The sequence below is a fragment of the Saccharopolyspora spinosa NRRL 18395 genome (assembly GCF_000194155.1).
Taxonomy (GTDB): Bacteria; Actinomycetota; Actinomycetes; order Mycobacteriales; family Pseudonocardiaceae; genus Saccharopolyspora; species Saccharopolyspora spinosa.
Map to the genome: position 1 here is coordinate 449158 of NZ_GL877882.1, position 57671 is coordinate 506828.

52 protein-coding genes and 6 pseudogenes (1 of these 58 running past the window's edge) are annotated in these 57671 nt (G+C 65.2%); 25 read left to right on the forward strand and 33 right to left on the reverse strand.

Annotated elements, in window-relative coordinates; genetic code table 11:
• Positions 1 to 1273: 1273 nt before the first annotated feature.
• Positions 1274 to 1432, forward strand: a pseudogene (locus tag SSPN_RS53130) (IS701 family transposase); the annotation flags it as partial.
• A 617-nt stretch (positions 1433 to 2049) separates the two neighbouring features.
• Here SSPN_RS53130 and SSPN_RS56055 read toward each other — a convergent pair.
• The 7 genes and pseudogenes from SSPN_RS56055 to SSPN_RS63185 form a co-directional block, all read right to left on the reverse strand.
• A pseudogene (locus SSPN_RS56055) lies at positions 2050 to 2337 on the reverse strand (transposase family protein); the annotation flags it as partial.
• A 414-nt stretch (positions 2338 to 2751) separates the two neighbouring features.
• A pseudogene (locus tag SSPN_RS53145) lies at positions 2752 to 3201 on the reverse strand (selenium-binding protein SBP56-related protein); the annotation flags it as partial.
• Between the two features lie 10 nt (positions 3202 to 3211).
• Positions 3212 to 3394, reverse strand: coding sequence for a hypothetical protein (locus SSPN_RS0137640; protein ID WP_010315198.1), 183 nt, complete (start codon positions 3392 to 3394; stop codon positions 3212 to 3214).
• Between the two features lie 285 nt (positions 3395 to 3679).
• Positions 3680 to 3892: an AbrB/MazE/SpoVT family DNA-binding domain-containing protein gene (locus SSPN_RS47895; protein WP_010315200.1), complete on the reverse strand. Its 213-nt coding sequence runs from the start codon at positions 3890 to 3892 to the stop codon at positions 3680 to 3682.
• A 385-nt stretch (positions 3893 to 4277) separates the two neighbouring features.
• Entirely contained in the window at positions 4278 to 5051 is a 774-nt protein-coding gene (locus SSPN_RS54085; RefSeq protein WP_010315201.1) for a hypothetical protein, read from the reverse strand.
• A 49-nt stretch (positions 5052 to 5100) separates the two neighbouring features.
• Positions 5101 to 6219, reverse strand: a complete 1119-nt coding sequence (locus SSPN_RS61135) for a hypothetical protein (RefSeq protein WP_010315203.1) — start codon at positions 6217 to 6219, stop codon at positions 5101 to 5103.
• Positions 6195 to 7490, reverse strand: a complete 1296-nt coding sequence (locus tag SSPN_RS63185) for a tyrosine-type recombinase/integrase (protein ID WP_420188687.1) — start codon at positions 7488 to 7490, stop codon at positions 6195 to 6197. The genes SSPN_RS61135 and SSPN_RS63185 overlap by 25 nt, the downstream gene beginning before the upstream one ends.
• Before the next feature lie 876 nt (positions 7491 to 8366).
• Here SSPN_RS63185 and SSPN_RS0137670 point away from each other — a divergent pair.
• Positions 8367 to 9332, forward strand: a complete 966-nt coding sequence (locus tag SSPN_RS0137670; protein ID WP_010315207.1) for a DUF6924 domain-containing protein — start codon at positions 8367 to 8369, stop codon at positions 9330 to 9332.
• 742 nt (positions 9333 to 10074) lie between these two features.
• Positions 10075 to 10473, forward strand: coding sequence for a CAP domain-containing protein (locus tag SSPN_RS0137675; protein WP_158309627.1), 399 nt, complete (start codon positions 10075 to 10077; stop codon positions 10471 to 10473).
• Between the two features lie 333 nt (positions 10474 to 10806).
• On the opposite strand, the gene SSPN_RS0137680 is transcribed toward SSPN_RS0137675, so the two are convergent.
• Together SSPN_RS0137680 and SSPN_RS58925 are read right to left on the reverse strand one after the other, a co-directional pair.
• Positions 10807 to 11235, reverse strand: coding sequence for a hypothetical protein (locus SSPN_RS0137680; protein ID WP_010315210.1), 429 nt, complete (start codon positions 11233 to 11235; stop codon positions 10807 to 10809).
• Positions 11236 to 11244: 9 nt separating this feature from the next.
• A complete protein-coding gene (locus SSPN_RS58925) occupies positions 11245 to 11757 on the reverse strand; it encodes a hypothetical protein (RefSeq protein WP_010315212.1) in 513 nt (170 codons plus the stop codon).
• Positions 11758 to 13147: 1390 nt separating this feature from the next.
• Between SSPN_RS58925 and SSPN_RS0137695 the strand changes: the two genes are divergently transcribed.
• The 4 genes from SSPN_RS0137695 to SSPN_RS0137715 all read left to right on the forward strand — a co-directional run bounded on the left by SSPN_RS0137695 (position 13148) and on the right by SSPN_RS0137715 (position 16975).
• Entirely contained in the window at positions 13148 to 13636 is a 489-nt protein-coding gene (locus SSPN_RS0137695; RefSeq protein ID WP_029535454.1) for a winged helix-turn-helix domain-containing protein, read from the forward strand.
• Between the two features lie 11 nt (positions 13637 to 13647).
• Complete coding sequence (locus SSPN_RS47910; protein WP_143539548.1) at positions 13648 to 14178, forward strand: IS630 family transposase; 531 nt, start codon at positions 13648 to 13650, stop codon at positions 14176 to 14178.
• 1149 nt (positions 14179 to 15327) lie between these two features.
• Entirely contained in the window at positions 15328 to 15471 is a 144-nt protein-coding gene (locus SSPN_RS56065) for a hypothetical protein (protein WP_187764591.1), read from the forward strand.
• A gap of 427 nt (positions 15472 to 15898) precedes the next feature.
• A complete protein-coding gene (locus tag SSPN_RS0137715; RefSeq protein WP_010315220.1) occupies positions 15899 to 16975 on the forward strand; it encodes an alpha/beta hydrolase in 1077 nt (358 codons plus the stop codon).
• Positions 16976 to 16998: 23 nt separating this feature from the next.
• On the opposite strand, the pseudogene SSPN_RS53165 reads toward SSPN_RS0137715, so the two are convergent.
• The 16 genes and pseudogenes from SSPN_RS53165 to SSPN_RS0137805 all read right to left on the reverse strand — a co-directional run.
• Positions 16999 to 17445: pseudogene (locus SSPN_RS53165) on the reverse strand (respiratory nitrate reductase subunit gamma); the annotation flags it as partial.
• A gap of 511 nt (positions 17446 to 17956) precedes the next feature.
• The gene (locus SSPN_RS0137735; RefSeq protein WP_010315226.1) at positions 17957 to 18991 is read right to left on the reverse strand and encodes a tyrosine-type recombinase/integrase; all 1035 of its coding nucleotides are present in this window, start codon (positions 18989 to 18991) and stop codon (positions 17957 to 17959) included.
• Positions 18988 to 19179, reverse strand: coding sequence for a hypothetical protein (locus tag SSPN_RS47915; RefSeq protein ID WP_148272113.1), 192 nt, complete (start codon positions 19177 to 19179; stop codon positions 18988 to 18990). The genes SSPN_RS0137735 and SSPN_RS47915 overlap by 4 nt, the downstream gene beginning before the upstream one ends.
• Before the next feature lie 180 nt (positions 19180 to 19359).
• Positions 19360 to 20013: an NADPH-dependent F420 reductase gene (npdG, locus tag SSPN_RS0137745; RefSeq protein ID WP_010315230.1), complete on the reverse strand. Its 654-nt coding sequence runs from the start codon at positions 20011 to 20013 to the stop codon at positions 19360 to 19362.
• Complete coding sequence (gene cofC / locus SSPN_RS0137750) at positions 20010 to 20708, reverse strand: 2-phospho-L-lactate guanylyltransferase (RefSeq protein ID WP_083822336.1); 699 nt, start codon at positions 20706 to 20708, stop codon at positions 20010 to 20012. The genes npdG and cofC overlap by 4 nt, the downstream gene beginning before the upstream one ends.
• Positions 20705 to 23335 carry a bifunctional FO biosynthesis protein CofGH gene (locus SSPN_RS0137755; protein WP_101377309.1) on the reverse strand — a complete coding sequence of 877 codons (2631 nt, stop codon included), beginning with the start codon at positions 23333 to 23335 and terminating at the stop codon, positions 20705 to 20707. Before SSPN_RS0137755 ends, cofC begins: the two co-directional genes overlap by 4 nt.
• 106 nt (positions 23336 to 23441) lie before the next feature.
• Positions 23442 to 23723 (reverse strand): hotdog family protein, encoded by a 282-nt coding sequence (locus tag SSPN_RS0137760; RefSeq protein ID WP_010315236.1) that lies wholly within the window; start codon positions 23721 to 23723, stop codon positions 23442 to 23444.
• Complete coding sequence (gene fabG, locus SSPN_RS0137765) at positions 23720 to 24475, reverse strand: 3-oxoacyl-ACP reductase FabG (protein WP_010315239.1); 756 nt, start codon at positions 24473 to 24475, stop codon at positions 23720 to 23722. The genes SSPN_RS0137760 and fabG overlap by 4 nt, the downstream gene beginning before the upstream one ends.
• Before the next feature lie 108 nt (positions 24476 to 24583).
• Entirely contained in the window at positions 24584 to 25372 is a 789-nt protein-coding gene (locus SSPN_RS0137770) for an enoyl-CoA hydratase-related protein (protein ID WP_010315241.1), read from the reverse strand.
• Positions 25369 to 26409, reverse strand: a complete 1041-nt coding sequence (locus SSPN_RS47920) for an amidohydrolase family protein (RefSeq protein WP_010315243.1) — start codon at positions 26407 to 26409, stop codon at positions 25369 to 25371. The genes SSPN_RS0137770 and SSPN_RS47920 overlap by 4 nt, the downstream gene beginning before the upstream one ends.
• Before the next feature lie 9 nt (positions 26410 to 26418).
• Positions 26419 to 27468, reverse strand: coding sequence for an LLM class flavin-dependent oxidoreductase (locus SSPN_RS47925; RefSeq protein WP_010315246.1), 1050 nt, complete (start codon positions 27466 to 27468; stop codon positions 26419 to 26421).
• A gap of 51 nt (positions 27469 to 27519) precedes the next feature.
• Positions 27520 to 28770, reverse strand: a complete 1251-nt coding sequence (locus SSPN_RS0137785) for an MFS transporter (RefSeq protein WP_010315248.1) — start codon at positions 28768 to 28770, stop codon at positions 27520 to 27522.
• A gap of 670 nt (positions 28771 to 29440) precedes the next feature.
• Positions 29441 to 30568 (reverse strand): acyl-CoA dehydrogenase family protein, encoded by a 1128-nt coding sequence (locus SSPN_RS0137790; protein WP_010315250.1) that lies wholly within the window; start codon positions 30566 to 30568, stop codon positions 29441 to 29443.
• A complete protein-coding gene (locus SSPN_RS49725) occupies positions 30565 to 31551 on the reverse strand; it encodes an acyl-CoA dehydrogenase family protein (RefSeq protein ID WP_010315252.1) in 987 nt (328 codons plus the stop codon). The genes SSPN_RS0137790 and SSPN_RS49725 overlap by 4 nt, the downstream gene beginning before the upstream one ends.
• Positions 31552 to 31631: 80 nt before the next feature.
• On the reverse strand, positions 31632 to 33740 hold the full coding sequence (locus tag SSPN_RS0137800; protein ID WP_010315254.1) for an acetate--CoA ligase family protein: 2109 nt from the start codon (positions 33738 to 33740) through the stop codon (positions 31632 to 31634).
• A pseudogene (locus SSPN_RS0137805) lies at positions 33737 to 34963 on the reverse strand (MFS transporter); the annotation flags it as partial. The pseudogene SSPN_RS0137805 and the gene SSPN_RS0137800, both read right to left, overlap by 4 nt.
• 285 nt (positions 34964 to 35248) lie before the next feature.
• Here SSPN_RS0137805 and SSPN_RS0137810 point away from each other — a divergent pair.
• From SSPN_RS0137810 to SSPN_RS47945, 14 genes and pseudogenes are all read left to right on the forward strand, one after another.
• Positions 35249 to 36244, forward strand: a complete 996-nt coding sequence (locus tag SSPN_RS0137810) for a LysR substrate-binding domain-containing protein (RefSeq protein WP_158309711.1) — start codon at positions 35249 to 35251, stop codon at positions 36242 to 36244.
• A 404-nt stretch (positions 36245 to 36648) separates the two neighbouring features.
• Positions 36649 to 37704 (forward strand): LLM class flavin-dependent oxidoreductase, encoded by a 1056-nt coding sequence (locus SSPN_RS0137815; protein ID WP_237710947.1) that lies wholly within the window; start codon positions 36649 to 36651, stop codon positions 37702 to 37704.
• 201 nt (positions 37705 to 37905) lie between these two features.
• Positions 37906 to 38142, forward strand: coding sequence for an SDR family oxidoreductase (locus SSPN_RS0137820; RefSeq protein ID WP_010315263.1), 237 nt, complete (start codon positions 37906 to 37908; stop codon positions 38140 to 38142).
• Positions 38139 to 38588, forward strand: coding sequence for a MaoC family dehydratase (locus SSPN_RS0137825; RefSeq protein ID WP_010315264.1), 450 nt, complete (start codon positions 38139 to 38141; stop codon positions 38586 to 38588). The genes SSPN_RS0137820 and SSPN_RS0137825 overlap by 4 nt, the downstream gene beginning before the upstream one ends.
• A 31-nt stretch (positions 38589 to 38619) precedes the next feature.
• Complete coding sequence (locus SSPN_RS0137830; RefSeq protein ID WP_010315266.1) at positions 38620 to 40401, forward strand: AMP-dependent synthetase/ligase; 1782 nt, start codon at positions 38620 to 38622, stop codon at positions 40399 to 40401.
• A gap of 85 nt (positions 40402 to 40486) precedes the next feature.
• Positions 40487 to 41644, forward strand: a complete 1158-nt coding sequence (locus tag SSPN_RS0137835) for an acetyl-CoA acetyltransferase (protein WP_010315268.1) — start codon at positions 40487 to 40489, stop codon at positions 41642 to 41644.
• Positions 41645 to 41650: 6 nt separating this feature from the next.
• Positions 41651 to 42061 (forward strand): Zn-ribbon domain-containing OB-fold protein, encoded by a 411-nt coding sequence (locus SSPN_RS47935; protein ID WP_010315270.1) that lies wholly within the window; start codon positions 41651 to 41653, stop codon positions 42059 to 42061.
• A gap of 6 nt (positions 42062 to 42067) precedes the next feature.
• Entirely contained in the window at positions 42068 to 43894 is a 1827-nt protein-coding gene (locus SSPN_RS0137845; RefSeq protein ID WP_010315272.1) for an acyl-CoA dehydrogenase, read from the forward strand.
• 413 nt (positions 43895 to 44307) lie between these two features.
• Complete coding sequence (locus tag SSPN_RS0137850) at positions 44308 to 44580, forward strand: hypothetical protein (RefSeq protein ID WP_029536124.1); 273 nt, start codon at positions 44308 to 44310, stop codon at positions 44578 to 44580.
• Positions 44574 to 45363: pseudogene (locus SSPN_RS58930) on the forward strand (SAM-dependent methyltransferase). The gene SSPN_RS0137850 and the pseudogene SSPN_RS58930 overlap by 7 nt, the downstream one beginning before the upstream one ends.
• A gap of 18 nt (positions 45364 to 45381) precedes the next feature.
• Entirely contained in the window at positions 45382 to 45651 is a 270-nt protein-coding gene (locus tag SSPN_RS56070; RefSeq protein WP_010315277.1) for a hypothetical protein, read from the forward strand.
• Positions 45652 to 46283: 632 nt separating this feature from the next.
• Positions 46284 to 46637 carry an ATP-dependent DNA ligase gene (locus SSPN_RS0137865; protein ID WP_272941801.1) on the forward strand — a complete coding sequence of 118 codons (354 nt, stop codon included), beginning with the start codon at positions 46284 to 46286 and terminating at the stop codon, positions 46635 to 46637.
• 5 nt (positions 46638 to 46642) lie between these two features.
• Positions 46643 to 46966 carry a hypothetical protein gene (locus tag SSPN_RS61140; RefSeq protein ID WP_237710948.1) on the forward strand — a complete coding sequence of 108 codons (324 nt, stop codon included), beginning with the start codon at positions 46643 to 46645 and terminating at the stop codon, positions 46964 to 46966.
• Positions 46942 to 47931, forward strand: coding sequence for a hypothetical protein (locus tag SSPN_RS47945; protein WP_237710949.1), 990 nt, complete (start codon positions 46942 to 46944; stop codon positions 47929 to 47931). Before SSPN_RS61140 ends, SSPN_RS47945 begins: the two co-directional genes overlap by 25 nt.
• Positions 47932 to 47948: 17 nt before the next feature.
• On the opposite strand, the gene SSPN_RS0137875 is transcribed toward SSPN_RS47945, so the two are convergent.
• Positions 47949 to 48434: an FAD-dependent oxidoreductase gene (locus tag SSPN_RS0137875; RefSeq protein WP_158309712.1), complete on the reverse strand. Its 486-nt coding sequence runs from the start codon at positions 48432 to 48434 to the stop codon at positions 47949 to 47951.
• Between the two features lie 402 nt (positions 48435 to 48836).
• On the opposite strand from SSPN_RS0137875, the gene SSPN_RS0137880 reads away from it, so the two are divergent.
• Positions 48837 to 50024 carry an IS481 family transposase gene (locus SSPN_RS0137880; RefSeq protein ID WP_010315284.1) on the forward strand — a complete coding sequence of 396 codons (1188 nt, stop codon included), beginning with the start codon at positions 48837 to 48839 and terminating at the stop codon, positions 50022 to 50024.
• Here SSPN_RS0137880 and SSPN_RS56075 read toward each other — a convergent pair.
• The 4 genes from SSPN_RS56075 to SSPN_RS58935 all read right to left on the reverse strand — a co-directional run bounded on the left by SSPN_RS56075 (position 50008) and on the right by SSPN_RS58935 (position 53508).
• Positions 50008 to 50400 (reverse strand): hypothetical protein, encoded by a 393-nt coding sequence (locus tag SSPN_RS56075; protein WP_143539618.1) that lies wholly within the window; start codon positions 50398 to 50400, stop codon positions 50008 to 50010. The two genes, SSPN_RS0137880 and SSPN_RS56075, sit on opposite strands and share 17 nt — an antisense overlap.
• Positions 50401 to 50424: 24 nt before the next feature.
• Positions 50425 to 51261 carry a NucA/NucB deoxyribonuclease domain-containing protein gene (locus SSPN_RS53175; protein WP_083822344.1) on the reverse strand — a complete coding sequence of 279 codons (837 nt, stop codon included), beginning with the start codon at positions 51259 to 51261 and terminating at the stop codon, positions 50425 to 50427.
• Positions 51262 to 51352: 91 nt separating this feature from the next.
• A complete protein-coding gene (locus SSPN_RS53180) occupies positions 51353 to 52117 on the reverse strand; it encodes a transposase family protein (protein WP_083822354.1) in 765 nt (254 codons plus the stop codon).
• 749 nt (positions 52118 to 52866) lie between these two features.
• Positions 52867 to 53508, reverse strand: a complete 642-nt coding sequence (locus SSPN_RS58935; RefSeq protein ID WP_202799006.1) for a hypothetical protein — start codon at positions 53506 to 53508, stop codon at positions 52867 to 52869.
• A 26-nt stretch (positions 53509 to 53534) separates the two neighbouring features.
• On the opposite strand from SSPN_RS58935, the gene SSPN_RS0137900 reads away from it, so the two are divergent.
• Both SSPN_RS0137900 and SSPN_RS0137905 read left to right on the forward strand, forming a co-directional pair.
• Entirely contained in the window at positions 53535 to 53909 is a 375-nt protein-coding gene (locus SSPN_RS0137900) for a P-loop NTPase fold protein (RefSeq protein WP_029536126.1), read from the forward strand.
• 38 nt (positions 53910 to 53947) lie between these two features.
• A complete protein-coding gene (locus SSPN_RS0137905) occupies positions 53948 to 54592 on the forward strand; it encodes a KAP family P-loop NTPase fold protein (RefSeq protein ID WP_158309713.1) in 645 nt (214 codons plus the stop codon).
• Here SSPN_RS0137905 and SSPN_RS0137910 read toward each other — a convergent pair.
• Positions 54519 to 55403 (reverse strand): substrate-binding domain-containing protein, encoded by an 885-nt coding sequence (locus SSPN_RS0137910; protein ID WP_029536128.1) that lies wholly within the window; start codon positions 55401 to 55403, stop codon positions 54519 to 54521. The genes SSPN_RS0137905 and SSPN_RS0137910 overlap by 74 nt on opposite strands.
• Positions 55404 to 55551: 148 nt before the next feature.
• On the reverse strand, positions 55552 to 56325 hold the full coding sequence (locus tag SSPN_RS0137915; protein WP_010315292.1) for an IclR family transcriptional regulator domain-containing protein: 774 nt from the start codon (positions 56323 to 56325) through the stop codon (positions 55552 to 55554).
• Positions 56326 to 56515: 190 nt separating this feature from the next.
• Between SSPN_RS0137915 and SSPN_RS0137920 the strand changes: the two genes are divergently transcribed.
• Positions 56516 to 56941: a nuclear transport factor 2 family protein gene (locus SSPN_RS0137920; protein ID WP_044576842.1), complete on the forward strand. Its 426-nt coding sequence runs from the start codon at positions 56516 to 56518 to the stop codon at positions 56939 to 56941.
• An 82-nt stretch (positions 56942 to 57023) separates the two neighbouring features.
• Here the strand turns inward: SSPN_RS0137920 and tnpC are convergent, their stop codons facing one another.
• Positions 57024 to 57671: the 3' end of an IS66 family transposase gene (gene tnpC, locus SSPN_RS0137925; RefSeq protein ID WP_010310815.1), read on the reverse strand. 798 nt of this gene lie beyond the right edge of the window; only the last 648 of its 1446 coding nucleotides appear in the window; the start codon falls outside the window, past its right edge; it ends in the stop codon at positions 57024 to 57026.

Consider the following 57671-nt stretch of genomic DNA (forward strand, 5'->3'; position numbering starts at 1 on the left):
AGGGCCCGCCGTGCCGCGAGGTAGACCGTGCACGGCGATGTCGGTCGCCGCCACGGTTTCGTCCACCGCCGCAAGGTTCGAGAGCACGCCGGGCACTCACCGATCTCGTTCGGTTCGTGTCCGGCCATCAAAGTCCGCACGGCGTCGATGAGGTGTGGCACCTCTGAACGAGCAACCGCGGTCACCGCCCGGTCATCACCAGCGCTCACGACCCGCAAAACGTCCTCCAAACGCTGCCGCACCGATTCGTAGAGCTCCCTCAGAAACACGTGCCACCGACCACGGTGGTTCGATTCGTGGGGTCGTAGTTCGCGTGTGACTCCCAGATCGCTTCCCGGGCCGCAGCGAGCAAGTCACGAAACTGCTCGGCGTTCACCTCGAACCGCTCACCGGGCGGTGGTTGTACAGCCACACGGCCATGAGCGAGCGGCAGAATTCACAAGACCTGACTACGGCCCATTGCGTCCGTGCATCGGACTTCCTTGCATGCTTTCGCATCCATCTTGAACTCCTTTGTGGACATAGGATCGTTTAACGGGGAGCCAGCCCTACCGTCTATTTTTGGCTCTTGTGATCGATTAGTGGGCGCAGCGCCATCACCAGGAACACCAACAACACCACCGCCAACACCAGGCCGATGACGTTCTCCGCGGTCACAGCCGCTCGACCGCCCGAATCACGAGCGCCAGCACGACGAAGACCACGATGGTCAACGCCACGAATGCCAGATCGGCCATGACGTCCCCCTTCATCGCTCGCCCGACATCAAGCCGTTCAGGAACAACCAGCCCAACACCGAGGTGACCAGTGCACCCGGGGCATTGCGGATCGCGGCGGCATACCCGCCGACGACGAGGCTGAGCACTGGCGCTCCGGTCGAACGCCGCGAGGTACGCGAGCTTCTCCGGAGGCGCCGCAGCGGCATCCCTGGGCGACGGGTAGAAGGTGGGATCAGGCTTCCACAGCGACATGAGGACTCCATCAGGAAGGAAACGATGGGCTGCGATGAAGGGTGAGTGTCAAGCTTTCCGCATGAGGACAGCCTTTCTGTGGGGCACCAGGAACATCGCCGGTCACATCGCTGATCGCGGAGTTCATTGCAGAACACCAGGACCTCCACAAGACGGCCTGCGGCGAGGCGTCGAGTCGATCCGCCCCGCCCGCACAGCTGTCACGCGAGTAAAGGTCTCCGGCGCCACCTGGGCAATTCGTCTTGAGCGCGCTTGGCAACCCCAGCCAAGACACCTCGTCCGTGGCCTCCGCAACGGTGGACGAACACGACTACCGCGAACTCAAAACCGGCCTCGGCCTCACCCATTTCGAAGGCCGTTCCTTCACGGGCTGGCACCGCCACGTCACCCTCGTCTCCGCAGCACACCTCTTCCTCACCGAACTCCGTTTGACAAGCCCAAAAGCATCTGGGGCGGCCTGACCCTCTACAAGATCCTCCAAACACTCCAGGTACTCCTGGCCACCTGGACAGGCCGATGCCCCACCTGCCACCAAAAACCACCATGACGGGTGGCCGAGTTTGAGGAGCTCGCCCCGGATTCGTTGGTAACCCCGGGTGTTGTTCTCTGTGGCCATGCGGACGATGACCGTCGGTGACGGTCGGATGGTTGATGAGGTCGGTATGGACGGGCTGGAGTTGTTCACCACGGTGGGTTGCAAGGTGTACTGGCGCGAATGATCCACTCCGGCACCTCGCTCCGGGACGTTGGTGTTTGCTGGGTGAGCGGGGGTCTGAAGACTTCGTGAAGAAGGTATGAACCCGGGTTGGGCATGCTTCGTTATGAGGGTATGGGAAGCCGGACAAAAAAGCAGGTTCACCGGCCCGGGATTCCTCGGGGGGAGTTGGGTGGGTGGGTTGTGCGGGCTCAAAACGAGGGAAGGGCCACGACGGCTGAGGAAGGACGGAACTGGCTGCGTGCACAGGGGATCGGGGTTGGAGATCAGGCTTGGTGGGCTGCGTGGCGTGGTGTTGTGGAGGCTGGCGCTGCTTTGGGGGTAAGCGGTGGACGTGCCGGTCATCTCCACGGGCACAACAACCATCATCTCGGCGTCGACCTCCAGCATCGCGGCCAGCACCTCGCGCTCGCCGAGCTTGGGATCTGCCAACGCCCACAGCATCGGCATCCCGGCCGGGGTGCACACCAGGTACAGGCGCAGACCCCAGAAGAACCGCGAGTGTGACGCGCAGTAGCCGTAGCCGGCGAAGCCGGCCAGGTCCGAACGCTTGACGGTGGGGCGGGACATGCCGCAGGGCACCGGGGTGGAGTCGGTGATCCACACGGTGTCATGCCAGAAGTCGGTGTCGCGGGCCAGTACCCGGATGACAGCGGGTAGTGGGTCGACCAGCAGTATGTCCCGTCGTGGGTCGGCGACCAGCAGGACCGAATCGCCTGTGCGGATGCCGCAGCGGGCGCGGGCTGTGGCCGGGATCATGATCTGTGGTGTGCTGGGCAGCCGGTGGATCCCGCTCTGGTCTGGTTGCAGGATGATCGCTCCTGTGGTGACCCGGATGGTCAGCCGCTGGGCGGGCTGCCACTCCAGCGTGTGCAGGACCGGCGTGGCCGACACCCGGCCGGAAGGATCCACCCGGGCCATCCCGTAGGTCACCGGCAGCTCGCGGTGCCGGGCGATGACCGGGAGAGGCAGACCGTGGCCCTCGCCGCGCCCCGCGTCGGCTGGGCAGCCGCGGTCGGTGATCGTGGGCGGCACCAGCCCCGTGATGATCCGCTCACGCATGGCCGAGACGTACAAGCCTTCAGGTCCGCAGTGGACGGTGTGGGGTCGCGAGTAGCCGGCGCGCTTGGCCAGTTCCTCGGAGTCCAGGACCTTCACCACCTGGGGGGAGCGCGGATCGTCCTTGGTGTCCAGCACGTAGATCCGCGACGAACGCAGACCGGGCACGATCAGGTACCGACGCTCGGTGTGCGGATGCGGGGCGTACGGACACAGCGCGCTGCTACAGGCGTTCCAGCCGAAATGGTGCAGCTCGTCGCCGATGAACGGCATGTCGGTCCAGCCGACCACCGTGCCGTAACTGTCAGAGTCGGGATCGACGTCGAGCACCGCGATCGCGTCCGGGCGGCTGGCGCTCCGGTCGAACGCCGCGAGGTAGGCGACCTTCTCCGGAGGCGCCGCAGCCGCATCCCTGGGCGACGGGTAGAAGGTGGGGTCAGGCTTCCACAACGACATGAGGACTCCATCAGGAAGGAAACTTCAACGCCTCCAACTCCGCAACCCGATTAGCAGCCGCGTTTACCGCCCGGTGCCGCTCCGCGTCCCGTTCCTTCTGTTCCCGCCACTGCTGGGCCTTCGGCCGAATCTCCGCCAGCTCGGCCTCCTGTTCCTCAGTCAGCGGCCCCTGCTCCGCCAACGCCTCCAACACCCCAACACGATCGACAGCAGCCTTTCTCGCCCCAACGACAACGTCGAATCGGGATCGATCCTTCTGACATCACCCTGAACCGCGTCCAGGAAATAATGCGCCTGCCCACCTCCAAAAAAGCCACCAGAGGCCAGGAACACATCCGCGTCCTCGCCTTTCACATACTCTGCCCGCACCGCATCCTGCGAGGCCCCCGACGGCACCTTCAGCACAAGGAAATGAACATCATCCGCCGCCATCTTTTTCATGATTCTGGGCCGGCTCCGGATGTGATCTTGTTCTCGGTCATGCCGGCTCGCCGCCCCACACCGTGGCGTGCCGCTGCGCGAGGGCCTCGTCCACAGCGGGTAGTGGGTCGACCAGCAGTATGTCCCGTCGTGGGTCGGCGACCAGCAGGACCGAATCGCCTGTGCGGATGCCGCAGCGGGCGCGGGCTGTGGCCGGGATCATGATCTGTGGTGTGCACGCCAGTACATCCAGCGGCCGGTCCCCCAACACACCAGAACCATCCACACCAGGACTGTCCACATGAGATGCATCCGCACGGGGTACGTACACACTCGATACTCCGGTCATGACAGGAGCGTCTACATCAGACGCCCCAGCCACGCCATGCACCCCGGGCACGGCCTGGTCGCCACCGGCAACCGGACCGTACGGCGGCGGCGGCGGTGTGCCCGGCCGTTCCTGCCCGGAACCCCCTACCTCACCGGAATACGCCAGCGGTGGTGTCACCGATCGGTCCTGCTCGGAACCCACAACCTCACGGGAATACACCGGTGGCAGGGTGCCCTGCCGTTCCTGCCCGGAACCTGGCACGACCTGAACATCACGAGTCGGCTTCCCGCCTGGCACGCTGCCGCCGGCACCCTCCTTACTACCCTTAACGTCCGTGCCGCCCGTGCCGTCCGTGCCGCCCGTGCCGCCCGTGCCGTCCTTGACGTCCGTGCCGTCCTTGACGGCGGACTCCACGGGGTCTTTGCCGGAGAGCACCGGCACCGCAGCCGAATCCACCGGCCCGACCGGGAAGGATCAGGCATTGGTCGGGGTCGAGGTCTCGGGGTGTGAGGGCGAGTGCTCCTCCCCGGCGGCAGGCTGTTTCGGTGTGTAGCCGGAGGATGAGGGTGTCCAGTACGGGGTCGTTGCCGGTGGTGGCGGCGACGTGGTTGATTTCTTCCAGCCGGGAGTCCGGCAGGCCGCGGCGTGTACTGGGCAGGCGGCGTGGTTTGGGCGCTTTCTTCGCGGGGTTGTCGGCCTCGCTGATCACACCGTCGTCGACGGCGTGGTTGTAGAGGCAGCGCAAGGCGGCGATGAGGTGTTCGGCGGCGCCGCGTCCGTCGCGGGCGTTGCGGCGGACGACCACCTGGCTGCGGATCTTCTCGGCGAGCTGCTTGATCTCCAGCGGTGTCGGTTCGTTCAGTCGCCGGTCGCCCCATTCGGTCGCTACGCGTTTCCAGTAGGTGCTGTACACGCGCCGGGTTCCGGTGCTGACGGCGTCGGAGACCTGGGGGATGTACTCGGTGAAGGTCGGAGCGGGTGGTCGCGTGGAGGGGGTGGTGACGAGGTCGTCCGGGCAGACGCCGAGGCGGGCGAGTAGTACCCGGGCCGCTTCGATTTCCTCTGGGCCGGCTCCGGGTGTGATCGTGTTCTCGGTCATGCGGGTTCGCCGCCCCACACCGTGGTGTGCTGCTGCGCGAGGGCCTCGTCTACAGCGGGGCATACTGACCGTCCGGATCGAATCCCGGCGGCATCGCTTCCAGATGCCGTTCTATCCGGCCCGCCAACTCGGCCATCTCCGCGATCCCCGCCAGGCCACCGAGCCGCTCCAGCCGCACCGACTCCGGCACATCAAGCAACTCCGCCACTCGCAGCAACCGGCCATCCCGCCACGCCACCTGCTCCGGCCCACCCAGAATGATGTCGGCGGCCGTCGGCTGCGAACGTCGGTGTGCGCACCTCACTCCCGCCATCGCCCGGACTCCCGGAAGCAGCCGCAACAGCAGCGGCTGCGTCCACTTTCCGCCGCTTAACCCCCCGCGAACTCTCGCCAACCTCCCCCCGCGAACCCTGGTCAACCTCCCCCCGCGAACTCCCCCCACTCGCGTCGGCTCCGAACTCCCCGCACTCGCGTCGGCTCCCCCCGCCACCGGCCCGGACACACCGCGCCGACGCTTCTGACCCGTCACCTCGGCGGGCAGCCCAGACGCTCCACCCTGGCGCCGCAGCCCGGAACCGCTGGGCGGCAACACCACCTCCCCTTCCACTTCCGCCCCCGGCACCGGAATCACCCACATTCCGGTCGCAGTCAGGACATCAGCGGCCTCGGCTTCCTCCCCCTTCTGCGGATCCAGCAGATCCACCCCATCGCCGTCTCCTGCATGGGTTGGGAGGGCGCGCCGGATCTGCGGCGCACTGCCCAGCCGCCGGTGCGTGGTGCTGAGGGTCTGCCGTCGTCTGTGGAGGGTGTTGGGCAGCGCGGGCTGATGGGCGGTGGATCCTCGGAGTGGGCGTCGGGGGAGGTGTATCCGGGTGAGTCGCAGGCTAGGCCGTCGACGGTCCACCGCCCGATCAAGCCACCCATCCAGATCGGCGTCAGCCGACCACACGTCCAAGTCGACTTGATCAGCCCCAGTCTCCCCCGATTCCCCCTCCGGCCCCGCAACCCGCCCGACCACCAGGACGCCACCCACCCCGGTCTCCGTCACGTCCCGGTCCTTCTTCTTCCGCCCCTGCCCCGCCGCCTTCGACCGGAGCGCCGCCAGCTCCGCCGTCTGCTCCTCAGTCAGCGGCCCACGCGCCGCTAACTCCTCACTGGCTGAATGCACAGGGTCGCGGAGTTATGGATAAGGCTTGGTGGGCGGCGTGGCGTGCTGCGTCCGGGACAAAAAAGCAGGTTCACCGGCCCGGGATTCCTCGGGGGGAGTTGGGGAGACTCAGACCCGGCTGTGACAGTCTCCGGTAACGCGGCATCCAAGGACATACCAGAACCATGCGGGATAACCGTCGATGACCTCTCCCCCGCCGAATCCTGTGTCTGGGACGCCAGTACATCCAGCGACCGGTCCCCCAACACACCAGAACCATCCATACCAGGACTGTCCACATGGGATACTTTCACACGGGGAACGTCCATACTAGATACTCCGGTCATGTCAAGAGCGTCCACATCAGACGCTCCAGTCACGCCATGCACCCCATCGCCACCGGCAACCGGACTGTACGGCGACGGCGGCGGTGGACCCAGCCGGTCCGAACCAAAAGCCGTTACCGCATCAGGATATGCAGGTGGCGGCGTATCCGGCCGGTGCTCGCCGGAACCTGGCACCGCCGGAATGCCACCGGTCGCTTCCCCGCCCGTCACACTGCCACCAGCATCGCCCTTACCGCTTCCGTTGGCACCCGCCTTACCGCCCTTAACGTGCGTGCCGCCCGTGACGTCCTTGCTGTCCTTGCTGTCCTTGCTGTCCTTGCTGTGTGTGGTGTGGCGAAGCCAGTGGATGCTGATCTGCTGGGTGGCGACCCAGGGGAGATGTTTGCCGAGTCGGGTAAAGAGGTGGTCGTAGCGTCGGGTGGTGATGGGGTCTCCGTTGGTGTAGCGGAGGAGTTGTCCGCCTGATGCGGCTGCGCCGCGTTGTTCGGTGTGGTCGCGGAGGTGGGTCATGAGGGTGGGGGAGACGGGCTGCCAGCGGACGGTGCCGCCTTTCTCGTGGAGCAGGATCAGGCATTGGTCGGGGTCGAGATCTCGGGGTGTGAGGGCGAGTGCTCCTCCCCGGCGGCAGGCTGTTTCGGTGTGTAGCCGGAGGATGAGGGTGTCCAGTACGGGGTCGTTGCCGGTGGTGGCGGCGACGTGGTTGATTTCCTCCAGCCGGGCTCGGAGGCTCGGAGCCGACCGCTGGGCCCGCAAAGTCGTTTCCGGTAAAACGCGATTACGCCAGGGTCGCCGCAGTAGCCGCCGTCGACCATCATCCGACGACGACGAGCCAGTTCCCGGTGACGCCAGAGACCGCTCGTCGGCAGCAGCAGCCACAACTCGTACATAGACGCGGTGGACACCTACCGCGAGTTCACCAACCGCCACGGGAGGGCCGCTGATCATCACGACCAACGAATCCGGCGACGAAGAGACGGGGCGCACTGCCGCATCTTCACCCCTGCACCAGCACCCGGAGGTCAACGCGATCTGCGCAACCGTCAATGCCTTCGCCGTGGACGTGGAGCCGGCGCTGACCGACCAGGGGCTGCCCGTCCCGGCGGGCGGATATCATGGTGACGACGGCCTACGACGGACTGCGGCCCGCACCCGCACAACCGCGCTGACGGCCATCGACCTACACCAACCTCCACCTCGACCAGTGCCGTCGCACTCCTGCTGGCCAATCTCAAGCAGGAGACCACTCCAATGTCGCGGTTCATTGGAAGCCCGCACAGGCGCGTGAACTCTGGAGGTTCACCCGCATCGAACGTTGGTGGGCACCGTACGTCCGTGAGCGTCACGATCGGGTCCTCAACCTTGACGATGGTCGTCGGCCCGGCTTGCCTTCCCCGCTCCATTGCCAGCGATACGCCAATCAACAGAGCGCCGGTTGTAACCGTTCCGCTCAGCACGACCACTACAGCCTTCCCGAACCTCAACCCCGCACCCCTTTCAGCGTCGCCACTTCCATCATCGCTACATCAGCCTGTTCCGTCACAGTGCCCCGTGTCTGGGGATTCCCCACCGACGTCACGTCGTTCTGACCAACGTGTTGCGCGAACTGGCCTGCATTCGCACCGAGCTGTCTGTAAGGGCGGTGTTTTTCGGGCCTCGCGTGGTGCGGCAGCAGCAATGGTGCAGCTACCTGCGTGAATACAGCGGACTGCAGTTGCGCACGGCAAGCGATGCCGACGAGGGTTTGTCGTCGCCTGGTGCGATGAGGTGTTGCTGATGCGTCCTCCACTTCCTTTACCCCCCGACGACGACGGTGAGTCCCGTGTGCCCGGAATCCTGCTGGTGCGCACCGGCCGCGACGACGACGTCTGGGAAGACGTGCTCTGGCGCATGGGCGAGCTCCCCGGCATGTACCGGTCCGATCAAGGGGACGCATCCGAGGCGGTGGCACGGGAGTCGATCTCCCGGCGCCTGATAGTGGCGGAGGATCCCGCGTGGCGGGGCGCAACTTCCGAGGATGTCTCCGCGGCCCTGGAGCGGCCCGGGATCTGGGTGCCCGACCTGGTGGTGCTGACCGACGACCGCACCGGGCGCAATGCGGATTGGCGCCCGCTGCTGGCCTTTCGCAGCAGCGGCGACGATGCTTTCTGGATCACTCCGCGTCAGGTTGCCATGACCTACCTGGTGCTGCACCGTCCGAACCTGTCTTTCACCATCGACCGGTTCGCGGACAAGGCGCCCATCGAGTTGCAATGGGAGCGCGAAGAAGGCGAGGAGCCCGACGAGGACGACTTCTACGAGCCCGTGGGGGTCGAACTGGAGTCGCTGAACGCCCCGCCCCGCTACACTCGGCCGGCCCGCGAGTTGCCTCCGCTCATCCAAGAGAACGATCTGCTCGTGCGCACCGATTTCACCGACGACGCGGCCTGGGCCTCCCTGGTCGAGCGCGTGTGCCTCCCGTGCCCGGGCTACGACGACGTGATCGACGACTTCGGCGACTACGTCGACTTCGTGGACGATCCGGCCTTTGCGGGCGCCACGCCGGCGCTGGTGATGGCGGAGGTCCGCGACAGCGACACGCAAGAGGAAGAGGAAGAGATGGTCTCCGGCGTGGTGATGATCGCCGACGCCACCACGATGCGCGAGCCCGGGCACCGCGTCCTCGTGATCCCTCTGGAAGACCAGATCGGGTTCGCCTTCCGGGTGGATCCCGAGGTCGTGGGGACCATGGTGGCCAACCTGGCGATAGGAAACCAGGACATCGGCGACTGGCGGAACGACGAAGCGTAGGCCGCCGGAGGAGAGCCGTGCCACCGGGACGTCGGTTGGTGAGCGGTGAGACCGCCTCTTCGGGACAGGGCGCGGCGGGCTGGGCTCGGGCAGGTCCAGCCGACTCTCCACCACGGACTCCGGCGTGGTGCACTCCCTGGTCCGCCAACGGTGGCGAAGGGGCCAGGTCGGGCGATGCCGCTGCGGGGTTACCCGCGGACCGGGTCCCACCTTGGCCCCAAGGGCACCGGCCCTGCGGGTCATCGACGCGCGCCACCACGTGTCGATGAACGAAGTGGACTGCATGGATGTCCGAACTCCTGTGCACGTCGGGTGGTGATTCGTTCTTGTCCGTCGTATCTCGGCTTCCCGGGGTGACATCCGCATCGCGGGTGGAGCCTTCTACGGCATCGCCGGCGACGCAGGCGCCGGGGCCCTCGTTATGTGAAACAGTGTCGGTTATCCTCCACCTGAAACCACGGGGTGCGTGGCCGGTCGGATGCCATAATGACTTCATCAGTAGTGACGTCACCAGAGGCGGCGGTGTCGTGCAGGACGACGCGGGCCGCGGTCTGCTAGAGGAGTAGGTGCGCAGTTGCCCCCAAGCCGCAAACGCAAGCGGCGCGATGGAACGGTCGTCAAGTTCCGCGCCCGATCACAATCGCCCCGCCAGGCAACGCCGGCTATATCCGAGAAACCGGAACCGGATCTCGACTCGTGGGCTCCCGCCCGACCGGAGCGCCCCTCAGCACTCGCTGCCGTGGTGGGGAGCACCGCTCACCAGAAGAAGAACGAGGATGCGGTGGTACGGCTGGTCAACGCGGCCCGGGCACAAGCGAATGTGGCGCCGTTGCAGACCGACGAGAGGCTACGCACCGCCGCCCGAGACCACAGCAAAGACATGGCACGGCGTGACTTCTGTGCACACAACAACCCCGACGGGCTCACCCCGTCCGACCGGATGCGCGCGGCCGGCTACCCACAACCCGGCGCCGAGAACGTCGCCAAAGGCCAGAACAGCCCCCACAGCGTGATGCACGCCTGGATGAACAGCCCCGGACACCGCGCCAACCTGCTCAATCCCGAGTTCACCACCATAGGAGTCGGCGCCTACTTCGGCCGCTCCGACGGCCCATCCTGGACCCAGAACTTCGGCTACTGACCGCCAAGGAGGCGCCGGCCGGGCTGTCCGACACCCAAACGAACGTTCGTGGGTCACTCCGGACCGCGAAGTGTTTCCCAGGTGGGGTGTGTATCGCTTGTCGTGTCCGCGCCAATGTTCTGCTGTCGGGGGTTCGCGATACGGTCCGGACCATGCGGATCGGCTACGACGCCAACTCGGCTACAAACCTTTCCACGAATGTGGAATATACGTTCGATATGCTCCCCTGCCAGTCGGCAGGGTTCGGCTATCACGGTCTTCTCCGGAACCGTCCTCCACTGAACGTGCGGCCCCATCACGATCGCTGGGGCTGGCGCCGCGCATCGTGATTCATTACAGTCCCGTGCCCCCATCGCCTATCCCGGGCCCGTTGTTGGGGCTGTCCATGGCTTCGCGTTCTACTCGGAGGATGTCGGGTAGTGCCTCCAGACAGCCCCGGCCCGCTTCTCCGGGGTTTGGCAGGGCCTCGAGGAAGCCGACTGCGAACATGTTCCGCTCCGACGGGCTCACCTCGGGGTAGCGGACTGCCACTCGGGCTGCAAAGCGGCTTGCTTCGTCGAACGTGCCTGGGTCGGTCTCGCGCGCGAGCCACGTCTCCGCATACCACTGCGCGATCTCGCTGAGAAAGACCGTCGGCAGGACCTCGTCGAAGTCGTCCTCGTGTTCCCGCAGCAACTCGAGGACCGTCGGAAGCCCCTGGGCGAGTTCGCGGACAAGATCGGAGCCAGCGCCGACGGATTGTTCGAATGACGGGTCTAGCATGATGGCCTCCTAGCCCAATCCTAGTGCGTCACGCAGGTTGTCTCGCTCCACCTGAGCGATCTGGCGATCGGCTTCCGAAGCGTTCGGGTTCTTGCGAAGCCACCTGTCCAACGCTCGGATCGACTCCCTCGCCTTCTTCTCGTGATTCCTGCCCTGCACATCCTCGTTCGTAGCCCGCTCATGCCGGACAGCATCGGCCGTCGTGCCATCTCCCGTACGGTCAGGATGAGCAGTTCCCCTGTACAAGGGACCGACGATGTTGTTGAGTTTCGGGTCCGTCACCGACGGTCGCACAGCCGCTGGAGGCTTAGGCGGGGGCTTACGCAGCAGGGTCTTGGCGACCTTGCCCACACCGAGGGTCGCCGCGGAGACAAGCACGTCACCAGTGATCTTGCCCAGGGCACGATCACCGCGACCGTTGGCCCAGTCGTCCCACGCGACGGCCGCTTTGAACGTCTCCACGGGGTGGGTAACGCTGTAGGTCATCGCTGAGACCGTGCTGGCAGGATCGCTGATCAGCATCGTGAGGCCCTCACCGAACCCGGCAATGCTGTTCCAGATGTCGGCTGCCAGGAGTAAGGGACCACCTCAGAGCCGGTTTTGCCAGGAGCATGGGACCACCTGTTTGCCACTGATGGGACCGTCTGGGCTGGCGCAAGCGGCGCCCCCACCCGGTCCTGCTGCAGAGACGGCACCGCCTGCGCCCCATCCACCGACAGCACCGCCGATTCCGGCAGATCCGTTCCAGTGTCCTCGCGATGCGAAACTCCAAGCCCCGCAACTGAATCCGCAACAGAAGACCCATCCCGGCCGGTCAAGCCACCCGGCGAGGACTCATGCCCCACAGACATAGCACCACCGTCCGGATCCGCCAACGCCCTCACCCGGTCCTGCTGCAGAGACGGCACCGCCTGCGCCCCATCCACCGACAACACCGCCGATTCCGGCAGATCCGTTCCAGCGTCCTCGCGATGCGAAACCCCATTCCCCGCAACCGAATCCGTGCCAGAAGACCCATCCCGGCCGGTCAAGCCACCCGGCAAAGACTCATGCCCCACAGACATAGCACCACCGTCCGGATCCGCCAACGCCCGAGGCTCAGACCCGGCTGTGACAGTCTCAGCCCTTTCGGCGATGCCCAGATCCTCGACCGTACCGTTGTAATGATCGGGATCATGGTCGATTGCCCACCGCAAGCATCGGCGCGAGAGGCCCGGATGGGTGCCGGGCCTCTGGCGTTGGGTGTTTGTCGGGTATTCGGGTTTTAGGTTGTTAGTGGGTGGGGTTCGCCGGTGAGTGCGGTGAGTGCGCTGGCGATTTCGTGGATGCTGGCTCGGGTGTAGGTGGTGGATGCCCAGATCCTCGACCGTACCGTTGTAACGATGGGGATCATGGTCGATTTGCCCACCACAAGTATCGGTGGGAGAGGCCCGGATGGTGCCGGGCCTCTTGCGTTGGGTGGCTGTCGGGTGTTCGGGTTTTAGGTTGTTAGTGGGTGGGTTTCGCCGGTGAGTGTGGCGAGTGCGCTGGCGATTTCGTGGATGCCGGCTCGGGTGTAGGTGGTGGTGGTTGCGGAGTCGCCGTTGTTGTTGCGCTGTGCACGTGAACACGGTGACTTTGTTTCCCTAGTGACCGGTTGGTCGTTTGGCGAAGCTGATCGCGTCGAGCCTGGAGGGGGGTTGCTGGCTGGGTACGGTGCGGGTAGTACGGCGCGTCCAGCACTGGCGAGTGCTGTTGCCGCCCGGGCCGCCGGGTGTGGTTTGCGTCGCGGTGGCTGTCATCCACGTGCTTGACCAGGGCGGTTTCCCGGGCTCGAAGGAGCCTGCGTACGTGGGCGTCCTGTATTAATGATCTTTTATTTATAGGTTGATCTGTTTTCAGGGTTGTGGTTGCGGGGTGGGATGATCGTGAGGTGTCGAAGCCTTCGCGGGAGTCGGGCGAGCAGGCCCGTGATGGTAATCGTGTTGCTGCCAGAAGGGATTTCGATGCGTTGCGTGAGCGCCGGATGCGGGCGGCGGAGATGTTCGACCAGGGCAGACGGCAGTCCGGGGTGGCCGCCGAATTGGGGGTGTCGGCGCAGGCTGTGTCGAAGTGGCACCGGGCGTGGTCGGCCGGTGAACGAGAGGCGATGGCGGGCGCCGGCCGTGCCGGGCGGATGCGCAAGCTCTCCGATGAGCGACTGGCCGAGGTCGAGACCGAGTTGATGAAAGGCCCGCGTGCCAACGGGTTCGCTACGGAGATGTGGACTCTCGCGCGGGTGGCCGAGGTGATCGACCGCGTGACCGGTGTCCGATACTCGGTCACGCAGACCGGGACGATTTTGCGTGACGGGCTGGGCTGGAGCCGCCAGCGCCCGGCACGGAAAGCCGCCGAACGCGATGACGAGGCGATCGAGGAATAGGTCAAAGTCGAGTGGCCACGGATAAAAAAGGGGCCCGACGCCGGAAATCCTGGATTTGCTTCCAGGACGAAAGCGGATTCTCCCTCCTCCCGGCAGTAAGAGCGACCTGGGCGCCACGAGGCCGGACCCCGGTCCCGCGGCACCGCTTCGGCTGGACCCGCATGTCGATGTCCGCCGCCCTGCTCTACCGGCCCGACGGCAGCCAAGCGTCCCTGGTGTTCCAAACCAAACCCGGCAGCTACAACACCGAATCGCTGATCGAGTTCCTCACCGACCCGCACGACCAACTCGACGGCGACCCGGTCACCTTGATCTGGGACGGCCTGTCCGCCCACCGCTCCAAAGACATGAAAGCCTGGCTGGCCACCCAGCGACACTGGCTCCGAGTCGAGCGACTGCCCGCCTACGCGCCCGAACTCAACCCCGTCGAACAGGTATGGGGCAACATCAAAGCAACCGAGCTCGCCAACCTCTGCCCCGAGGCCATCGACGAAGCCGACACCGCCGCACGCGCAGGCCTGAACCGTATCGGCAGCAGCTAACAGCTCAGCTTCGCCTTCCTCGACCACACAGGTTCTCCACCTATAACCAAGATCAATCAACTAGGCGAAAGATCAATAGTGCTGTCGGATTGTGCGGCGATAAGCAAGCAATCCGACCAACGTGAACCCAGCGAGGGCCAGAGCAACGATCAGCAGGCGGCGCATGAGAGCAACTCCTTCCGTGTGGCGACCAGAATCGAGGGATGGGACAAGAACCCGCCTTGTACATCAAGCAGTGACCTCCGCCGGCGGGACGCGCCGCTGTTCCACCGATCCACCACCTCTTGATCGATCGAGGCGGAACGCTGCGGGACCACCATTTCGGGCGCTGTCCACCGCCCTGGGCGGGGGAGGGTGGGAGCTGTCCAGGGGCACGGCGAGGATGGAACGGCACAGCAGAATCTTCGCCTTCGAGGAGCCTAAACTGGGCAAGAAGATCACGCATGCTGACGCATTGTCCACACCCTGTGGAGAACCGAGGCGAATGCGGGCGATCGCCGACCGAGTCGTTGTGTCCCGCGGTGGAGCCCGCGGCGCGTTCGAAGTGTTACGTTACGCGCGCTCCGACGCGGCGATAGCGGTGCACGCCGGCCAGCGTGGCCACTGCGATGAACCCAAGGATCAGCAGGACGCGCCACATCACGACTCATCCAATGCGCCGTGGCTTGGAATGCCCGCGGGGAGATCCAGTGCAGCAACGCTGGCCCCGATGCGCTTGCCGAGCCACCGCGACGGGTGATGCCCGGCGAGGTCGGGACCACCCGCTGGGCAGCGAGTAGTCGGAGTTTGGAGGATGTGGGCTTCACTGACGACGCGGTCGGCGAGTTCGCCCGCTGCGGGGCCTGCTCTCGTTCATCCAGGGTCGCTGGTTGTGATCGAGCCGAGTTCGGAAGAAACGGCCGATACGGTCGTCGAAGGCGGCCGTGCAGAACAGCGACGTGTCGGTGACCCAAACTTTCTTGCCATGTGGAGACGTCACCGCGGTGCCGGGCCCGGCGGATCCCTTACACCCTTCGTCGCATCGATCCGCGCGCTCCATGCGCGAGGAGCTCGGCGCCAGGATGGGGGGTCGGCGGATGGCGGTGGCCGTTGCCAGGTCGCAGCATCTTTGAGCGCTCCTCGGGGCGCTCTCGGAGCGGAGGGGCTTGGGTGATGCAGGCGGATCTGGTGCTTGAGGACGGCGGGGTCAAGGGGATTGTTACGGTGGGCGCCGTACTCGGGCTGCTGGAGCGCGGCTACGCGTTCCAGGGATCGCCGGTACTTCGGTCAGGGCGATGGTGGCGGCGCTGGTGACTGCCGGAGCCGACACCAGGCAGCTCCGCGGCGTCATGGGTGGCTCGAACTCTCCCGGGTACCGGATCGGATGCCACCGCACCTGCCGTTGATCAGTGAACCGCGCCCTGCTCACCCGCAACGGCGCCTACGCGGGCGACACCATCCCGGTTGTGTAGCGCGTGGCGTGCACACTCGCCGGAGGCTGAAGCCGGTCGGCAGCGTGAACGTGTGAGTGAATAACTCAGCTCATGCTAATTGAATCAAGCTCGTTCGTGTTACAACGTGACTACGTGCTGTTACGCAAATCAGTGCTTCTAGGTATCTTTCTGTGTAGTTCTATCGTCCCTTTGCGGTTTTCTGGGGGAGATGCTGGTCACTCGTTGTGTCCGAACCTCGAACTTGGGCACGCGAGTCGGTAGCACCCACCCCGAGGGGGCGAGCCAACGTGTTCGACGAATCTGATCACCCGCTGCGGCTGGGTGCCCAACTCGCCGTTGACCTGGGACTGGCTGCCGCGTTCACGGTTGGCGGAGCAGCGCTGCGCCTGGTGGCCTCCGGCTTGAACCCCTTACGGGAGCCGGAGCACTCGCTCGGGCGTAGCCAGCTGTTGTCGAAGGGGGGTGCGAAGCGATCGCCGGTCACGGCGGAAGACGGGGCGGAGCTCCACGTCGAAGTCGACGGAGACCTGGATGCTCCGGTCACCGTGGTGCTCTGCCACGGGTTCGCGTTGAATCAGGATAGCTGGTCCGCCCAGCGTGCTGAGCTGGGGCGGCATGCACGCCTGGTGCTGTGGGATCAGCGTGGGCACGGTCGTTCGCAGCGAGGCTTGGTGCAGCAGCTGTCCATCGATCAGCTCAGCCGGGACCTGTTCGCTGTGCTGGAGCAGGTCGTGCCTACCGGACCGGTCGTGCTCGTCGGCCATTCGATGGGTGGGATGACGGTGATGGCGCTGGCCGGCCAGCACCCGGAGCTGTTCGGCAGCCGCGTGAGGGGCGTAGCGCTGCTGGCCACGTCGGGTGGCCCGATCAGCGCGGACCTCGGGCTACCGCCCTATGCGGCTCGGGCGCTGCAGTGGGCTGCCCCGGGCGCCTTCGTCGCGATGAGTCGCCTGCTGGATCCCGGCTGGGGGGCACGGGACGTGGTGCGGTGGCTGACCCGCCGATACGCCTTCGCCCCGGGTGCGTCTGAAGAGCTTGTAGTGTTCCTCGCCGAGATGATCCAGGCGACGCCGTTCGAGGTGCTGGCCGGGTTGTTCCCGGACTTCCGCCTGCACCACAGCGCTGGCCTTGGTGTGCTGCAACGGGTCAAGACCCTGGTGATGGCGGGTGAACGTGATCAGATCACGCCCCCCAGCGACGGGCTTGACCTTCTGCGCGCGGTGCCCAACGCCGACTTGGTCGTCGTGCCGGATGCAGGGCACGGCCTGATCCTCGAACGTCCGGAACTGGTCAACGCCCACCTCAGCGACCTGATCAAGGACGTGACGACGGTGCCGTCGCTCATGGGTGCGGATGCGGGTTAGCACAATCACTCCATCGTGGACAATCACTCCAGCACACGTCCCCCACGTGGCCGGAAGCCAAGAAACACCGCGAGGGTCGGTGCGATTCCGGTGAGGATGACGACCAGCAGCAGGATCAGGGCAACGTAGTCGACGGGTTGCTGGTGGCGCACGCCTGCGGGATCAGGAGCCGTCGGCTGGCGAGGACGACGCCGCCGATGACGAGCACGGCGGCGATGCCGCTGGTGATGGCCGAGAACCAGTGGTAGACGGGTTTCGGGGATGCCCAGCGCGTGGGTCGCCGACCCGGGCATGAGGATGCCGATGACGTGGCCGGTGATCGTGGCGAACGCGCTGTAGTGGAACAGCGGTGATCGCCACCTGGGCAGGCGGCGGTCCTGCATGTGCGTGGATCGGCTGGTCCAGTCGAACTGCTCGTAGCGCCATCGCCAGACGTGTCCGACGACGAAGATGGCCAGAGCGAGGTAGGGAAACCCGGCCCACTAGAACAGTTCGGCGGGGCGAATGGTTCCAGGCCGACTTCTTTGGCAGGGGGCCCTTTTCGCATGCCTGTCGCACGAGGATCCAGTCCCTGCGACGAGGTTTGGGCAGCTGGGCGCAGACCGCGTCGACCACGTCGGTGTACGGGGTTCCGGACTCATGCAACCCGCGGCGAATCAGCGCCTCGGCGCGTTGCCGGCGCAGCAGTTCCCGGCCTCGTGGGCAGAGCGGCCATCGGTCCCGATGCACACTCGACGGTCGCCCTGCACGCCATCGACGAGACCGCGCCGCGCGGTGGAGCGCGCAGCGGCCCGGTCGCCAGCGACACCTCGGTCGACTTGATCATCACGCTTACGGCAGCCCTTTCGGCGATGCCCAGATCCTCGACCGTACCGTTGTAACGATGGGGATCATGGTCGATTTGCCCACCACAAGTATCGGTGGGAGAGGCCCGGATGGTGCCGGGCCTCTGGCGTTGGGTGTTTGTCGGGTATTCGGGTTTTAGGTTGTTAGTGGGTGGGGTTCGCCGGTGAGTGCGGTGAGTGCGCTGGCGATTTCGTGGATGCTGGCTCGGGTGTAGGTGGTGGTTGCGGAGTCGCCGTTGTTGTTGGTGTGGCCGGCGAAGGCCCGGGCCACGGCGTAGCCGAAGTTACGTTCGACCCAGGTCAGCGTGGTGTGGCGAAGCCAGTGGATGCTGATCTGCTGGGTGGCGACCCAGGGGAGATGGTTGCCGAGTCGGGTAAAGAGGTGGTCGTAGCGTCGGGTGGTGATGGGGTCTCCGTTGGTGTAGCGGAGGAGTTGTCCGCCTGATGCGGCTGCGCCGCGTTGTTCGGTGTGGTCGCGGAGGTGGGTCATGAGGGTGGGGGAGACGGGCTGCCAGCGGACGGTGCCTCCTTTTTCGTGGAGCAGGATCAGGCATTGGTCGGGGTCGAGGTCTCGGGGTGTGAGGGCGAGTGCTCCTCCCCGGCGGCAGGCTGTTTCGGTGTGTAGCCGGAGGATGAGGGTGTCCAGTACGGGGTCGTTGCCGGTGGTGGCGGCGACGTGGTTGATTTCCTCCAGCCGGGAGTCCGGCAGGCCACGGCGTGTGCTGGGCAGGCGGCGTGGTTTGGGTGCTTTCTTCGCGGGGTTGTCGGCCTCGCTGATCACACCGTCGTCGACGGCGTGGTTGTAGAGGCAGCGCAAGGCGGCGATGAGGTGTTCGGCGGCGCCGCGTCCGCCGCGGGCGTTGCGGCGGACGACCACCTGGCTGCGGATCTTCTCGGCGAGCTGCTTGATCTCCAGCGGTGTCGGTTCGTTCAGTCGCCGGTCGCCCCATTCGGTCGCTACGCGTTTCCAGTAGGTGCTGTACACGCGTCGGGTTCCGGTGCTGACGGCGTCGGAGACCTGGGGGATGTATTCGGTGAAGGTCGGAGCGGGTGGTCGCGTGGATGGGGTGTTGACGAGGTCGTCGGGGCAGACGCCGAGGCGGGCGAGTAGTACCCGGGCCGCTTCGATTTCCTCTGGGCCGGCTCCGGGTGTGATCGTGTTCTCGGTCATGCGGGTTCGCCGCCCCACACCGTGGTGTGCTGCTGCGCGAGGGCCTCGTCTACAGCGGGTAGTGGGTCGACCAGCAGCATGTCCTGGCGTGGGTCGGCGACCAGCAGGACCGAATCGGCTGTGCGGATGCCGCGCATCGGCAGCTCGCGGTGCCGGGCGATGACCGGCAGAGGCACAGGTCTTGACAATTGACAATTCCTCGCCGATTCCAATTACCACGGAGTTCGGTGCTGTGCCTGAGGGGAACAAGGTGATTATGCAGTGAGTCCGCAATACTGACGTCGACAGCCTTCGGCCAACTTGGCACACCTTGAAGAGCGTTCGGCACCGGGCTTCGACCCGACCCTGCAGGTTTGGCAACCGCGGGCTCACACGTTGGTGATGCGGAGCCCTGAATGTGCTTTGTATCGGCGATTGATGGCGATCAGGTTCGCGGTGAGCGCCTCAACTTGCTGGGCGTTGCGCAGTCGCCCGCCGTACACGCCCCGGATGCCCGGTACGGCGTGGGCGAGCGCGCGGACGAGGTCGGTGGCCTCACGGTCGTCGCCAAGCACCAGCACGTCGGTGTCCAGCTCGGTAATCGACAGGTCCGTGAGGTGCACGGCCGATACGTGGTGGAACGCGGCGGTCACCCGTGACTCTGGCAGGAGTTTTTCCGCTTGTTGCGCCGCGCTTCCCTCGACGACGGGCAGGGCGAACGGTCCCTGCTTGTCGAAGCCGAGTGGGTTTACGCAGTCGATGACGACCTTGCCGGTGAGCTGGTCACGTAGCGAGGTCAGCAGGTCGCCGTGTCCCTCACATGGCACGGCGACGAGCACGACGTCCGCGTTAGTGGCCGCGCCCTGGTTGTCCATGCCGGTCGCGTTGCCCCCGAGATCGGTGGCTGCTGCCTTGGCACGTTCGGCACTCCGCGAGCCGATGATCACCTTGATGCCAGCCTTGGCCCAGCGCAGGGCGAGCCCTTTGCCCTGCGGGCCAGTGCCGCCAAGTACCCCAACGGTCAGGCCAGTCAGGTCGGTCAATGTTCCTCCTCGGTTAGACCGCATGTTTGGAGATCACCTTGTGCGTTTCCGCGTTCGTGGCTGGATGGTGCAGGTGGCGGCCGAACGCCGACAGTGGACTTTCCAAGGCCCAGTTCGGCGGCCATGCTGAGATCTTCCTCGGTATCCACATCGCAGCGCAGCGACGCCAGCGACCGGCCGACCTGCACCGCGCCGGTGATCGCGTGCGCGTTGGCGGAGCGCGGGCCGAAACGAGGGTTGAGTTGCTCGCCAGGCGCGGCTAGTAACAGCGTCGTTCCGGTGGCCGGCCGGTCCGCGCAGTACGCGCGTCGGCCGCCGGCTTCCTCAATGGCTGCGGCCAGTTCGGTGGGGCGCAGCGCGGTCAGGTCGGCCTGGAGCGCGCCCACCGTGCCATCTGGTGTGCGCAGATACGCCGCGCCGAACGTCAATGCGGCGTTCAAATCGGGCAAGCCCCGTTGGTCGGTGTATTCGACGCCGGTGCCAGTCAGCGCCGCCGAAACCCGCTCGTCGTCGCAAACCACGAGGACCCGCCGAACGCCGTCGGCTTGGATGGCGGCTGTCACGGTGTCTAGTAGCAAGGCGAGCACGAGGTCGGCGTGCTCGTCGGCTGGCACGACGCCGCGCAGCCGGGACTTTGCCCGGTCCAGCTTCTTGATTGGGACGACCAGGTCCACGTTGTGCTCTATCCGGCTCATCGGTTCGGAGTTCTCGTGAGTGCCGGTTCACCGCTGGCCAACGGAAGCAGGTGCGGGCGCCAAACGCCGTCGTGCGCGCGGCCTGTCGCTATGCGTTCTGCGAGGACTTCGCCGTATGTGGTGGTGCGCTGGCGGGCTGGGCGGCCAGCGGCGTGTGCGAGGGCTTCGAGGTCGGCGATCGTTTTGTAGCTGCCATTGTCCGATCCGGCCATGCGGCTGATGGTTTCTTCCATCAGCGTTCCCCCGAGGTCGTTCGCGCCACCGCGGAGCACATCGATCACGCCGGGATCACCGAGTTTCACCCAGGACGTCTGGATGTTGTTGATGCGGCCGTGCAGCAGTAACCGCGCGAGCGCGTGCACCGCCCGGTTTTCGAGGTGTGTGGGGCCTGGGCGGGCGATACCGGCGAGGTAGAGCGGAGCGTTGGTGTGCACGAACGGCAGGAGCACGAATTCCGTGAAGCCACCGGTCTGTGCCTGAAGGTCCCGGATCAGCTTGATGTGGGCGACCCAGTGCGAGGGCTTGTCCACGTGCCCGTACATCATTGTCGAGGTCGTGGGGATGTCCAGTTCGCGGGCCGTGGTCACAACTTCGATCCAGGACGCCGTCGGGAGTTTGCCCTTGGTGAGCACCCACCGCACGTCATCGTCGAGGATCTCCGCCGCCGTGCCCGGCATCGAGTCCACCCCGGCTTCGCGTGCCGCTGCCAGCCACTCGCGGATGGACAAATTCGTGCGGGACGCGCCGTTGACGACCTCCATCGGGGAGAACGCGTGGACGTGCAGGCCGGGTGCGTGCTTTTTGACCTCCGCCGCGATGTCGAAGTACGCCGTGCCTGGGAGGTCGGGGTGGATGCCACCCTGCATGCAGACCTCGGTCGCGCCGACCTCCCACGCCTGCACCGCTCGCTGCCCGACCTGTTCAAGCGACAGTGTGTACGCGTCGCTGTCGGTGCGGCGCTGGGCGAACGCGCAGAATCGGCAGCCTGTGTAGCACACGTTGGTGAAGTTGATATTCCTGGTAACAACGTAGGTCACGTCATCGCCGACCGCATCCTGCCGCACGTCATCTGCGAGTGAGGCCAGCGCCGAGATCTCAGGGCCGTCGTTGGCGGACAACAACATCAGACTGTCCTCATCGGACAGATTCCCGGGGTTGGCCTCGGCAGCGGACAGTGCTGCGGAAAATTTCCGGCGAAGCCCTCCACCGGGCATGGATGAGGTCCTGGACGGTATCGGGGCGACCTGGGACCGCAGCACTTCCCAGTCGCCGTACACAGAGTCGAAGTCTTCACGGCGATCCGATGCGCGGCCCTCGGTGTCGATTGAGTCGTGCAGATCCGTGCGCCCGGACGAGACCAGTGCGACCTCCGGCTCCTGCCACGGCCGTCCGGCAGGCAGGCTTCCCGGTGCGGCCAGACCCGTAGCCGGGTCGGCAAGCGCCGTGACATGCCCAGCGATCCGTGGATCCAGCCACGGTTCCCCGCGTAGCACGTATTCCGGGTAGATCGGCAGCCGCTCGGCCAGCGTGAACCCCGCCGCTGCGGTGTGCTCGGCCAGGGTCTCTTCCTGCGGCCATGGCCGTTCGGGGTTCACGTGGTCGAGCGTCAGCGGTGACACCCCGCCCCAGTCGTCGATGCCCGCGCGCAGGAGCAGCTCGTATTCCCCGGCGATCAGGTTCGGCGGGGCTTGGATGCGCATCTTCGGGCCAAGGACGAGGCGAGCGACGGCCACCGTCGCGGCCAGTTCCTCCGCCTCGAGGTCCGGCATACGGCGCATCGCGGTGTCCGGCTTGGCACGGAAGTTCTGCACGATCACTTCCTGGATACCGCCGTACTGCCGGGCCACCTTGCGGATGGCGAACAACGAGTCCACGCGTTCCGCCAAGGTTTCGCCGATGCCGAGCAGAATCCCCGTAGTGAACGGGACGTTGGAACGTCCGGCATCCTCCAGCACGCGCAGCCGGACGGCCGGTTCCTTGTCCGGCGACCCGTAGTGCGGCCCACCCGGCTCCGCCCACAAGCGGGTCGCGGTGGTCTCCAGCATCATTCCCATGGATGCCGAGACCGGCTTGAGTCGCTGGAAGTCCTGCCAGGTCAGCACGCCCGGGTTGAGGTGCGGCAGCACCCCGGTTTCCTCCAGGACCTTGATCGACATGGCACGGACGTAGGAAAGGGTGTCGGAATAGCCCGCCTCGTCGAGCCACTCACGCGCGGCGCTCCATCGATCCTCGGGCCGGTCTCCGAGGGTGAACAGAACCTCCGTGCAGCCCAGCTCGGCGCCTCGGCGAACGACGTCCAGCACCTCGTCCTCGTTGAGGAACGGCGCCGGGACCCGCCCCGGCACAGTGGCGAACGTGCAGTAGTGGCACCGATCCCGGCACAGCTTGGTCAGCGGAACGAACACGCTGCGCGAGAACGTGATCACGCCGGGTCGCCCAGCCGCAGCCAGCCCCGCATCGCGGACGCGCGAAGCCGCGGCGAACAGCTGATCGAGTTGGTCACCGCGGGCGTGCAGCAGCGTCTCGGCTTCAACGGGATCGAGTGCGACACCGTCCTGTGCACGTCGTAAGGCACGGCGGATCGCCGACTCGCTCGGCACGAATTCCTTGAGGTGCCTAGAACTCATGCCGAACTCCTTGCCGATCTTGTTTGACTGGACGACCGCCGGTGCCGAACGCATCGAATCGGCCGGAGGCCGCCTTGCTCGCCGAGTAGGATGTGGGCTGTCGGTATCACGGGATCAGGACGCTCACTGTTCCGGCCACGCACGCCGGTTTGTCTCCGCCCTCGCGTTCGATCGTTACCCTGGACGTTGGCTTGGTAACCACCACTGCTGCTGGGCGTAGGTGACAGCAGCTTGACCGCAGCACGTACTCGACGTGGATCCACTGGCGGTCGTTAGTGGCCTCGGCGAAGGTGTCGATCTGCTGCTGGGCGATGGTGTGCCAGCCGGAGTACCCGACGTGGGTGCCAAGCACTTGGGTCAGTTCTTCAATGCAGCGGAAGACCTTCATGTCTTCGGTCCGCCGGCGACGTAGAGCACCTGGCCGGACACGAAGCCGGCGCCCTCGCTGACGAAGAACGACACGGCGTGCGCGATGTCCTCCGGGGTGCCAGTGCGTGCCACTGGGATTTGTGCTGCCGCTGTGTTTTTGAACTCCTCGAACGGCACGCCGATCCGCTCTGCGGTGGCCTTGGTCATCTCGGTCTCGATAAAGCCGGGGGCAATGGCGTTCGCGGTGACTCCGAACTTGCCCAGCTCGATTGCGAGGGTCTTGGTGAAGCCCTGTAGCCCGGCCTTGGCCGCCGCGTAGTTGGCCTGGCCCCGGTTGCCCAGCGCCGAGGTGCTGGACAGGTTCACGATCCGGCCCCAGCCCGCCTTGGTCATGTAGCCCTGCACCGCGCGGGACATCAGGAACGAGCCCCGCAGGTGCACATTCATCACGGCGTCCCAGTCGCCGGCGCTCATCTTGAACAGCAGGTTGTCACGCAGGATGCCGGCGTTGTTGACCAGCACGGTGGGAGTGCCGAGCTCTTCGGCGATCCGGTTTACCGTGGCCTGCACTGACTGATCGTCGGAGACGTCGGCGCCTACACCCAGGGCTCGTCCGCCAGTGGCCTCGATCTCTTCGACGACGGGCTTGCATGCCGGCTCGTCCAGGTCGACAACGGCCACGGCGAAGCCGTCAGCGGCCAGCCGCTTGGCGACGCCAGCCCCGATGCCGCGCGCCGCGCCAGAGACAACGGCGATACGGGGTACGGTCATATGAGTTAGCTCCTTGTCAGTTGTGGGTTAATGCTGTGGGGCGCTAGCACTGCGGCCACACACGTCGGCGGTGCGGGGAGCGACTGCGGGCTCTCACTGGAGGCAGGGTTATGCCTCGCAGGTGGAGGGCCACGACCAGACGGGCGGGCGCTTCTCCAAGGTCGCTCGGGCCGCTTCGGCAGCGTCGGGGTGTGCCGCCAGTCGCAGCGTGTAGACCTGTTCGGCGGCATAACCCGGTTTGACGTGATGTTTCTCGGCCTCGTTCAGTGCCTGCTTGGCCAGTCGCAGACCAAGCGGGCTGTGTCCGGCGATCTGGGCGGCTAACTCGCGGGCCTCGGCCAGGAGTTGATCGGGTTGGCAGACACGTTGAACCAGCCCGAGACGGTAGGCGTCGTCAGCGCTGAGTGGATCGCCGGTGAAGTACATCAGCCGCAACTGTCCTTGGGGGAGAATTCGCATCAGGTGGCTGCCGCCGCCACAGCGGCCCGCCTTGATCTCCGGAAGGCCGATCTTGGCGTCGTCATCGGCGAGGCGGATGTCGCAGCACGCCGCGAGGACGGCTCCAGCACCTAGAGCCGCGCCGCTGACGGCGGCGATGGTCGGTAGTGTGCAATCGAGGATGGCCTCGTAGCACGTGCGGGCCAGTCGCTGACGCCGTTCGGGTCCGGTCTCGGCGGCGCTATGCGACTCCGGGGGCTGTTTGAGGTCCGCCCCGGCCGAGTAAATCCGCCCAGCGGAGCGCAGGATGACGGCATGGACGTCGGTGCGGCTGGAAAGTTCGCGGAAGGCGACCGTGATGGCCTCATAGGTCTCAGCGGCGATCGCGTTCACGGGTGGGCGGTTGATGATGACCTCGGCGACCTTGTCCGTCGTTTCCACGGTGACCGCTTGGTTCATTGTGGGACTCCTTTCTGTGTTCGGGTTGGCCTATCCGGACCCCGCGTCGGCAGGTCGAGGCCGTAAACGGTGCGCGCCGTTGTGTAGAACAGCGCATCGCGCTCGGAGGTCGAGAGGTCGGCGGTGATGCGTTTGTAGATGTTCCAGACCGTGACGTAGTCGCAGAGGTAGGCGTCGACGGGGAAGTTGCTCTCGAACATGCACCGGTGTGGCCCGAAGGATTCGATGCAGAAGCGGATCTCGGGGCCCCAGTAGGCTGCGAGCCAGGTCGACGACCACCTGCGGTCCGTCATGAAGGGCTCGATGACGGGTGGGATGCCGATGCCGCCGATCTTGAGGTAGACGTTCTCCAGCGTGGCGAGGCGCCGGAGGGACTGTCGCCACCGTTGCAGGACACTGTCGCGGCGCCCGCGGTAGACGACCCCGCCTGCCAGTGGGCTGCCGAGATGGTCGACCACGATCAGCAGGCTGGGGTTGGACTGGGCCAGCCGGATCACGTCCTCGAGCTGATGGAAATATACCCAGACCTCGAAAATGAGTTGGCGACGTGATAATTGAGCCACGGCACACTGGGTGGCAGGGGCCTGGAGCAGACCTTTGTGAGTCGCGCTCGGGACATCAGGGCTGGGGTCCCAGGTCGCGCGGCACCGGATTCCCCGGAACGTGTCTCCGGCGCTGCCGTGGTGGGCGTCGAGGACCTCCCCGATACGGTCGCCGAGCTGAGGGTCGGCGTATCCGACGATGCCGGTGAGTTCACACCGGCCGGGTCGGCGTTGCGCGATCACCCATTCCGTCTCTCCGACCGGTCGCAGGGCCTCGGGCCCGGTCCGGCGGTAGTTGGACGAGCACTCGACATAGACCGTGCCCACGACGTTGTGACCTGCGGTCGTGTCGGTGAGCAGTTCGTCGATGAGATAGTGCTCCTGTGGGAGGTAGTTGACCACAGGATGTGACCACAGGTGGTGGTGTGGGTCGATGATCGGCAGTGCCGGTTCCCGCGCTGTTTCAGCGTGTGTGGGGCTGGGATCGGTGGTCATGGCGTTCCTCTAGCCGTTGGGCGCGAAAGCCCGCACGGCGTCGAACTGGCGTGCCCAGGACGTCCCGTAGGCGGGTGTAGCGGCGATCTGGTTGACGCCGGCTGCGGCTAACTCGGGCAGGCGGCGGGTGACCTCGTCTGGGGTGCCCGCTAATGCGAATGAATCGACGACTTCATCTGGAACCTGCTTGGAATGTTCGGGCTTGGCCACCAGGTGGCCGTAGTAGCTGCCTTCGTACTCCGACGCGAATGTGCGCAGGTGCTCGATTGCCGGGACGACCCGTGCAGGAAGCTCCATCGGAAGCCACCGCATCACCATCCGCGCCACTGGGCCGCGAACACGGTCCCGTGCCTGGGCCGGGTCCTCGGCTATAGCGAGTTGGGCCCACAGCACGACGTCGATGTCCGCGAGTGTCCGGCCGGCTTGCTCGGCTCCCTCGCGGACGTAACCCAGGGCCTCGGTGATGCACTCCGAAGCCGTGCCGACCAGCAGGATGACTCCGTCTGCGATGCGACCGGCCAGCCGCAGCGCCGCTGGACCGGACGCAGCGACGTAAACGGGAATTCTCAGCGGCCGGTCGGTGAGGTAGGCCAGACGGTATTCCGTTCCGGTGGTGTCCTCGACAACCGATCTGCCTTGGGTGAGGTCGCCGAAAGCTTTGACGCTGGCCTCCAACGTTTTCAGCGAAACGGGTTTGCGGCCGATAGTGCCCAGTGCCGTGAAGCCGGTCCCGATACCGACCGCGGCACGGCCGCCTGACAACTCCGCCACGGTCGCCCACATCGACGCGAAGACTGCCGGGTGCCGGGTGACCGTGTTTGTGACGCCGGTGCCGATCACTACATTTTTCGTGCCGACCGCGGTTGCGCCCATCAACGAGGTGACCTCGCGCCAGTTGTTCTGTGAGTCGCCGAACCACACGTTGGAGTACCCGGGTGTGTCTGCGGCCTGTGCAAGCTCGACGACCTCGGAAGCGTTGGTGTTCGGGTAAATGACAAGGCCGCGCCGAGGGAGTGTCCCGGGTGTCGTGTTTGCGGATGTTCGGTTTTCTTCCGACACGGTGGCCACTCCTTGTGCGTGGGGGATCAGCGACTAGGGCGGACGACCGGCTCAGGCTTCCTGGAGCTGTCGGCCAGTGGTCTCTCGTAAACTGACTGCGGCGGCGAGCGTGAGTACCGCCATGATGATCACGAACCAGGCGGGGGACATTGTGTTCCCGGTGTGAGCGACCAGCCAGGTCGCTGCGAAGGGGGCACTACCTCCGGCTACCGCTGCGGCGACGTTGTAACCCAGACTCAGCCCGGAGCTGCGAACGACGGTCGGGAACTGTTCGGCGATGGTCACAAGCAGGACTGACTGTGCGGCCGCATGCGGCACGGCGATCACGACGTGGGAGAGGATTGCCAAACCAACTGTATGGGAGTTCATCACCATGAGCGCCGGAATGATGAGGGCGCACATCGCGATCCCACTGACAATGAGCATCGGTTTGCGCCCCGTCCGGTCGGACAGCGTCGCGAACATCGGGGTCGCCACGCAGGCCGCCAGGAGAGCGACGGTGGAGGACCAGAACCCGACCCTGGCGTCGAAGCCAGCGACCTTGGTCAGATAGGTCGGCATGTAGATGTAGATCAGGTAGTAACCCGCCATCGGAAACAGCGTCAAGCATGTGGCTACGAGGATTGTCCGGCGGTGCTCTCGTACGGCCGTAAGTAGGGGAGCGTTCGCCACGCTGCCCTGCTCCGCGAGCCCAGTGAACTGCGGCGACTCCTCCAATCGTCGGCGAATCCAGAACCCGATGAGTCCGATGGGCAAGCTGATCAGGAATGGGATGCGCCATCCCCAGGTGTTCATCTCCGCTGCGGGCAGCACAGAGCTGAGTCCAACGATGAGAACCGATGCGATCAGCGCGCCGAAAAGTGCCCCGCCGGAGATGCCGCTGGCGTAGAATGCTCGGCGCTTCGCAGGGGCGCTCTCCGCTGCGTACACGCCGGCGCCGCTGGTCTCGCCTCCCGCCGAAAGGCCCTGAGCCACGCGGGCGAGCAGCAGCAGAATGGGCGCTGCGAGCCCGATTTCGGGGTATGTGGGCAGGACGCCGATGACGGCGGTGCTGCCGGTCATCAGGAGGATTGTCGCAGTCAGGACGCGTCGGCGCCCCAAAGTGTCGCCGAGGTGACCGAAGACCATACCGCCGATCGGGCGGAGAACGAACGCGACCCCGAAGATCGCGAAGGTGGACAGCAGCGCAGCGAGCGGATCATCGGAATGGAAAAAGTGGGTGGATAGGCTGACTGAGAGCAGGCCGTAGACGGTGAAGTCGTAGTACTCGACCGCCGTGCCTGCGGCGGAGCCCAACGCCACGCGCCGTGCTTGAGCCGCCGTGAGCCCGGCAGGGGGGACAATGCCACCGGCGTCCGATTCTCGTAGAGTCACTGTGTCGTCCTTGCGTCGTTGGAAGTTCGAACGCGATGCGCAACGCACGCGGCTTTGCGCGTCAGAGCATCATTTACTTGCGAAGGCTCCCATTCCGCGTGCGCTTTTTCGTGCAGACGGCAGGCACCGTGGATGACGTTCTGACGTGAGACCCGCGGATTTCCTCCGGGGCGGTTCGATGTTTTTGTGCGTGTGCCGACTGGCTTGTGCCGTGAGGCGTATCGAATATGTGCGGTGTTCGATTAGCTAAGGCTATGACCTCGGACACTGTCCGTCCAACACCAAAATCGCATATGGTTGATACGCCTGCGCTACATAGTGCCCGCTGCTTGATGGACCTGACAGGACGGTCCCGCGCTTTTGCCCGCAACGCTCGGGAGCTGTTCTGCGAGTCGCCGAAACACATGTTGGAGTAGCCGAGCACGCCGCCCGACCGGGCGCGTTCCACTACCTGTGGCGCAGGGACGTTCGGGTAGACGACGAGCCCGCGGCGAGGTACCGCTGGGGATGTCGTGACCCCGTGGTGAGATCACCGGACACTGGTCACTCCTCGTTCAACGATGGCGGAACGGGGATCCGGACCGGCGATCGCGCGACGCTACCTCGGTAGGCCGAGCATGCGCTCACCGATGATGTTGCGCTGCACTTGCGAGGTGCCGGCGTAGATCGACTCGGCCCGGGAACGCAGCCATTCGGTGAGCCAGAAGTCCAGATCACCACCGGTTTCGACCGCCACTTCGTGCCCGAGGTCCATGAGACGCTGGTGTGTCGTGCTCCACCACAGTTTGGTGACGGAGGGAAGGACGCCGACAGACTCGCCCGCCGCAGCGAGAGACGTGATCTTGTACGAGGAATCGCGGATTCCGGTGAGGTCGGCGGCCAGCATGCCGAGCTCGACCTCCCACACTCGCCGACGCTCTCCCCTGTACTGGCGCACCATCGCGGCGATCGCAGTCAACTGCTCGGCGTAGGCGCGATAACGGCTCAGCTGGCCGTATGACCGCTCAGCACCCATGGTGGTCATCGCGACCTTCCAGCCGTCGTGCAGTCCGCCGACGACATGGCGGCGCTCGACCCGAACCTGATCGAAGAACAGTTCGTTGAACTCCGCGTCCCCGGTCAACCGCCGCAACGGCCGGATGGTCACCCCGGGCTGCTGCATATCGAAGAGGACGAATGCCAGGTTGTGATGGCGTGGGGCATCTCGGCTGGATCGCACCAGGGCGAAACACCATTGGGCCTCGTGTGCCTGTGTGGTCCAGATCTTGGCTCCGCTGAGACGGAAATGGTCGCCCGCATCGTCCAAACGCGACTGTACGTTCGCCAGGTCGGAGCCTGCCTCGGGCTCGGAGAAGCCCTGACACCACACGATGTCCGCACGCCGGGTCCGTGGCAGGAACTCGGCGAGCTGCTCGAGACTACCGTGCGCGATCAGGGCGGGGGCGAGCAGGTCGGCTCCGAAGCGTGACGGGGCGAGCGAGCGGGGGATGCCTACGCGGGCGCACTCCTCGTCAAGAATCGACGCATATACCGGCCCGGCGCCGCCGCCACCGAATTCTGCGGGCCATGTGTAGCCGATATAGCCTGCCGCTCCCAGCTTCCGGTCCGCGGCGAGCCGGTCGGCGAAACTGGGTTCGGTGGGCAGGTTGGGCGTGATGTTGTCGGCCAGCCAGGACCGGACCGTGGTGCGGAACCCGGCTTCCTCAGGGGTTTCGTCCAGATTCACCGAGGTGCTCCTTCCCTGAGCAGCTGTCCAGCCAGGAACAGTGCGTGATCCTCGGGCGCCCCGAAGCGGTACTTGGCCGCTTGCGCACTTTTCAGGAATAGGTGGGCTGAGTGTTCCCAGGTCATGGCGATGCCTCCGAAGACTTGAACGGCCGTCCGCACGGCGAGGTCGGCTGCTCGCTTCGCCTGAAGATGCGCGGTGATGGTGTTCACGGTGTCAGGCCGCAGAGCCGCGTAGATGACGGCGTTCCAGGCGATCTCGAGTGCGACGGCGGAGTCGGCCAGCAGATGCTTGACGCTTTGGAACCGGCCGATCAAGCTGCCGAACTGCTGCCGCTGGCCCGCGTACTCGACCGCATCCTCCCATGCCTGTTCACCGAGACCGACCAGCGTGGCGGCGTGAACGGCGCGGGCAGTGCGCAGCAGCTCATCGTGGTCGGTCGTCGCGTTCACCGGAATCGTCTCGGGTGCGGAGGCCGGCCGGACGGTGCCGACGCCGAGCGCGAGACGTGCCGTCGGCACCCAGTCCCAGGCGCCTGACGGCCATCGGCCGATGTCCCCCGAATCCTCCACGACTACGGCGGCGAGGCCCGGCTCGACGCCGAAACACCACGGGGTCGCCGCCGATGCCGAACCGTACAGCGACGCTCGCCGGCCGTCGGCGACGAGGAACCCGGGCACGAAATGGTCGGGGTCTCGTTCACCGGTGAGGCCGGGTAGGAGGACTGCATTGGCGACGAATCCTTCTCCAGCCAGTACTTTCCCCGCCTCACGGCCGATCCCGCACACCATCGGTAGCGGCAGGTGCTCGGTGCCGTCGTCCTGGGGTAGGCCGGCGTGCAGCCAGCCGTCCGCCGCGACTGCACGCCATGCGTCGTCGGTGGGGCTGGGGTCGAGCAGGCGTTGCCGGGGAAGCCATTTCCGGAAAGCCAGCGAGGCCTGGTCGAGCAGGCCACGCTCGTCCGCGTCGAACCGGAAGTCCATTGTCACCTCGATGATGTGCTGTGTGATGTGCGCTGAGCGGACAGTCGTCGCCCTAGTGGGTGGCGTACGGGTAGCTGCCGTCAGTCCGTTCCACTTGTGGCCGATCTCTTCTCCACCAGGGCGTCCACCGCGATCGCGCCATCGGCGCTCACAAGTACCGGGTTGAGCTCGATGCTCGCGACCGTCGCGCGGTGTGCCCAGATCGAGCGGGACACGGCGCCGATGGTTTCCCGGAGCGCGGCGCCGTCGAAGGAGCGCCCGCGCGGATGCCGGAGGACTGCGGCGATTCCTGCCTGCTCCAGCATGTTCTCGACGGCTTCCGGCCCGGCGGGGGCGATGCCGATCGCAGGTGTGCCGAGTACCTCGGTGAACAGGCCGCCCTGGCTGACCACGACCATGGGGCCGAACGCGTCGTCCACTCGCGCGCCCACGATGACCGGGAAGCCGTCGGCCATCTCCTGGACGAGGATGCCGTCGATCGTGGTTCCGGGGGCGTTCCGCCGCACTGCGGCCATGATCTCAGCGAACGCCTCCGGCGCGTGATCCTCCGACACACCCACGCGTACGCCGTCGATGTCCGACTTGTGCGGCAGCGTACGGGCGATGACCTTGAGCACGACATGACCACCCAGGCGTGCAGCGGCGTCTCGTGCGGCCGCCGGCGTCGTGACCACTTCCTGTCGAGGGAACCGCACCCCCGGCAGCATCCGCTGCGACTCCACTTCGGACAGAAAGGTCGGTCGCGGCCCTGAAGTTGACGGAGCCATCACCACACGAGCCGGTTCGATCGCTGGTAACGAACGTCCGGCGCGTCGTGTGGCAGCGAGAGAGTTCACCGCTGCCGCAGGTTCGGTGACGACGGGGACGGTGTGGCTACCGCTCGCGGCCGGGTCGTGGTCGAACAACCCGACCAGCCAGATGGGCTTGGCGGTGTCCCGGCTGAGCCGTGCGGCCGTGTCGCGCAGGATCTTCCCGACATGCGGCGACAGGCCGACATGTCCGACGAAGCACACGATGCTCCCGATCTCCTGGTGCTGCAGGAGTTCTTCCACCGCGGCGCCGAAGAGCTCGGGATGGCTGCTGATACTGCCGGTGATATCGACGGGATTTGTCGTCGCCGCATAGGGCACAAGATGCTTGAGCCGACGCTGAGCAGCGTCCGGAAGAGCCGGAACACACAGGCCCAGCTCGGTACAGCGGTCGACCATCATGACACCGGCAGCGCCCGAGATCGTGACCAGCCCGACGCCGTCTGTCGTGGGCGTCTTGGCTGTGGCCAGGCCGATCGCGGTGTCGAGCAGTTCGTCGATCCGCTCGACCAGCACGACCCCCATCGCCTCAAGGGCGGCGGCCGTCACCTGCCGGTCGCCCGCCAGGGCGGCGGTGTGCGAGCGAAGTGCGTGTTCGGCCGCTTCGGTCCGTCCGCTGAGGATCCCGACCAGCCGCTTGCCCGCGGCCCGGGCTTTGGCCGTCGCCTGGATCAGTGCTTCCGGATCCCTGATCTGCTCCAGATACAGGGCGATGACCGTGGTCCGCGGGTCGTCGGCGATCGCGGCGACGAAGTCTGCGATCTGTAGGTCGGCCTCGTTGCCGGTCGTGATCCACTGGCTTAGCCCGATTCCGCGACGGCGGGCGAGTGTGAACGTGTACGCGCCGACTGCTCCGCTTTGGCTGACGATCGCGATCGATCCCGGTATCAGCGTGGTGTCGGCCGCCAGGTGTGAACCGAAGGTGGCGGTCATGCGGGAGTGCACGTTCATCACTCCGGCGCAGTTCGGTCCGCAGACCCGGATCCCCGTCCGGTCCACGATGTCGCGCAGCCGGTGTTGGAGCTCAACGCCGACGGGACCGACCTCGGCGAAGCCGCTGGACAGGACAACGGCCGCCGGGACGCCGGCGTTGGCGCAGTTCTCGACTTCGGTCACCGCGCGTTCCGCGGGAAGTGCGATGACCGCGAGGTCGACCGGTTCGTCGATTTCGGACAGTGAAGAGACCACCGTCGCACCGTCGATGGCCGGTCGGCGCGGGTTGACGCCGAAGAGTCGGCCGGGGTAGCCGACCTCGCGGAGGAACCGTAAGGGCATTCCGCCGACCTTCGCCGGATCGGCGGAGGCACCCAGCACCGCGATACTTCGGGGATCGAGGAGCGCGTCCAGTCCGTCCCGGGTGGATGGCGTCCTGACAGTCATCGTGCGACCTCCGTTAGTGTGCCTTGTGTTCGGCGTCCGGCGGCGAGAATGAGCAGCCCGCCTGCGAATGCCAGAGCGGCCCAGATTCCGAATATGCCGCGCGCGGATACAGTGCCCACGAGCCCTACAACGAGCATGGGCGCGACCACGCCGCTGAGGTGGCCGAATCCGTCGGCGACGGCCATTCCGCTCGCTCGTGCCTGAGTGGGGAAGATCTCGGCGGTGTAGCCGAACGCGAGAGACCCGCCCGACGTTACGGCGATGGTGATCAGCGACCCGACGATGAGCCCGGTGGCGCCGGAACTTGTTGCGATGACCAGCAGCCCGCTTCCGCCCATCACCAGCATCGCGGTGATCAGGTACTTTCGTTCCACACGGTCGACCAGGAACAGGGGCAGGGCGGTGGAGGCAAGCGCACCCAACTCGCCCAGCGCCACGTACAGGACACTCGCTGTGGGCGCATGTCCCATGTCCACGAAGAGCAGGCTGCTGAAGCCGAGGAAGCCGTACACCCACAGGTACCAGATCAGCCAGTACGCCAGGACCACGACGAGACGCCCCAGATACGGTCGGCGCAACAGCTGACGTACCGGCATAGCGTCCGAGGCGGGTTCGGACGGAGCGGGCTCCGGTACGGGAAGCAGATGGTCGCGCCCAAGGCTGTGTTCCCACCTCGACACGATCACGTCGGCCTCGGCGCCTCGGCCGCGTAGCACCAGCCATCGAGGCGATTCCGGCAGCCGGAGTACGGCCATCACCGGCAGGAGCAAGAGGATCATGGCGCCGACCGCGAAAAGTGCGCGCCACCCGTAACCAGGAGACAGTGCGACCAAGCCCGCTCCCACCAGGCCGGTCACCGCATGCGAGACGCCGGCGAACACGATCGCGTATTGGGTGTATCGCCCGCGTTTGGCGCCCGGCGCGAGTTCGGCGATGTAGGTTACGACGATCGCTAGGAGAGCGCCGGTGCCGATCCCGGTGAGGGCGCGGAAGATGGTGAATGACGCGACGTCCCACGACAAACCGGTCAGTAACGAGGCAGGGCCCTGGATCAGGATCGCTATGATCAACGCCCGCCGTCGGCCTATCCGGTCCGCCAGCACGCCGAGGTAGGCGCCGAGAACGTAACCGGCGAGATTCAGGCTCGCAGGCACCGCCGTTTGGCCCTGTGACATGTGAAGTGCGGGTTTCGCTGTCGGCAGCGCAAGTCCGTTGCACCCACCGCGGAAGCCGGTCGATGCGCGCGTTGAGCAGCCTGCTCGACTTCACGGTCGCGCCAGACAACATGGGCACCTCACTGCAGTGATATCGAATCGACTTTATGGTCGGGAAACCTGTATTTCCGGAACGGCGTCGATTGATTTGGCATGGGCCGGAATCTTCTTTCGCGGTTCTATTGAATGAACAACATGGCAGACCCCCTCGACTGCGGGCGTTGTCGGCGAGCGTCCTGTTTCCGGTGCGTCTCGACATCAGATGTTCGCGCCGGTCGGATCGCGCCGTCTCCGGTGACCACGGTATGGCGGCGATCATCTACTGTCCAACACCAAAATCGACTACAATTATATTTTCGGCGCTACATAATGATCGTGGCGGGCGAGGAGGCTGGTATGGAACTCCGGCACATCCAGGCGTTCATCGCGGTGGCCGAGGAGCTGAGCTTTCGCCGCGCAGCCGAGCGGTTGAAGATGGCCCAGGCCCCGCTGTCGCAGCAGATCAAGCGTCTGGAGCGCGAGGTCGGCACCCAGCTGCTGCACCGCACGACCCGGCAGGTGAACCTCACGGCCGCTGGCTCGGCGTTCCTCCACGAAGCGCGACGCGCTGTCGATGCGGTCAAGGAAGCACCACATGCGGCGCGGTTGGCGGCCGCGGGGGAGACCGGCGTGCTCCGGCTCGGCGTGAGCGGGCCGACCTTTTACGAGGTTCTCGTCCTCATGGCGAGCAGGTTTCGTGCGCAGTGCCCGCATATCAGGTTGGAGATCTCCGGCCCCGCATTCGGCGGTGAACTGATCGGGCAGCTCGACCGTGACGAGATCGACGCCTGCCTCGTCCGGCTGCCGGTGCCTGGCACGGGCATCGTCGTCCGGAAGATCACCGAGCATGGCATGGCCGCGGCCCTGCCGGAGGATCACCGCCTCGCACGCAGGCGCCAGGTCCGCATTCGTGATCTTCTCGCGGAGCCGATCGTCGGCTACCCGAGCAATCGCGGTGCCGGCACGGTCACCCGGATTCACAGTGCTTTCCTTGAGCACGGTTCCAGCCCGAACATCGTGCAAGAGGCCCCTGACACACACACGATCATCCTGATGGTCGCGATCGGCACCGGGATCGGTCTTGTGCCGGTGTCCGCGTCCCACCTGAAGGTGCCCGGCGTCGTGCTGGTGCCGATCGTCGACATGCCGCCGCTGCCGCTGGCGCTCGCGTGGCGCGGCGACGACCGCAACCCGGTCCTCCTGACGTTGATCGGGATGCTCGACGAGGTCTGCGCGGATTTCGTGACGTAGCGCTCGGTGGCGGCAGGGACATTATGTAGTGATTGCTGAATAGTCTTATCGGATTTTGGTGTTGGACGTCACGTAGGCGGCGACCTAGCCTGGGTGGACCAGAGCACAAGTCAATGTCGATGGGACTTGGTGGCAGCCGCTCTGGAAGGCCCGCGGAGACGTCCTCTCACTTGGTCCCACGCGGCCGGACGTTCGCATCAACGCCCTGCGGCCCGGTGAGTTCGCACGTCATGTTCACATCCGACGAACGAGGAACGTCGCGACATGACGGTAGAAGAGCCGGAAGCCGAACGCGTTCCGGTCAACGTTGCCTCGAAGACAGCTGGCAAGCGACCGAAGAGGCCTGAGGATGCAAGCCGGTATCCGACGCCCCAGGTCCCACGCAGAGTATGAAGGATCAGATCGTGTCAGACGGCTCCGCGTCAGCGACGACGCACAGCACCCTGCCCCACCGTGGACTTGTCGTGTATCCGAGCGAGCCCGCCTCGCAGGTCCTGGAACTTACCCGGACGGCGGAGGAACTCGGGTACTCCCACGTATGGATCGGTGACTCGCAGAACAACTGGCGGGAGGCCGCGGCGCTCCTGGGAGCGGCGGCGGTCAGCACGTCGACCGTCGTGCTCGGGACAGGAGTGACCAATGTGGTCACTCGGCACCAGTCGGTCTTCGCGTCGATGTGGGCGACGGTCTCGGAGTTGTCGTCTGGTCGGGCGGCGGTCGGCGTCGGTACCGGGTTCACCGCGCTGGGCAGCATCGGCCACAAACCGGTGCCGTTGAAGACATTGGAGACCAGGATCAGGGAGTTCCGGGACCTGACCGGGGGCCGTTCGGTCACCGACGATGTCACCGCGACCGAATACCGCCTCGACTACCTCGTCGGCAGCCCCCGGCGGATACCGGTCTACGTCGCGGCATCAGGACCGAAGGCTCTGCGTACAGCGGGCCGCGTCGGGGACGGGGTCATCCTCCTCATTGGTACGGCCCCGGAGGTCATTACCGAGGCACTCAGCTACGTCCGCGAAGGAGCCGAAGAGTCTGGGCGGAGCCTCGCGGACATCGACGTGGTCCTCTGGACCGAGATCGCCATGGGTGACGATCCGGTACGGGCGCGGGACCACGTTCGCGGGCCGGTCGCCCGGATGGTGATGCGCTGGCTCCCGTTGACGCTGCCTGAACGGATCGTCCCGGGAATCGAGCATGTCCGCACCTTCGCCGCCGAATACGAAGGCAACTACTACGGCCATAAACTCGCCAAAGCCGAGCACGCCAGGGAAGTCACCGACGAGGTCGTCGACGCCTTCAGCCTTGCGGGGACGCCGGCGGAAATCGAGCGGCGGCTCTCCGAGTTCGCGGCCGTAGGCGTGGACCAGGTGGCAGTTGTACCCGCCTACGGGACCAATTGGGCCGACCGAATCGAGACCGTGCGGGCCTTCGCTTCGGTCGGACAGGACCCTCGCTGAGGATCTCGCCAGCAGAGTATCCACAACGGATTCCGACGAGCCGAACCTTTCTTTTCCGGCCGCGAGTGGTCCGCACGCGGATTCCGTGCGGCGCGGATGTCCACATTAACTAGAAATAGTAAGGGAGAAGCTTTCATAGGGAGGTTTGACGGGAAGATCGCCGTGGTTACAGGCGGCGTTTAGGGAAACGGAGCTGCCACCGTGCAACGGTTCGCGCAGGAAGACGCCGCCGTGGCCTTCCTCGACTTCGACGCTTCGAGCCGAACGGGACACTCGCACGCCTACGACTGCGATGTCACCGACTTCGCGGCCGTCGAGACGGAGATTGACCGTATTGCCGCCGATTTGGCTCGCGTGGACATCTTCGTGAACAACACCGGTGAGGACGCCTCGTATGTCTCCGGGCAAACCCTGTACATCAACGGCGGCACACGATGATCTTTGACAGCCTCGACGAGTTAGCCAGGGCCGCCGGCACGGAACTCGGCGTCAGCGATTGGCTGGTCGTTGATCAACAGCGCATCGACCGATTCGCCGACGCCACCGACGATCACCAGTGGATCCATGTCGACCCCGAACGCGCCGCTACCGCGCAGTTCGGCAGGACCGTCGCGCACGGCTTCCTCACCCTCGCGTTGATCGCGCCGATGACCCAGCAGGTGATGGGGGTCGACGGTGTGTCCATGGTCATCAACTATGGGCTCGACAGGGTCCGCTTCATCACCCCGGTCACGGTCGGCAGCCGCGTTCGCGCTCGAGTGGAACTGACGACGGCCCAAGCAGTGCCCGGGGGACTTCAGGTCACCCGCACCGTCACCGTCGAGGTCGAGGGAGCGCCCAAGCCCGCGTGCGTCGCCGAGAGCCTGCTCCGCTACGTGCGCTGACGTCCGTTTCTCCCACGCCGCGAGGAGCCCTGTGAGTACCGTGCCACACCCCGCCGACCTGACTATTCCCGCCCTGCTGAGCCGCAACGCGCGCGAGTTGCCTACAGCCGAAGCCCTGACCAGCGGAATCGAATCGCGTTGTCGCACCCTCACCTGGGCTCAGTTGCGCGCGGAGGTGGTCGCGTTCGCCGGTGGCCTGCGAGCGTCGGGACTGCGCCGCGGCGACCGCATGCTCATCGTGATGGCGAAACGGCAGGAACACTGGGTCGCGGACCTGGCCGCCGCGCACCTCGGAGTGATCTCGTGCTCCACCTACGAGTCACTGTCCGACGCCGACATCCGCCACATCGCCGCCCACAGTCAGGCCAGCGCGGTCGTCCTCGAGAACGCCACGCAGGCCGCACGGTGGATGCCGGTACTCCGCGAGTTGCCCCGGCCGCCGCTCGTCGTCCTGGTCGATGGTGACACCAAACCGGGAGAACAGGTCGTCCGGTTCCACGAACTTCAGACGCTCGGACACGGCCGTGCCCCGGAGCGGAGCGCCGCACTGGCCAAGAGCATCCGGCCGGAAGACCCCCTGTGCATGATCTACACCTCGGGGACGACGAGCACCCCGAAAGCAGTGGTCCTGAGTCACCGCAACGTTCTGAGCGCGGCCGCCGCACTCGACGCGAGCGTTCCCGGAATCCGTCGACCGCGGTCGATCTCCTACCTCCCACTCGCGCATATCGCCGAGCGCATCCTGGGCATCTACCTGCCTCTGTTCGCCGCCGGTCACGTGACGATCTGCGACGATCCGGCGCAGCTGGAAGATGTTCTCCGCGCCGTCCAGCCCGACTTCCTCGGCGGTGTGCCGCGAACCTGGGAAAAGCTTGCGCTGCGGCTGCGCACGCTCCGGGAACGGCTCCAGGCAGACCAGCGTGCGGCCGCGGAGCAGGCGCACCGCGCGGTGCTCGACGGGCACCGCAGTCGCGCGAGTGGGGTCCACGGCCCTACTGTTCCGAGCGGGCCCGCCGTCCTGCGCGACTTGCGTGCGGCGATCGGTCTGGAGAAGGCACGGCGCCTCACGGTGGGGGCCGCGCCGATGTCCACCGCGGTACTGGACGAACTCGCCGGATTCGGACTGTCCCTGCTCGAACTCTACGGCCTCAGTGAGACCGCGGGCGTTGTCACGCTGAGCCGTCCGGACCGGTTCGCCATAGGCGCCGTCGGCACGGCTATCGACGCCACGGAGATCCGGATCGCAGCCGACGGGGAGATCCTCGTCCGGGGACCGTCGGTGTTCCTTGGCTATCTCGGTGCCGACGGCTGTATCGAACCGGCCATCGATTCGCAAGGCTGGTTCGCCACCGGCGACGTCGGGCACGTCGATGACCGAGGCTTTCTGTACATCACCGGCAGAAAGAAGGACCTGATCATCACCTCCGGCGGGAAGAACATCGCACCCGCCAAAATCGAAGAGCTGCTCCTGGACCACCCGCTGCTCGGGCACGCGATGGTTGTCGGGGACCGCCGCAAATACCTGACCGCGCTGCTGACCCTGGACGAGCACTCGGCGACCTGGGCGGCCGCGCACGGCATCGACGTCGCCGACCTGGACGCACTGGCCGGACATCCGAAAGTCTGGTCCGAACTCGACCGTCTCGTCGCCGACACCAACGCCAAACTCAGCAAGGTTGAGCAAATCAAGGCCTACCACGTACTCGGCCGTCCCTGGAGCGTCGCGACCGGAGAGCTGACTCCGACGCTGAAGATGCGCCGATCGCGGATCGTCGACCGATACGCCGCGCAGATCGACGGCATGTACCCCTGACCACGAGCCGAACTCAGGCAGTCCGGCACGGACATGAATGTCGACGCCGCGGGTGAACCGTGGCCGGAGAGAGGAACCAAGCACGATGGCAAAGCGGCGCGCCGCGATCGTCGGAGTGGCGGAAACCGACGTGGGCAAGACCCCGCACCTGAGCGTGATGTCCCAACAGGCCACCGCCGCCTCCGCGGCGCTCGCCGAGGCGGGCTTGTCCTTCGACGACGTCGACGCGCTGTTCACCGCCGGCCGATGGTCCTGGAGCCCGGTCGCGACTCTGGCCGAGTACCTCGGTCTTCGTCCTGACTACCTGGACGGGTCGAACATCGGCGGCTCGTCCTTCGAAGCCCACGTCGGCCACGCCGCCGCGGCGATCGAAGCTGGACTGATCGACGTCGCCCTGATCACCTACGGGAGCACCCAGCGGACCGACCCGGTCAACAACGGCACGGGCGCGATCACCGATGTGATGGCCGACCAGTTCGAAGCACCGTTCGGCGTGCCGCTGCCGATCGCCGCCTATGGTCTCGCCGCCAACCGGTATTTCCACCAGTACGGGGTGACCAGCGAGCAGATGGCCGAGGTCGCCGTGAGCGCCAGGAAATGGGCGGTGCTCAACCCCAAGGCTCCCAACCGTGAGCTGATCGGCGCGGCGGACGTCCTGGCCTCCCCGATGATCTGCGAGCCGCTGCACAAGCTGGACTGCTGCCTGTTCACCGACGGCGGCGGGGCAGTCGTGGTCGCCGCCGGGAACCGCTGGCCCGGCCTCGCCACCCAACCCATCGAAATTCTCGGCCACGGCGACGCCGTGACCCACTGTTCGATCGCCAACATGCCTGACTTGACCGTGACGGCTGCGGCCCAGTCGGGCCCTTCGGCCTTGCGGCTGGCAGGCGTCGGCCACGACGATATCGACCTGCTGGAGATCTACGATTCTTTCACCATCACCGTGCTGCTGACACTCGAGTCACTCGGCTTCTGCAAGCCCGGCGAGGCGGCTGACCTCGTCGCCGACGGACGCACCGCGCCAGGTGGAGGATTGCCGATGAACACCGACGGCGGCGGGTTGTCCTACACGCACCCCGGGATGTACGGGATCTTTCTGCTGATCGAGGCGACACGGCAACTTCGCCGTGAGTACGCCGCCATCGAACCGCGCCGGCAAGTCGCCGACGCCGAACTCGCTCTGGTGCACGGCACCGGCGGAATGCTCTCCGCTACCTCGACCGTCGTCCTCGGAAGGGTGTGATCGGCCGTGGAACTCACGATCACTCCGGAGACACGACTCTTCTGGGACGGCATCGCCGCCGGGGAACTGCGCATGCAGCGGTGCGAGAACTGTATGCGCGCGGTCTTCTACCCGCGGTCTCACTGCCCGCACTGTCATAGCGACGATCTGCGCTGGCATGTCGTCTCAGGCCAGGGAACTGTTCACGCCTACACGGTCGCGCACCGCGCTCCGGGGGAGTTCGCCGAGCAGACGCCGTTCACGCTCGCCCTGATCGACCTCGACGATGGTCCCCGCATGCTCACCCGGATTGTCGGTGACGGACGGGTGACCATCGGGGCCAGGGTGACCCTCGAGATCGCCAGGCTGAGTCCGGATTCTCCGGAACTTCCCTGCTTCCGCGTAACTCCGAGCGCCGTCCACGACCGGAAGAAGTGACGTTCTGTGGGACACTACAAAACCAACCTGCGTGATGTGGAGTTCAACCTCTTCGAGGTGAACGGGCTCCCGGACCTGCTTGGGCAAGCACCGTTCGAGGACCTCGACGTCGCCACAGCGTGCAGCCTTCTGTCCGAAGTGGACAGACTTGCCACTGGTGTATTCGCCGACTCCTTCGTCGACAGCGACCGCACCTCGCCGGTCTTCGACCCGGGGACGGGATCGGTGACCATGCCCGAGGGCGTCAAGAAGTCCTTCCAGGCCTGGATGGACTCGGACTTCCACCGCGTCTTCCTGGAACCGGAGTTCGGCGGCCAGTCCGTCCCGGCCAGCCTCGCCTGGGCGGTCGGGGAGCTGGCGATGGCGGCGAACCCCAGTGCCTACTTGATGGTCACCGGTCCGACCTTTGCCCAGATCCTCTGGAAGATCGGTACACCCGAGCAACGGCGCTTCGCGGAACTGGCTCTCGCACGACAGTGGATGGCGACCATGGTCCTCACCGAGCCCGACGCCGGGTCCGACGTCGGAGCAGGCCGGACCAAGGCTGTCGAACAGCCCGACGGCACCTGGCACATCGAGGGCGTCAAGCGGTTCATTACTGGAGCCGAGCACGATTTGTCGGAAAACATCTTCCACCTGGTCCTGGCCCGTCCGGAGGGCGCGGCACTCGGCAGCAAGGGGCTTTCGTTGTTCCTCGTGCCGAAGTATTTCGTGGACCTCGACACCGTGGAACTCGGTGCACGCAACGGCGTCTACGTGACCAACGTCGAAAAGAAGATGGGCATCAAATCCTCCGCCACCTGCGAACTCGCCTTCGGTCAGAAGCATCCCGCCGTCGGCTACCTCGTCGGCAACGTCCATGACGGCATCCGGCAGATGTTCCTGGTGATCGAGGGTGCCCGGATGACCGTTGGAATCAAGGCCGCAGGGACACTGTCCACTGGCTACCTGAACGCGCTCGACTACGCCCAAGACCGCCTCCAGGGCCCTGATCTGACGCACATGGGCGACGCGACCGCCCCGAGGGTCCCTATCATCAAACACCCGGATGTCCGACGCAGCCTAATGATCCAGAAGGCCTACGCCGAGGGACTTCGCGCGCTCTATCTCCTCGCCGCGTCCTACCGCGACCGTGTTCAGGTCGCACAGCAGTCCTCAGAGAATGACCACCTGTCCGCCGGTCTGAACGAACTCCTGTTGCCCATTGTGAAAGGCCTCAGCTCCGAACGGGCCTACTCCGTGCTGAGTACCGAGTCCCTCCAGACTCTCGGCGGCTCGGGCTTTCTGCAGGACTATCCCCTCGAACAGTACGTGCGCGACTCCAAGATCGACACACTGTACGAGGGGACCACTGCCATCCAGGGCATGGACCTGTTCTTCCGCAAGATTGTTCGCGACGGTGGGAAGGCTTGGTCGCACCTGGCCGGGCGCATCAGGCAGTTCGCCGAAACCGGTGACGACCTCGAGGCGGAACGGCGTCTGCTGCTCGAGACTTTGAACGACGTGCAGACCATCATCGACATGATGACGAACTGGGTTGACGAGGCCGTCGAAGACCATGAGACGATCTACAAGGCGGGACTGAACACGTCGCGGCTTCTCTACGCGGTGGGAGATCTTGTCGTGGCCTGGCTGCTCTGCCGCCAGGCGGACGTCGCACTCACAAAGCTCGCGCGGAACGACCTCACGGAAGTCGACCGCGACTTCTACCACGGCAAGGTCGCGGTGGCGCGCTTCTTCGCGAGTTCGGTGCTTCCCCATGTCAAGGCGGAGGTGACCGTCGCCAACACGACGAGCCTAGACCTGATGCACCTCAGTGATTCCTGCTTCTAGCGCACGCATGACCTTCGGGCCGTACGGCTCGAAGGAGAGGTGATGAGCCGCATGGCTCTGAAGATCGGATATAAGCGTCGGCCGAGGCCACGAGTGATGACCGGTGGAATCAGCTGGGCCAAGCGCGTGAGCGTGCCGAGCGTGCGGGTTCCAGGGCACGGTGGCCGACAGGACGAGCGTGGGCAGCCACGCCTTCACTACGCGAAGGGTGGCTCAGCGTCTCGGTCATGTTCGCCGGAAATGCGTTGGAAACGCTCTGGTCCTCAACATCGGTATCGCGGTCTACTCCGAGTTCGGTAAGCCACTGAACTGGGGGCCGGTTTGTATCTGGGAGACAACGAGACAGCCTTGATCAAGCACCGTGGGGTCGCGACGTTCGCTGTAGAGCACCTGTCGTTCGTGCGGGGGCCGCGATGATCCAACGCCTGGTGGCGTTGCTAAGCCGCAAGAAGAACTGCGACGCCCGCTGGGCTCGATCGCTGGAGGCCCTCGGTGTGGATGACCCCTATGAGAAGGTCGCGGTGGCGCGGCATCAGACGGCAGCGGTGCGGTATCTGACGGTGGTCATCGGCGGCGACGAGCACGACCAGCGAGCAACACGTCCGTTGTGCACGTTGACGCAGCCGTGCCAACGCCGCGACAAGTGCCTGTCCTCGGATAGAAGGATCGTAGCCGCGCTATGTTGAATTGGGTTCCCGAAAATGTTGATCTGACAATTCCCAGCGCCGCCCGTGTCTATGACAGATTTCTCGGGGGGTGCCACAACTTCGAAGTCGACAGAGACTTTGCGAAGCGGGCCAAAGAAGTGTTCCCCGGAGTCGACCTGGCGTGCCAAGCCAACCGCTCGTTCCTGCGACGTGTCGTCGACTACGGGCGCGACGCCGGCGTTCGGCAGTTTCTCGACATCGGGTCAGGGATCCCCACGGTGGGAAATGTGCACGAGATCGCTCAGCGCGTCGATCCCACGACACGGGTGCTGTATGTCGACAACGAGCCCGTCGCAGTTGCGCACAGCGAACTCCTGCTCGAAAAGAACCCGTACGCGGCGATCCTGCGGACCGACATGTGCGGACCCAGCAGACCTCGTCGCGCGCTACAGGGAAGCCCTGCCCGCGGGAAGCTTCTTGGTCATCACGCACGCCACCGCCGACGCACGTCCTGAGGACATGCATCGGCTCGAAAGCCTCTATGGAACGAGCAGTAACCCCGCCGTCGCACGGAGCCGTGCATGGATCACCAGTTTGTTCGGCGAGCTGCCCATAGTGGAACCGGGAGCGGTCTACGTACCGGACTGGAGACCCGACCATGCAACCTTGACAAGCCCGGAGAACTTTATCTTCTTCGGAGGTGTTGCCCACAAGTACAGGCGTAACTCGCCCTGCCCATTCCGCGGCCATCGACCTGGCGGTGACGGTGAGGCTGCTCGGCGGGGTCGCCAGCGTGCGGCAACTCGAAAGCCTCGACGATAAAAACAAGATTGGGAAGCCATGAGTCACGGGCGAACCGCCCTCGCTTTCGCTTTCGCAGGCTTCCATCGAGAGGGCCTCAATAGCCCGAAGCACCAAGATCACGGTCAACATCAACGCCGAGACCGAGCAAGCACGGCGCATGGTGGCCGATCGCGAAGGGTCAGCATCACCGAAGCACTGCGCCGCCTGGTCGGGTACGGCGACCTGGTGTACCGCGCGACCAAGGTCGACGGCAGCGAGGTGCTCATCCGTCGGGGCAAGGAACTCGAACGGATCCACCTCGTCTGAAACACACCCCTTCGGCGCCCGCCCGGAAACGAAGGGTGCCGAAGCCTGAAGCCGCACGCGGCCGTGACGCAGAGCGAAAAAGCCCGTCACGGCCGTTTGCTAATCCGACGCGTCGCCGGCGGCCGGTCCGGCAGCGCCGGGTTGATGGACACTGAACTGATCAGCGGCCAACAGCATTTGGCATGGGAGAGTGCCCACTGCGGTCGGAACGGAGCAGGTGACCACGCCCAACCACTGCCCGCGGTCGGACCGCAGCCATCCGAGCTGCCGCCCCTGCGTCTGCTGGAGCGCCCCGGCCCGCGGTCGGACCGCAGCCATCCGAGCTGCCGCCCCTGCGTCTGCTGGAGCGCGAGCCCCTGGGCGCGAACGATCAGCGGGATCTCATTGGCTCGGCGGATGCTCGACTCCTGCCGTGACAGTAAGGCGTCCAGGTCGACCCAAACCGGGCGCGGATTGCGAAAGAGCCGCGCGACCATCGGGTGCACATCCGGACCGGTATCGAACACGTGTTCAGTATGCGATGTCGACAGTCATGATCACCAGTCGTACCGCTGGCGGCGGCCCGCGCCGCGGCGCAGGCTCACGGAATGCCAGCACAACCGCAGATGCCGGCGTGGGTGGCACGCGGGCCGATGCTGCCCACTGCGGGGCCTCCACCTGAGGGGCCGGGCTGGGCTGTGGAGATCAAATGGGACGGGATGCGCGCACTGGTGGTCGCTGGGCCGGGGGGTGTCCAGGTGAGCAGCCGCTCGGGCCGGGAGGTGTCGAGCTCGTTTCCCGAGATACGAGCCCTCGCGCATGTCATCGGCTCGCGGAGCGTTGTCTTGGACGGCGAGATTGTCGCCATCGGCGCGGGCGGTCAACCCAACTTCGTGCGTTTACAGAATCGGATTCAGAGAACTCGCCTGACCACGGCGCTGCTGCGGGATGTGGTCACCCTCAACGCCAAGCGGCCCACCCGGGCCCGGCTGCGCCCCTGCTCCTGACCGCAATGCCGCTGAGCTGCGCACAATGCGAGGACGACACCCAGGAGCTCTATCGCCGTGGGCTGTGTGAGCGCTGCTACTTGGCGGTGCGGCTGCGCGCTCTGCTCGATGACGGCACCGGCACCGTCCGGGAGGACCTGCGGGCGTTCGTCGACGGGCTCGTGGCGATGCCGGACCCGATCTCCGGACAGAAGTGGTCCACGCGCCCGCACGTCCAGCGGATGCTGCGGACGCTGGCGACGTACCCGGGTCCGATCAGCCACGAGGTGATCACCGAGCTGGAACGGTCAGCCACTGGCGATCCGTGGCGTTCCTGCGTGACCTGCTGATGCAGCACGGCTGCCTACCGCCGGTCGATCGCCACCTGCTGGCCTTCGACCGGTGGCTGCGCACCAAGCTCGACGACATCGAGCAGGCCGAGTTCCCCGCCTGGCACGTGCGACGACGACTGCAGACGACTGCACGACTCGCCGAACAGCAGCCGGTCACGGCGAAACAGGTGGAAGGCGCCCAGAACCACGTTTCCGGGGCGGTCACATTCCTGTCCTGGCTCGACGAGCACGGCCTGGAGCTCGGCGCCGTTGGGCAGGCCGAGATCGACGCCTGGTTCGCCGAAGGCCCGTTCTACACCCGTAGGCTCGCCACCGCGTTCCTGAAGTGGGCGATGAGCGCTCGCCTGCTCACCCCGGCGACGATCCCGCACCGCCGTGAACTGAACCCGCAGCCGCTGACCCAGCAGCAGCGGCTCGACGTGCTGCGCCGCCTGGCCCTCGACGACACCATCCACCCGACAGCCCGGGTGTCCACCCTGCTCATGGTGCTCTACGCCCAGCCGCTCCTACGGGTGCTGCGCCTGACCGTCGACGACGTCGTGCGCACCGACGACGAAGTTCACCTCCGGCTCGGCGATCCGCCGGTACCGGTGCCCGCACCGTTCGATGCGATCCTGGCCGATTACCTCGACCACCGGCGCAACCTCACGACCAGCAACACCGGCGCGGCCGGGTCGTTCCCGAGCATCAACCCCGGCCAGCTGATGACCGCCGCCGCAAACACCTTCGCCGACACGGACTTCCCGCCCTCAGTGGGCGTTCCGCCGCACTCCAACAGCTCCTGCTCGACGCGCCACCCGCGGTGGTCGCGAAGATGCTCGGCTTCGATGACACCCATCTCACTCAGGTCGCCCAGCAGATCGGCGTCAGCTGGAGCCGCTACGCGGCCATTCGCACGCGGAATTGAAGCGGCCCCTGGAGCACTGTCCGCTCCGGGGGCGACTCTGGCACAAAGTTGGTGACGGTGCCGATGATCGCATCATGTGTTCAGTAGCAGGCGACGCCGTGGGTGGGAGAAGTCTTGCCCTCCAACGTGATCCTCAACTGCTCGCATCCGGCTCGGCAACCGGGTATGGCGGATCATCGAGCAGGTCGTGGACTCCTGCGGGAGGGCGAGGGCGTAGGCCGTGGCACTGATGTAGTTGAGCTTGGTGAAGTTGGCGTGGAGGATCTGGTGGTTCCTGGTGAACTCCCGCAGCCGGACGTGCGGCACGACGTTCCCGGCGGCGACGAACCGGTCGAGAACACCCCACTGGCGGAAGATCTCCAGAGCCCGGGCCAGGATCAGGGTGGCCCGGGAATGCGGGTCCAGCCGCCGCTTCTTCTCGATGACCGTGCTTCGCACACCGGCGCGCGCCAACCCCAGCGCGAGCGAGAGCCCGACGGGCCCGCGCCGGAGATGGGCATCGGCCCGTATCGCGCCCGCCGCGGTGGTGATCGGCGCGGCGCAGGCCACGGAGAGCACGTAGCCCACCTCGCGGGTTTCAAGTTCGTCGGAGGGTCGGGCAACCCGACCCTCCGACTCGATTTCTGGGATATTCTGCTGAATGTGAACCCAGTAATTGTTGCTCAGCGCAAGAATTGAGCAAGTTTATCGGGCCCCAGTACGATGGTTGGATCGTGGCGTGTACGGGTGGGCCAGAGTTGTAGGAGATGGTGTTCGACAGCAGAGGCTATGGGGGACGATGCTTCCGCTGCGCTCTTACGGTCCCGTACTGACAACCGCAGTCTGACCCACCCTGGGGCCACATCGACGACTCTTCAGTCTCAGTTGATGTGACACGGTTTGTGTCTCGCAGCAAGTGACACACCCGGGTCGGGTGGTGTTGCGTGATCTGCCGCCTGATTGGCGTTGTGGTGTTCGGCCATGACGCGGAAACGGGCGATCATGCAGCTGATGGACGCGATGTTTGTTGCTGGGGCCGAGGTCGCGAATGTGGCGGAGTGGTGCCGGATCAACGGTGTCGATAGGCGCACGTTCTATCGACACCGGGCCCGGGCCCGGGTGGAGGGCCGGTGGCAGCCTCGGTCCCGGCGGCCGAGAACGACTCCGCATGCCACCCCCGAGCCGGTCGTGGCCGAGATCGTGCGGTTGCGTCACGCGCTGGCCCCGGACAACGGAGCCGATTTCATCCGCGACGAACTCGCCGAGATCGCGGCCGTGGCGGGCTGGGCCGAACGGGGCTGGCGGGTTCCCGCTCGGGCCACCATCAACCGGGTCCTGGACCGCCACGGCCTGCTGGAGCCCAGCCCGCGCAAACGCCCCCGCTCGTCCTGGCGGCGTTTTGTCTATGCCCGGCCTCGTGATTGCTACCAGATCGACGCCACCGAGACCGCTCTTGCCGACGGCACCAGGGTCGTGGTTTTCGACGTACTCGACGACTGCACCCGCATGCTCGTGGCGTGCCAGGCGGCTGCCTCGGAAACAACCGCTGCCGCCATCGACGCTGTTACCGCCGCCTTCACCGAGTTCGGGGCACCGGGAATCGTGTTGTCCGACAACGGATCCGCCTTCACCGGCCGCAACCGGCACGACAACGCCGGCCCGACCCGTTTCGCACGCACCGTCACCACCGCGGGCACCCGGCTGATCCACTCCAGTCCCTACCACCCGCAAACCTGCGGCAAGGTCGAACGCCACCACCAGACCCTCAAAAAGTGGCTGAACCGCCGGCCCGCACCGGCCTCGTTGCCTGAACTCCAGGCACTGCTGGACCTCTACCGTGACCACTACAACACCCGCCGCCGGCACAGCGCGATCGGCCGCGTCACGCCACGCCATGCCTGGGATCACGCCCCGGTACACGCAGGCCCCGGCAACCTCCCGGTCCAGACCGACGCCACCGTCCACGAACTCAAGGTCAGCACGCAGGGCATCGTCAATCTTGGCAAGCAAATCCGGCTACGAATCGGTCCCGAGTACGTCGGCCAACCGATCACCGTGATCCGCGACGGCGACCGGGCCACCGCCTACACCAGCGACGGCAACCCGATCGGCCACCTCCATATCGACCACACCAAGACCTACCAGGGCACACTCACCCCAGCCGCCTAAAATGTGTGACACAACTACCGAGACAAACCTGCGGCAGATCTACCGAGACATGACAGGCCACATCGACGACCTTGGGTGGATCGCTGCTGTAAATATCCTGGATTGTCAGACGACCTTCGGCGCAGTCAAGGGACCACTCCGCGGACATATCCCAGCCTTGGTCGATTTCTTCCGGGGTTGTGTCATGCTTGCGGACGCGGAGTTCTATTGGGCCGAACTGGGTTCCGCACAAGACCGCAACCCAGTTGTCCTCGCCAACGAACAGTCCATCATGGCTAATTGGCCATGCGTCATTCATTCCAGGAAGAGAACGAATATGGTACTGTCCGTCCATGGACCGGACGGACAGTGCCACATCGCCGTGCTTGTCAGGCACTCGTGCTATCCTTTCTTTAAGCGCTCACCACGCGGTTGAACCGTCTTCAAGGATAGCTTGGACATAGAAGTCGTCAAGGTTGTGGATCCGATAGTAGTCATAGTAGGCGCTGGTGAGGCCGCCCTGGCTGTTGTTAGCGTTAATCGGTACTATACGAATAGATCGATCGTCGGACGATGCTCCGTTGCCCCCTTGAATGGTGGAAGCCAATGGGTATTCGTCACACGATTCTCCTTCTTTTGTATCGACCCCTGCGCATGCAATATTACGGTTGTTGTCGATGGCCGCAGCGTCGGTAATCCTATTCAACGGGTGGCCACCTATTGCGCCACTTCCCCAGTGACTTGGAAGCGTTCGAATAGAATCGAACACGTGCTCAGCTACTTCCTTAACGGTAGGATTGTCTCGGACATCATATGATACATAGGCAAATCCATATTGATCGACGCATCCCGCGCCGAACCTGTTGCTCAGGTTGTCACATCGACCGAAAAGCGTGTTCTCGGCATGGTCGATTAGAAGGACGGGGTTTCCCGGAGCGTTAACCTGGATGGCTGCACCCAGGTGTCCGTAGAGATCGCGAACGGTGTTGAAAGGCATTTCAGCGACGTACTGCGTATACCACTTTGAAATGGCGGGGCCAACTGCAAGATTCAGCGACTCGCTCTCGGCGTTTGAGTCCGCAAGTTGCGAGGTAGTGCATATCTTGGAGTTGTTGTAGCAGCCTGTCCACGCGATCCCGCTCGCTGTTTCAAGGGTTCCCCATGCTCGTGTGACTTGAATATCGGTGTCTAGATCCCAGCTTGGCGTCGTCTCGTTTCCTTCGGGGAATTCTACCGAGGATCGGATGGCCACGTCCATTTCGCCGCGAAGGTTGACTTGCCCATTAGACGTTTCGGTGTTGGTGATGGTCCACAGGTTTGCTGAACACGAAGAGCGTTATTCACGTGAGTTACCAGCCGAGTCGATAGAATTCGAGCGCCGTGACGATGCGGATGATGTTGGAGAGTTCAGCGAGCCGCCCTCGGTACCCGGTGGCAAGTATCTTCCAATTCTTTAAATGTGCGAGGCATCGCTCGACGGCAGATCGTAGCGATGAGATCGTTTTGTTGTTTTTCTTATCTGCCGCCGAGAGTTCGCCGCCTTTCGGCTTCTTGCGAGGCGTAATCGCGCGAGTTCCCTGATAGGCAGGGTCTCCGATGAATGAGGTCTCGACTAGAAGATCTTCCCAGCCGGACTCGGTGAACGCCTTTCGGTCGTGCATGGATCCGCATAGAGGCGTCGATATTCCCAGCAGACCTCCCTCCGTATCGGCGGCGACCTGGATGTTCAGCCCAGCACGGCGACGTTTGCCGGAGTAGTTGTCCTCGTGACCAGCACGGTTACCGGTCGGCACATCGGTGCCATCGACCAGGACGAGCCGGCCACGAATGGCCTCCTCGAGGTCTGGCACATGCAGACACAACGCCTCTCCGATCAGCGGCAGTATGCCTCGATAGACCCGCGATACGGTCGGCTGACTGACGCCGAACAGATCACCCACGGCCGCCTGGTTTAAATTCTGTCGGACATACACCAGGGTGAGCGTGACCGCGCGATACAGCCCCACCGTCGGAGGCCACACTTGTTCTTTACGGCACTGGACGATCTGCCAGATCCGGGCAACAAGCTCCTCAATCTGGTCAGCAACAAGCCCCGTAGTAGACTGGTAACGCAACGGCTCCACCTGTAAGTCGTGTTCTGTGAGAAGAAAACGATCTTACTCGATTGGGGCCGTTGCCCTATTTTTAGGTGATCAAGTCGCTAGAATAGCGCTCGAAGTAGACCGGTTTGGATTATAGAAACCTGGATTGCATGCAGGTGCGACCGCCTTCGTTCCCGCGTCGCCCTGTGCTTCGTTGTCGTCAATTGAAGTTAGCGATTCTCGAGAATCGGGACTCAGTTTCCTTGGCAACGCTCCGGCATGTTTGACTGCGAAAGTGCACTGGTACCCGTTCTGAGTTCCGGATGCGCGCGCCCGCTCCAGGCATTGCTGTTGCTGCTGCATGGCACCCAGGCTCGAACTGCTTAAATGCGCTGGCGAGGATTCTAAGGGAATGCTAGAGAAGGTATCTGCCGCAGCTGCCGGGGTGGTAATCCAAGAGAGAGTGAAAGTAGTGGCAAATAGTGCCAAATGTCTTTTCATTAAAGACAAGACTCCCTTTCCTGGCTCGACGTGTTGCCCCCATTGGGCAAAGTCGGCTCAGTGAAGAGTAATTTAAATCAACTTTGTCGAGTCATCTATCCGCCGGAAGGGCGAAAGGAAGATCACATGGGAATGTAGTAACAAAAACTATGTGAGCTCTGAACTTATTCAGAATGAGGTGCGTTTTCGTCGCTTCCTGAGCTGACTGCCACAGGGGTGTCATCAACCGGGCGATGTCGCCAAGCCGACGCTGCCCTTGCCGGAAACCTCATCCGCGCTGGTCATGCGACATGCCTGTATTCGTGGAGGATCCCGCCGAGGTGCTCGTGCCTTCGTATGTCGAGTCGGTTGGTCTGTTCGGGGTCGGTGATTGGTTGGGGAAGTGGGCATAGCGGGCGCGAGCCGAGGGGCCATTTGTGGTGCGCGCCGACGATCATCCACTGTGACGCGCTGGGGACGATCGCGCCGAGCTGCTGCGCTTCATGTGCCCGTTGGTCCGGGCTGAACGGGCTGAAATGGGCCGTGCCGACATGAAGGTTCAGGACGATCCGGATGTCGGGGAACGCGGCGCGGATCGCCAGCAGTGCGATGTGGGCGCTCGGATTCACATGCAGATCGCCTTGGTTGTCGATGATGTCGCGGACGGTGTTGGTGTCAAGTTCGAGACTGCTGTGGTCTGGCTCTGTCCGATCCGTCCGGAGGAGGACTGCCGTGCAGGCAGAGGATCGGGCAGGGCGATTGAGGCGCGGGAGCCTGCGCGCCACTTGCACCATGATCGCAACGCGACGATCACACTTCAGTAACCGGAGATAACGTTGTGTGGTACGCGCCGACATGTCTGTCAAATGACCATCGAGGCTGATAGCCGATCTATCCTCGATGTTCGCCTTCGGCCGGCGGCTACCGAGGTGCGGATACGTCAAGCTGCCGCGTCGGACCGAGCAGGGCGATGTGGGCGGACAACGAAACCGAGATGGATCTTCTCGGCTTCGACTTCCTGGTGGACACCCTGTTCGTGGCGCTCACTGAGCCACGGCTGCTTCCGCTGACGGCGGGCTTGCTCGGGGACTGGGGCTCGGGGAAGAGCAGTCTGATGCGGATCACCCGGCAGGAGCTTTTGAAGATCCGGGACGACGAGGAGTCGCCGTCACGGTATGTGTGCGTCGGGTTCAGCCCCTGGCAGTACGAGGACTACGACGACATCAAGGTCGCGCTGATGACGACCGTACTCGACGCGGTCATCAGCAGGAACAGGTGTCGCGGCTCCGTAGGTTCGCTCAGGGCCTCGGTCGGTGGGGGCGCCGGGGCGGACGAGTCGCGGTAGCCGACGCCCAGACCGCGGCTCCCTTCGTGATGCAGGCGATGGATCCGAGCATCGATCCGCAGGTCCTGGACATGTCGAAGGCCGTGGTGAACGCCGCCGCGGGCGAGGCCAACAAGCTGCTGGAGGATCCCAAGACCAAGCAGGCCGCTTCGGGCAACGACACGGCCGAGGCGATCATCGACGCGGGGCGGTTCCGGGCAGAGTTCGCGAAGGTCGTCACGACGTTGGAAGACGTAGACGCCGTCGTGGTGTTCATCGACGACCTCGACCGGTGCTTGCCCGAGACCGTGGTGGACACCTTCGAGGCGATCCGGTTGTTCCTCAACACGCCCAAGACCGCCTACGTCCTGGCGGCGGCCCAGGCGGTTGTTGAGTCTGCGATCGACTCGCGGTACCCGCAGCTGCGGAGGCCCGACGGCGCCGGGATCGGTGCCGACTATCTGGAGAAGATGCTGCAGCTCAAGGTGGCCATCCCGCCGCTGTCCGCGCCGGAGGCCGACACGTACGTCAACCTGCTGCTGGCCGAACTGCGCCTCGACGACGAACAGTTCGCCAAGGTCCTGGACGAGACCCGCCGCCGCCGTGAAGCCGGGAACCTGCAGGTGGCGTTCAATGTCGGAGTGGCCGGGGCGATCCTCGGCGACGTGCCGGCCGACCTCCGGAGGTCTTCAACGCCGTGCTGACGCCGAGCGCGAGGTCACCGTTGCCGAAGACGGTCCATTTCACGTCCGGGTGGCGCTGGAGGTACGCGACCACGTTCGCCGGTGTTTTCGTGCCCACATCGGACAGTTGCTGGTTGTTGTAGTCGACACTGCAGGCCGGGCACCACTGCTTGACGGCGGCCTCGAAGGCTTTCGTGAAGGCTTCCAGGATCGGGAAGGAGTTGAGGTTGAATACGGCGGCCTTACCGGTGCCCGCCGAGCCGACGATGAACTCCGCGGCGACGAGTTTGCCGTACAGTTCCTGCTGCGGTGCCCCGGCGACGTTGGCGAGCACGCCGTCGATCGGACCGTCGGCGACGACGTTCTGGACGACGGTGATGCCGCGGCGTTTCGCCTCCGCGATCTGGTCCTTGAACACCGTCGACGAGGCGGTGCCGCAGGGGCAGATGACGTCCGGGTTCTGCGCCAGTGCCGCCTCGAAGGCGCGCACCGCTTCGGCGGGGGTGCCGCCGGCGTTGATCGTGGTGAAGTCCCAGTCCAGTGCGCCGGAGGCCGCTTTCATGCCGTTGGCGACACGCTGGGCGATCGCCATCGGGCTGACCTGGAGCATGATGAACTTCTTCCTCGCCGGTGGTCGCGCGGGCAATTCCGGCATCCCGATCGATGTCGGGTTCCGCGTGTTCTGTGCGATGTAGTCCTTGGCGGCTTGCAGACCCGCCTGGTCGACCTGGGTTCCGGAGCCGCCCGCCGAGGAGCCGCACGCTGCCGCCGTGAGGCCGAGGGCGAGGACAAGCCCGGTCGTGACGAGCAATCGTTTGCACTTGTGGATCATGACCTCGTTGTCTCCTCCATGCGATGTGTTCGCGACCGAGCGGCCGTGCGCTTAACGCACGCTCGTGCGGCGATGGAGAAATATGACACGGCCCGCGAAGTGGTGTCAATGACACACGCTGTCCAGATAGGACAGTCAGCAGGAACGGTCAGTTGAGAACGGCGAGGTCCGACTCGATTTGCCCTGCGGTCTGCCGCAGTCGTGGAAGAAGGTCTTTGACGAGCGTGCGCGCGGAGTAGGCGGCCGCCAGAACGCCGATCGAGATGGCGGCGAGGATCGTGCCGTTCCGATCGTGCACCGGCACGGCGATGGTGCGCAGCCCCATCTCGAGTTCCTCGTCGCCAAGGGCGTAACCCTGGTCGGCCACTTTCGCGAGCCGATCGCGCAGAGCCGGCTTCTCGGTGATCGTGTACCGGGTCACGGGCGTCAAAGCCACGCGTTCGAGATAGGCCTCGCGGGCGTCGGCCGGCTGTGCCGCGAGTAGTACGTGGCCGAGCGGGCTTTGGTACGCGGGTATCCGCAGGCCGGCCCGGACGTTGACGCTGACGAGGCGCCGGGCCTGCACGCCGGCGATGTACACGATCTCGTCGCCGTCGAGGACGAACGCCATTGCCGTCTCATGGATCTCGCTGGTGAGCTGGGCGAGATGCGGCTGGATGACGTCCGGGAACTCCACGGCGCCCAGGTAGGCCTGAGCCAGTTCGAGAACTCTGGGGCGGACGAAGAAGTTCGAGCCGTCGACGCCGATGTACCCGAGTTCGGCCAGGGTGTGCAGCAGGCGCCGCGCGACGGCGCGGTCCACGCCTACCTCGCGGGCGACGTCGGAGATCGACAACCGCGTGCGGTCCTCGCCGAAGCACCGCAACACGGCCAGCCCGCGGTCGAGTGACTGGACATAGGGACCGTCGCCAGTGCGAGGCATGCGGTGCTCCTTTTCGCTTCTGATCGACGGCATCCGGTGACCGGCAAGCCTACCGCACACAAGTGCGCATGCTGCGCGGCTGCTCGGATGCCGTGTGTTGACACGCGTTCGATGGCGGTGCCACTCTGTGCGGTAACAGCTCACATATGCGATATGCGCACGAAGGAGTGCTGGCGTGACTGAGAGTCCCGTGTCCCGGCTCGCTGACCGAATCGAGATCGAGGACTGTCTCCATCGCTATGCGCGTGCCGTCGACAGGCTCGACTACGACGGCATCGCGGCCTGCTATTTCGATGACGCCACCGATACGCACGGCTCGTATGTCGGGCCGGTGGCCGGGCTGGTGGACGACATCCGGCACCGGCACCGGACAATCGACGCGGCACAGCATTTCGTGACGAACATGCTGATCGACTTCGACGGGGACGACCGGGCCTTCGTCGAGTCTTACTGCCTGGCCTATCTGCGACAGCAGCCGGCCGACGGCGCCGCGTCCCAATCCGAAGCCATCACGCGGTGTCGCTACGTGGATCGCTTCGAGCGTCGCGAGGGGCGGTGGGCTATCGCCGACCGGGTCGTCGTGTTCGACGAATCTCTGTCGGTCGAGGTCGTGTAAACATTCAGGTGCTTTGCTGTGGGCATGCTGAAGTCCCCGGCTCTTGCGGGTCGGGTGTGGTGGTGATGAATCTGCCGGTGGTTTAGATCGGTGGGGGCAGCGCTGGTTGCCAGGGGTTGCCTGTGATGGCCTGGCGTAGTGCGGTCATGACGTTGACACCCTGTTTGCGGGCGGTGTCGATGTAGCTGCGGATGTTCAACCGATCTTGGGTGATGTCTTCGCTGGTCAAACGCCCGGAGATCTTTTGCTGTGTTTTCGTGGGCCGCAGGTTGCGTTCGCTGATGTTGTTGGTCGGCCAGACCCGGGTGTCGCCGCTGAAGCGGAGAACATCGCCTTGGCGGTCGCGGCAGAACTCCAGCAGTTCCCGCCCGGGGCGTTGCGCCGTCGACGAAGGCGGCCCGGGCACCCGCGGAACCCGGGAAATCCCGACCTTGACCGCGTTATCGAACTCGGTGATCAGCGGGCCGGACACCCGTGGGTCGATCTCGGCCAAGCGCTTCTCCCTGGCTTGGTGCCAGGCTTTGATCAGACCGCGTAAAGCGCGTTGGGCCTGTTTCGGCCAGTGCTCATCCGGGTAGGTTTCCGCCGCGTCGGCGAAGTCCCGCAGCAGGTGAGCAACACAGGCCTGATGCCCGGCTAGGTTCTCCCAGCGCGAGTGAAAGTAGTTGCTGTAGCGGTCATGCACCGCGATGCCGGCGAATCCGGGCAGGATCCCGGCATCGGCAAACGA

Excerpts from the sequence above, each read along its gene's own strand:
- SSPN_RS0137915 (WP_010315292.1), bottom strand. The coding sequence starts at position 56,325 with ATGCCTCGCACTGGCGACGGTCCCTATGTCCAGTCACTCGACCGCGGG.
- SSPN_RS53175 (WP_083822344.1), bottom strand. The coding sequence starts at position 51,261 with ATGGACGTGGCCATCCGATCCTCGGTAGAATTCCCCGAAGGAAACGAG.
- SSPN_RS0137835 (WP_010315268.1), top strand. The coding sequence starts at position 40,487 with ATGGCAAAGCGGCGCGCCGCGATCGTCGGAGTGGCGGAAACCGACGTG.
- SSPN_RS0137865 (WP_272941801.1), top strand. The coding sequence starts at position 46,284 with ATGCTGCCCACTGCGGGGCCTCCACCTGAGGGGCCGGGCTGGGCTGTG.
- SSPN_RS0137760 (WP_010315236.1), bottom strand. The coding sequence starts at position 23,723 with ATGAAGGTCTTCCGCTGCATTGAAGAACTGACCCAAGTGCTTGGCACC.
- SSPN_RS0137900 (WP_029536126.1), top strand. The coding sequence starts at position 53,535 with ATGTGGGCGGACAACGAAACCGAGATGGATCTTCTCGGCTTCGACTTC.
- SSPN_RS0137800 (WP_010315254.1), bottom strand. The coding sequence starts at position 33,740 with ATGACTGTCAGGACGCCATCCACCCGGGACGGACTGGACGCGCTCCTC.
- SSPN_RS0137905 (WP_158309713.1), top strand. The coding sequence starts at position 53,948 with ATGGATCCGAGCATCGATCCGCAGGTCCTGGACATGTCGAAGGCCGTG.
- SSPN_RS0137770 (WP_010315241.1), bottom strand. The coding sequence starts at position 25,372 with ATGAACCAAGCGGTCACCGTGGAAACGACGGACAAGGTCGCCGAGGTC.
- SSPN_RS0137850 (WP_029536124.1), top strand. The coding sequence starts at position 44,308 with ATGATCCAACGCCTGGTGGCGTTGCTAAGCCGCAAGAAGAACTGCGAC.
- cofC (WP_083822336.1), bottom strand. The coding sequence starts at position 20,708 with ATGAGCCGGATAGAGCACAACGTGGACCTGGTCGTCCCAATCAAGAAG.
- SSPN_RS0137910 (WP_029536128.1), bottom strand. The coding sequence starts at position 55,403 with ATGATCCACAAGTGCAAACGATTGCTCGTCACGACCGGGCTTGTCCTC.
- SSPN_RS0137680 (WP_010315210.1), bottom strand. The coding sequence starts at position 11,235 with ATGCTAGACCCGTCATTCGAACAATCCGTCGGCGCTGGCTCCGATCTT.
- SSPN_RS54085 (WP_010315201.1), bottom strand. The coding sequence starts at position 5,051 with ATGACCGAGAACACGATCACACCCGGAGCCGGCCCAGAGGAAATCGAA.
- fabG (WP_010315239.1), bottom strand. The coding sequence starts at position 24,475 with ATGACCGTACCCCGTATCGCCGTTGTCTCTGGCGCGGCGCGCGGCATC.
- SSPN_RS49725 (WP_010315252.1), bottom strand. The coding sequence starts at position 31,551 with ATGGACTTCCGGTTCGACGCGGACGAGCGTGGCCTGCTCGACCAGGCC.
- SSPN_RS0137755 (WP_101377309.1), bottom strand. The coding sequence starts at position 23,335 with ATGAGTTCTAGGCACCTCAAGGAATTCGTGCCGAGCGAGTCGGCGATC.
- SSPN_RS47920 (WP_010315243.1), bottom strand. The coding sequence starts at position 26,409 with ATGACCACCGATCCCAGCCCCACACACGCTGAAACAGCGCGGGAACCG.
- SSPN_RS0137880 (WP_010315284.1), top strand. The coding sequence starts at position 48,837 with ATGACGCGGAAACGGGCGATCATGCAGCTGATGGACGCGATGTTTGTT.
- SSPN_RS56070 (WP_010315277.1), top strand. The coding sequence starts at position 45,382 with ATGAGTCACGGGCGAACCGCCCTCGCTTTCGCTTTCGCAGGCTTCCAT.
- SSPN_RS0137735 (WP_010315226.1), bottom strand. The coding sequence starts at position 18,991 with ATGACCGAGAACACGATCACACCCGGAGCCGGCCCAGAGGAAATCGAA.
- SSPN_RS63185 (WP_420188687.1), bottom strand. The coding sequence starts at position 7,490 with ATGATCAGCGGCCCTCCCGTGGCGGTTGGTGAACTCGCGGTAGGTGTC.
- SSPN_RS61140 (WP_237710948.1), top strand. The coding sequence starts at position 46,643 with ATGCCGCTGAGCTGCGCACAATGCGAGGACGACACCCAGGAGCTCTAT.
- SSPN_RS0137825 (WP_010315264.1), top strand. The coding sequence starts at position 38,139 with ATGATCTTTGACAGCCTCGACGAGTTAGCCAGGGCCGCCGGCACGGAA.
- SSPN_RS58925 (WP_010315212.1), bottom strand. The coding sequence starts at position 11,757 with ATGCTGATCAGCGATCCTGCCAGCACGGTCTCAGCGATGACCTACAGC.